Genomic DNA, 57,189 nt, shown 5'->3' with positions numbered 1-57,189 from the left:
GCAGCTTGACTAATAATTTTTGAAGTTAAAATACTTTGTTCTTGGTCAACAATCACAATTGGGATATCTGCTGCCGACTGAGCTTTATAAGCAGTAGGATAGAAAAAACTATACATGATTACAGCTGCAATCAATGTGGTAAATACAGAACTATTTGCAACAATATTTTTAAACGTTTGGATGTAATAGAAGCAAAATGATTTCATTGATTTTGCTCCTGAATATTTTTCTTCAATAAACGAATACTTAAACCTAAATAAAGAGCAGAGAAAATAACTAAAATACCAAAAGGAATGAGAGATACGGAAATATCGCTACCGATCACCCATTGCTCAGTTTGTAGTTTCGCATAAGGCGTATACGGAATAATCATTGACCAAAATTGAGTAAATGCTGGTGCATTGTTCAAGGGTAGGGTAATGCCCGAGAAACTAGGTGATGATCCACCGTAAAGTGCAATAAAACCAAAGGTTTTAGGTAGATCTTTGGTGGCTAATACAACTGTACTGCTGATGACAGCATAAGAAAAATAAAGTAAAAATTGTGCAAGCAAAATTAGGCTGAGCGAGCCTGCAATAAAGTAGCCACGAATATGTGCCAACCAGAACATCCAGCACCATGTCCAGAAACAGAAAATAAAAACATAGGTTAGGATTTTACCTAATAGCCTAGAAATAATGTGTTTTGAGTCAACCCATTCATTCAGGGTTTTCCTTTTAAATTCCTGTCCGATCGCAAAAGCCACACAACAGCAAAGCAGTAAATGCAAAACTGCGGGGACCATGAACGGCTCAAGGAATAGTTCATAGCTCATATTAGGATTATATAGCGTAGAAATCTTAATATTTGGTGTGGGAACATCCAAGTAGGGGATTACATTTGATAAGTAACTCTGTCCCGTATAATCTGCCATACCGTTTAATGTACTCATCAGCATTGCAGAGGAAATGGTATTCCCAATACTAAAAAAAGATTGATTGTAGGCAATACTGATTTGTGCATCTTGTGCTTGTACTAATCTTTGTTCTGCACCATCGGGGATTAAAACGAATCCCCATGCTTCAGTTTTATTAATAAGCTGTTCGGCTTCATCTTGGCTAGTGGTGATAGTTTTTACTTGTAAAGTATGATTGATACTCAGTGCATGAATGACTTTACGGCTCATTTCACTTTGATCTTGATCAATCACAACGATAGGTAAATGCTCAGCTTTACCCGATGCAAACATATTGCCAAAAAGAAGAATCAACAACAAAGGGGCAATGATCGCCATAAAAAAATCAGCTTTATGGCGTTTTAAATAGCGCAACTCCCGAAGCATTACTGCAAACATCGGTTACTTTGCCTCTGCAATGTTAAATAAAACACTCATACCGACTTTTAGGTCTGGAATGGTTTGTTCTGGTACTAAATGAAATTTGAAGCTACGAATATCATAACCGCCAGTTTGTCTTGTTGTCTTAATCGTTGCAAAATCACCTTCGGCATCAATTTTTTTCACTTTAAAATTTGCTTTACGGTTGAGTGCAGGAATAAAACCTTCCAGAGTTTTGGTTTTATAAATTGGGCTATACATGTCTTCACGGACATTCAAACTTACCCATAAATCATGGTCTTCAATAATGCTTACTACAGGGATACCTGTCGCGACTAACTCAGTTGGTTTACCGTAAGTTTTAGAAACAGTACCATCAGTCGGTGAATACAGTTTGGTCTCTTCGGTTAAAGCATTGGCTTCTTTTACCGCTGCTTGAGCCATAGCCACTTGTGCATCAGCAGTTGATTTTTGTTGCTCCGTACTGCCTCGTTTAGCGCGTGCGTACTGTTGATAAGCTGCTTCAGCAGTTTCACGTGCCGAAGTTTGGGCGGCTAACATTTCATCACGGCGTTGACGAGAAATGACACCTTGTTGAAATAAATTTTCACCACGTTTATAAGTGGTTGCTGCCAAATCAGCTTGGGTTTTCATTGCTTGCCAGTTGGCGTATAAGGTTTCGATATTCTCTTGCTGAGCACCACGATATACGGTTGAATGAAATGCTGTAGCACTTTGTAAAGCTGCTTGTGCTTGCTCTTTCTTTGCCTCTAACTCTGGACTAACAAAACGAACCAAAGCCTGTCCTTTTTTAACGGGTTGTCCATCAGTGACGTAAAACTCTTCAATACGGCTTGGAACTTTGGTGCTGATATGTACTGTTTCTGCTTCAACGCGACCTTGTAATTCAATGGTCTGAGGTTGATAAGCCTTCCATAGACCATATGCAATTAAACCGAATAATAAAATAAGGATAATTAACCCAATAAGTTTGAGTTTTCCATTTTTAGATGATTTATTCGGTGGAATTTTTTTATTCAAAGGTGCTGTTTCAGTTTCTACTTTTTCTGTATGTTCAATTAGAGAAACTGGTTCAGATGCTGTTTCTTTTGTTTGAGCATCTGTTGTTTGATTGACTTGATCTGTATCACGTTCTGAATTGGATGATGATGGATTCTGGCTCATAAATTTCTCCAATTAGCGGATATAGTCAGTACGTGGTTGATTAACGTAAAGCTTAAATTCATCAATAGAACCATAGCTTTGTAATAAGGTGGCCAAAGATAAAATATATTTATACGAGTTGAGTGCCATTTCAGTTTTTAAAGTACTTAAAGTATTTTGTGCGTCAATCACTTGCGTTGCAGTACCCATACCTTCTTTAAATGAAAGTTGTTGGATTCTTAAATTTTCTTGAGCTGCTTTGGTATTCTGGGTAAGTAATTGATGGCTATTTTGCGAAGAGTTTAATTCACTATAAGATTTGTATAAAACATTTTCGACTTCTTGTTTTGTCCGTTCAGTCATAAGCTCTGCTGCATATTTTTTGAGCTCTGCTGCACGGATATTTTTATTATTGTCTATACCTGAGAATAAATTGTATTTTGCCATCACACCAACAATCCAATTTTCTTTGCTATCTAAGCCGTATTCTCCAAAAGCAAAAACACTTGGTTTTTTAGAGGCTTGTTGAACTTTCACATTTTCATTGGCCAATTCAGTATCTATTTGTAGTTTTTTAATCAAACTTGAGTTCTGATCATAATTTGCAAGCAATTTATCCAAAGAATGATTCTGAGTTAAATTCACAAAAAGTGGGGTACTTAGACTGACACTTTCTTTGGTTTGTAATAGATTCTGTAAAATAAATTCGCTCGCTTTTAAATTAGACTGTGCATTTTGGTAAGTACGTTCAGCATTATTGCGTGCAACTTCAAATTGCATACGCTGTCCCTTGTTAATAAAACCTTGTTTTTCAAGTTTTAGCGCATTGTTATAATGTTCTTGCATCGCATTCAAATTAAACAACGCTGACTTGGCTAATTGTTGTTGTAATTGCACATTGAAATAAGCCTGAATCATTTCGAAACGTTGTGTATCTTGCTGTTGTTTTTCACTAATATTTGAGCGTTTTGCTTGAATGGTGGCGATTTGTTTAGCGCTATTAATTTTTCCACCTGTATATAGCGGCATAACCATTGAAACTGAAGTACGAACATCATGATCTTCAACAGTGACATCTAAGTTATTTGGAACTTTATTTAAACCATCGCTAACAACTTGATCAAAACCTTGGCTGACCTGATCGATGACTTCTGGAGGTAATACATTTTGCCATTGAGATAATTTTTCATCGAAACCATTTGTTAATGAATTTTCTAAACGACGTTTACTTGATTCAAGAGGCACGCTCGTTTCACTATGAAATGCATAGGCTCGAGCATTTAAATCAATTCTTGGTAAGCCTAAATTTTTAACAGCTTCCATTTCTAATTGCGATGCTTGCTGTAAGGCTTGTTGCGCTTGAGAACTATACGCATTTTGCACGACATATTGTTCAGCTTCACCATAGCTCAGGGTTTGGGCAAATACAGGCATGGAGAACAGAGCACAACTGATCAAGCTCATACTCAAACTCAACTGCCTTGGAAACCGTTTGACCTTAAAATTCGGTCGATGATGCCGTTTCAACATGATCTGATGTCGCAATTTAATAATATCCTGCGTTAGTCTAAATTATTTTTATAAAATTGAAATATTATGTTTTTAATTAAATAGTTATATCACTTCAATTGGTGTATTGAATTTGTAAAAAATAGAGTTTTTAGTCTAGTGTCCGCACGGCCAAATCCTGTTTTTCTGATGATGGAAATATTCTGCTGAAAATGAGTAAATCCATAAAATGGGGTGCAAAAACATGATTGGAAAATTCCCCATTATTTTCAATTAAATTTAAATATTTACTCGATAAGCTGCTGCAACCTTAGCTAATCTATGATTAAATCCCCATTTCAATTTGTTTCACTTTGACAAGGGAAAACTCATGCGTGCTTATAATTTCTGCGCTGGTCCTGCTGCATTACCTACTGCCGTTTTAGAGAAAGCTCAACAAGAAATGTTGGATTGGCAAGGTAAAGGTTTGTCGATCATGGAAATGAGTCATCGTAGTAGTGACTATGTTGCTGTCGCGGAAAAAGCTGAAGCAGATTTGCGTAAGCTCATGAACATTCCTGAGAACTATAAAGTATTGTTCTTACAAGGTGGGGCATCGCTTCAATTTTCAGCAATTCCTTTAAACTTGCTCGGCAAGAATGCGAAAGCTGATTATATTCATACTGGTATTTGGTCTGAAAAAGCGTTGAAAGAAGCAAAACGTTATGGGGACATCAATGTCATTGAAGCGGGTACGCTCATTGATGGAAAACACGCCATTACTGAGCAAAGTACTTGGAATCTTTCAAACGATGCGGCTTATGTGCACTATGCGGATAATGAAACGATTGGTGGTCTACAATTTGCAGGTGTACCAGACGTTAATGCGCCGTTGGTATGTGACTTTTCTTCAAGCATTTTGTCTGCACCATTAGATGTAAGTAAATTCGGTTTAATTTATGCTGGGGCACAAAAGAATATTGGCCCAGCAGGTTTAACGATCGTTATTGTGCGTGATGATTTATTAGATCAAGCAAAACCTGAAATTCCAAGCATTTTGAAATATTCAGATCAGGCAAAAAATGATTCAATGGTAAATACGCCTGCAACTTATGCTTGGTATTTGTCTGGTTTAGTATTTGAATGGTTACTTGAACAAGGCGGTGTAGACGCAATGTATAAAGTAAACCAAGAAAAAGCAAAATTGCTTTATGGATATATTGATTCTAGTGATTTTTATAATAATCCAATCGCAATTCCAAATCGTTCAATCATGAATGTACCATTCACACTTGCAGATGAAGCACTTGAAAAAACCTTCTTGAAAGAAGCTGAGCAAAGCCATTTGCTTAACTTAGCAGGTCATCGCTCTGTGGGCGGTATGCGTGCAAGTATTTACAATGCTGTGCCTTTAGAAGGGGTACAAGCATTGGTTAATTTCATGGACGAGTTTGCAAAACGTCACGGTTAAGCAATTTATCATCCATAAAATAAAGCCCTCATGAATGAGGGCTTTTTTATTAACACAATTTAAATCTAAAAATTAAAATAAGCCGATTTGATGAAAAAAGAGTGCTGCTAAAAACATACCAAGTAAAAAAAAGCAAAAAGCACCAATATCAAGTTTAAGACCTTGATCACTCGAATGAATCAAACTGGTGGTTGTCTGTTCTGGTATAATTTTCATTAGAACGCCTAAAAATGCCATTTGTGTGATTTTTTGTCACTTTAGTGCAGTTTTAGCATAAATATTCGCCTGAATCCATAGGTTGCCGCGAATATATTCGCCAATGTTAAAGTTTTTATACAAATCATTTTTTGTTGCAATTCGAATTAAAATTGCAGGTAAATCATCTTCTAAAACTAAAGTCACATCATACAGCGTATATTCATCTTGCATAAATTGCATGGTTGTTTTGCCCACGATATTGCCTTGGAACCAAGCTTCATCTTCTTGACCTAATGTTTCACCATACAAATATGCCACCATTTTAGAAAAATCAACGGTCACAGGTTCGTGATCTTCAGGTGTTTGTGGTTGCCAGTCGTTAATCAGCTCTTGTAAGTTTTCTGGTGCAACACCATTATGTTCAGCCAAAATAGCATTTAAAGCACGATGATGTTTAATCGATGCAGGGTCATCAACAATGATTTTTTCATTTTCAGCAACTGCTTCTAATTCATATGCCCAAGCATTAAATTGAACTTGATAAGTTTGATTTTGATCATATTGGCAGTGATTAACACTGAATAAATTATCAAATGCATAAATAACCGTATTTTTATTTAAACTCAGACGTAATACTGCTTGAGTCGCAGAATTACAAGTAATAATACGCTCAATTTGGGCATCATATTTATATGGGCTTTCAAAACTTGGGAATGCTGTTTTTAATGCGCGTGGTTTTTGATTTTCAACCGCAATAATTTGATTGATTGAAATAGACTGACCCTTTGGCCCTTGAATCAACCAAAATGATTGATCCATATCTTGTTCATCTTCACATAAACCCATAGGCATCACTGGAGCATCAAGTGCCAATCCTAACCATTTGGGAACATCTGTTTCGGGTGTATCAGTCAATAGGTTCCAATGCTCAACATGATTGCCGAAATTTTGATCTTGAATTTTAATAGTTTCAGGACTGTTTTGATTTTTCATAAAGCGTGATGCTAAAAAGATTGAACTTATTCTATTAAATCGAGGGTAACATCCATTTTTCAAGTCTGGATATGTAATTCATTAAAAATTAATTCAAATTTCTGTTTTTGATCTCAAATCTAATCAATGAAATGGATAGCAGCAATTATTCTAATGATGCTAACTCTACTTTTACCGTAATCTGCTACACTATATTTTTATTTTTATGAGCTTGTGCCAACGTGCTGCCATTTAAATTATGGGTAGATGCGGATGCTTTACCTAAAATTTTACGTGAAGTGATTTTACGTGCGTCTGATCGTTATCAGTTAGAAGTTACCTTTGTCGCTAATCAGAATGTTGGGATTACGCCATCTCTACGGATTAATTCGATTCAGGTGATGAGTGGGGCAGATCAAGCAGACAAAGAAATCATTGAGCGTATGCATGAAAATGATATTGTCATTACACAAGATATTCCGCTTGCTGCACAAGTAATTGAAAAAGGCGGCATTGCAATTCATCCTAGAGGTGAAATTTATACGGTTGCAAATGTTAAAGCACGCCTGCATTTACGTGATTTTATGGATACTTTGCGTGGAGCTGGTGTCCAAACAGGTGGTCCACCACCTATTTCTGAACGTGATAAACGTGAATTCTCAAGCTCTTTAGATCAAACTATTTTCAAACAAAAACGCAAAACCGCTTCTTGAGCTAAATATGCCTTCACGAATCAACTTAGTACTGACGTATGGATTATTAGTATTCATTTGGGCAACCACGCCATTGGCAATTGTTTGGAGTGTTACTGACTTAAACCCTATGTGGGCTTTGGTATTGCGCTTTTTTATTGCCTTACCTTTGGCGGTTAGCGTGTTATTGCTGTTAAAGGTTAAATTCCCGATTCATAAAGTTGCGTTATCAAGTTATGTAGCTGGTTCATTAAGTTTGATCGGTTCGCAAATTTTTACTTATGCAGCAACACCTTATTTAAGTTCTGGGTTGATTGCATTGATGTTTGGCTTAGCTCCGATCATGGCTGGGCTGATTGGAAGTTTTGGTTTTCAACAAAAGTTAGCGAGTTTGCAGTGGTTGGGGATGGGAACCTCAATTATTGGATTAGCGATGATTTGTCTGAGTGGTAGTCAAAAACATGTGCAGCCGATAGGTATTGTTTTAATGCTGATGAGTGTTTTTGCATATTCGCTTTCTATTTTTCTGGTGAAAAAAATCAATGCGGATGTGCAACCGATGGCTCAAGCAACTGGTTCAATTCTGGTTTCAACAATCTTAGCCATATTATTACTACCTTGGATTTGGCAACATGCACCAACGCACTTTCCTTCGACGAAATCATTGTTAGCATTGACTTATACCGTTGTAATGGCTTCATTAATTGCGATGTTTTGTTATTTCAAGTTGGTACAAAATTTGAAAGCCACCACTTTGTCACTGACGACGGTGATGACCCCAATGTTGGCAATACTCATAGGTGCTTACCTCAATCATGAACAATTATCTGCACAAGTTTTTGTTGGGGCAAGCATCATTCTATTAGGTTTGTGTCTTTATTTTTATAAAGATTTTAATACCTATCGCCGTTTGAAAATATGAAAATCACATTTTCATATTTAATTTGGGTTACTCTCAGTTTGTTGTGAATCTTGAATACTTTCCGCTAATTTGGCACGATCTTGTGGATTAAGGGTAATGAAATAAGCACCAATACGGAATTTACCTTGTTCATCTGCTGAGCTGTAAGCAACTTGAGCAGTTGCTGCGATATGAAAGTAGTTTTCAGGATGACTCAACGTAATATGAATATAGGTTCCTTCATTAAGAGCTTGTGAGCTGAAGAAGCTTAAGCCATTCTCGGAAAAGTTAACTTGTTCAGGTACTGGTAGTAGGGATTGCACGATATTGTCGTAAAAAGAACCAGTAATCAGATTTAATTTTTGATTGAAAAGGGATAATATGCGAGCAATTTGTTGATCTTTTTCATTTAATTGTTCTAATTCGTAGCGAAATGCATGATCAAATTGATCTAATTCAGCAAGTAGTAGAAAATAGCGTGGCAATACAAAGTGAGAATCATAAGGATCATTCAGCGCAACGTCGTCAGGAATGACTTGATAGTTGATTCTTAACACAGCATCAATACGAGACATCACTCGACGTTCAGAGTTGTCCTCAACAAGCTGATGTTGTGAATTTTCCATAATAAATCACCTCGGACTAAATGGTATGTTTAAGCCAATTTCGCTGTATATAGGGTTGAGATACACTCGTGCTCGGCGAAGTAATCATTTTATTTCTTTTATTGCCTTGGTTTCCATGATTGGTTTAACCCTTGGCGTTGCTGTCCTTATTACAGTACTGTCTGTTATGAACGGTTTTGACCGTGAATTAAAAAATCGTGTTCTTGGAATGGTTCCGCAAGCCACAGTTTCTTCTACTCAGATACTAACAGATTGGCCTGAGCTTGTAAAAAGAGTTGAACACCATCCGCATGTGACAGGTGTTGCACCATTTACTCAATTGCAAGGGATGTTAACCGCTCAAGGGCAAGTTGCAGGGATTATGGTGACCGGAATTGAGCCTAAATATGAAAAGAAAGTTTCAATTATCCAAAACCATATGGTCTCAGGTGATTTAAATGCTTTGAAGAAAGGCGAGTTCGGTATTGTTCTAGGCAAGGATATGACCGATGCACTTGGTCTTGGTTTAAATGACAATGTCACCTTAGTTCTGCCTGAAGCAACACCATCACCAGCAGGTGTTGTACCACGCTTTAAACGTTTTAAAGTGGTTGGAATTTTTAGTGTAGGTGCAGAAGTTGATTCGATGGTGGGTTATATCGCCTTAAATGATGCATCAACATTATTGCGTTTGCCTGATGGTGCGCAAGGCGTGCGATTAAAGTTAGATGATATTTTTGCCGCACCATCTGTTGCAGATGATATCGTGAAACAATTACCAAGTAATTTCTACGCATCGAATTGGACGTATACGCACGGCAATCTTTTCAATGCAATTCAGATGGAAAAAACCTTAGTGGGTTTACTTCTTGTTCTGATTATTGTGGTTGCTGCATTTAATATCGTTTCATCTTTAGTAATGGTCGTAACAGATAAAAAATCTGATATTGCGATTCTGCGGACTCTCGGTGCTTCACCGTCCATGATCACTAAAATTTTTATGGTACAAGGCACAGTGATTGGTGTCATTGGAACGATTGCAGGAACAGTGTTAGGTGTAACTTTAGCATTGACCATTAGCGATATTATTTCTTGGTTCAATACTGCTCTAGGTTTGAACTTGTTTGATGCCTATTTTGTTCACTATCTGCCTTCATATCTCAGATGGCAAGATGTTACGGTAATTGTCATTGTTTCATTATTGATGAGTTTTTTGGCGACAATTTATCCTGCATTACGTGCAGCCAAAGTTCAACCTGCTGAGGCATTACGTTATGAGTAAGATCGTCTTAGAAGCCAAAGATATTTATAAACATTTTGATGATGGTAAAAGCAAAGTTGAAGTGATTAAAGGTTTATCACTTCAAGTAAAAGCAGGCGAGTTTGTTTCCATTGTTGGTTCGAGTGGTTCAGGTAAAAGTACGTTATTACATGCGCTTGGTGGCCTAGAACAACCATCGCAAGGACAAGTCTTTTTGCAAGGTCAGCGTTTTGATAATTTAGGCGAAGCAGAGCGTGGTTATAAACGTAATCAATATCTAGGTTTCGTTTATCAATTTCATCATTTGTTGCCTGAGTTTTCTGCTTTAGAAAATGTAGCCATGCCTTTGATGTTACGTCGTGAAAGTAATTATAAGGATGTTAAAAGACAAGCAGAATACCTACTTGATCGTGTCGGTTTATCGCATCGTTTAGATCATAAACCAGGTGAATTATCGGGCGGTGAGCGTCAACGTGTGGCTTTAGCGCGCGCCTTAGTGACGAAACCTGCAGTTGTCTTAGCAGATGAACCAACTGGTAATTTAGATCGTAAAACAGCATTGAGTATTTTTGAATTGCTGACTGATCTCAAAAAAGAGCTGAATATGGCGATGTTAATCGTGACTCATGATGAGCAATTGGCTCAATCAGCAGATTCGATTTTGCATATGCAAGATGGTTTATGGATTGATCCAAAATAATTTATTTTGTTTAATCTCTTGTTAAAGCCCTGAAAACGGGCTTTAATTTTGCGTTCAGAAAAATCAAAAACTTAATTAAAAAATTACATGCTAAAAATTATTTTATTGGGCTGGATTGCTGGTATTGCAATCATGGGATTTCATCTTGATTTTATCGAGCTGACATGGTGGATTTGGTTGGCTATTGCAATCCTGATCTTTAGCTTTGGCATATACAAGAAAGAATCTTATTTTTATCGGCCTTTTTATAAAGCGCTTATTTTAATCAGTGCAAGCTGGGGATTGTTTACAACAGGATATTATTTTGCAGATTCCGCATTAGAACAACGACTGCAATTAAAAGAGTTTGAATCACAGTCCTATGAAGCAATTGTTTATATTAAAAATATAGATGAATTGAGTGATGATGGTCATAAGCAAATTGCTGAAGTACTTAGTCGACATAAGCAATCTGTCAACTGGTTACTTTATTTAAAACAAGACAAATATCAGTTAAATCAGAAGCAAAGTTTACAGTTGGGTCATTATTATCGAGTTTATGGTCAGATTAAACCAGTGCATAGTTATGCTGTTGTGGGTGCATTTGATCAGGAAAAATGGTTTTTACAGCAAAATATAATGTCTGCATTTTCAGTGCAGTCTATTCAACCTTTAAGCTTTGATGAAATTTACCGTTTGGGTTATCAAGGTCACTTAAAGCAACAGCAAAGCTTTTCTGCTAAGTTTTTATTAAGCGTTGAGATGAAACGCTTAGCATTTCGGCAGATGTTGCAAACTTCTAAGCTTCAGCATAAAGGTTTACTTTTAGCCTTGCTAACAGGTGATGAAAGCCTGTTATCCAACACATTGAAACAACAATTTCAACAGCTTGGAATTTCGCATTTGTTAGCGATTTCTGGTCCACATGTGTTGATCTTTGCATTCATGTTGTCTTGGTTGATACAACGTCTCATACAGCATTACTGCCCACATCTATACTTATGGCAGCCTAGACAAATTTTATTATTATTGCCATTTTTACTCAGTGTTCTGGTCTATGTGGCATTTGTTGGTTTTGAGATTCCAGCGATCAGAACTTTATTGACTGCTTTGCTTGCAAGTATTTTTCTCTTCTTTCGTCAATCGATTCGCCCATTTAGCTTATTGATTTATAGTGCCAGTATATTATTACTTTTTGATCCTTTTAGTATTCTATCCGCTGGTTTTTGGCTGTCATATGGGGCCTGTTTTATTCTACTTAGAGTTTATCAGACCATTGCACAATTACCGCAAGATCAGCCGATTACGTGGACTCAAAAAATATTTTTAGCTGCTAAAGCTTTGGTTGAATCGCAATCTAAGATCTTTATCGCCTTATTACCATTAGTCTTGATTTTCTTTCAGCAAGTTTCTTGGATTGCACCTGTAAGTAACTTAATTGCAATTCCTTTACTTGGCGGTGTCGTTGTGCCATTAGATATTCTGGCTGCATGTATTTGGCTCATCATTCCTGCATTAGGGCAGTTTTTATTTCAAATTAATGATTTTGTATTATCTATATTGATGTCAATTTTAGACATCTTGCAAAATATTGCACCGCATTTATATGGGGTAAGTTATACACCCTTAATGATGGTATCTTTAATCCTTGGTATGCTTATTTTATTTATGCCGAGGGGGACGATTCCTAAAGCTTGGGCATTGATTTGTTTTTTACCTATATGTATAGGTGTAAAGACTCAACCTACGGTTTTAAATATTTTAGATGTTGGACAAGGGCAAGCTGTATTTTTACAACATCCCGAACAAATCTTTATGATTGATACAGGGGGCTCTTACAATGAAAATAAATTTAGTTTAGGCGAGCGGGTTGTTATTCCATTTATACGGCAACAAGGTGTACGCCACATCGACCATGTAATCTTATCTCATCTTGATCAAGACCATAGTGGTGCTTTCCCTATTATTCAAAAAAACTTTGAAATATCCCAAGTTCAGTCAAATGAATATGACCAAAAAATGCAGTTCAAAAACAATTTCTCATTTTGTCAGCAAGGTCAGCATTGGTCATATGAAAATCTAAAAGTTGAAATTCTATCCCCTAAATCAGATGAGCTTATTCATGCAAAGGATCAGCAAAATGAGTATTCCTGTATGGTGTATTTGCAGTTTCTAAATGCCCAACCTTATCAAAAATTTTTAATCATGGGAGATGCAGGTTGGGAGGCTGAATATAAATTAATGCAACAATATCCCGATTTAAAAGTAGATGTTTTGATCTTGGGACATCACGGGAGTAAACATAGTTCTGCTTATGATTTTTTAGCGACTTTAAAACCTAAGCTTGCGATTGCTTCGGCAGGGTTTGATAATCGTTATGGACATCCCAGTCAAGAGTTGAAAAAACGTCTACAGGCGCTACACATTCCATTGTTAACTACGGTTGAAGCAGGAACAATTCGTTTTGTTTTTGAAAATGGTAAGGTTGAGCTCAGACAGCAAAGACAGCAAATTAAATGGTTGGAAAGAAAATAACTTAAATATTGTAATATTTTCATATCACAATATTTATAGGATTAAAGTTGAGTATTTTCTTGCCGACGAACTTCAGCAACTTTTGCTAAAGCTTCGTTGACGTCAATATCATAAATTTTGCGTAAGCTAGGGTTCGCACTGAATCGTTTATAACTCCAGTGATAATGCATTGGAAGACGTTGGATTAAATTTTCCAAAGTCTGATGAATAATAAGCGTACCATCTTCGGCATTGCCTTCATAAATTTGAGGATTGATACGCTCGATATGCATGTCGAATCCACCTTGGTCATTCCTCAAAGCATAAAGGAATAAAGTTCGTGCTTTTGTTTTTTGAATTAACTTTGCGCTTAAACTACTCGATGCCAAGGGAATCCCAAAATACTTAATCATTTCACCACCGTGATCAGGGGTGTGATCAGGTAAAATAACAGTTGTACCACCTTGTTTTAATGCTTTAAAAATCTGACGAACTCCACTTTCATCAGTGGGTACTAAATTCGCTTGATTACGGCTACGTGCATCACGAACAAAACGATCAGCATCAGGATTTTTCACTGGCTTATAAAGGATGGTCATTTGAGTATGTTTGGATAACCATGCATTCATCACTTCCCAAGTACCCAAATGAGGCATAATCAGGACAAGTCCTTTTTTCTCTGCGAGGGCTTCGTGAAAATAATGCTCATTATGAATTTTGTGAATGCGCTGAATATTTTTCTCATTTGAAGCTCCCCAAATGCTCACAAATTCAAAATAAGAGGTTAGTTCATTTTTAATTGCTTGTTTTTTTAATTGATTTATTTCTTGTTGAGATGCTTCAGGAAATGCGATCTGTAAATTCAATTGTATAATTTTTGAGAGTTTAGAAAGCTGGAAACTATTGAGTAATCGTGCAACAAAACCTGCGATAAAACGACCTAATTGGAGTGGTTGATGACTCAGAAATTGGATGAGACGGTAATTACTATTTGTTGATTTGGGGTGTGCCATATATCAAACATTAAAAAAATTACAAGAGGAGAGTATAACGTATAAAATAATTATAAGTTAAAACAAGTTATTTAAACAGTTTTCTATAAATCAGCGTATATAATAAATTCACTTTACAATACATTGGATTGGAATCTTATGTCCGATTGGCCACCAAAACCACAAAATGAACCTACAAATAGCAATAATGTGACAGGCAAAGAATGGCAGATTTTAGAAAAAGCTGTTTTGGCTTCTGTCGAAGAACAACGCCGTAGTCGACGTTGGAGCATCTTTTTTAAATGCTTAGGTTTTGCGTATTTATTAATCGTATTGATCGCAATGAGCAAAGGCTGCTCAACTTCTGTAGAAAAATCAAATACGAATGTCAGCTCTGATCATTTAGCTGTGATTGATATTGTTGGAACTATTGATTCTTCTAGTGGTCAATCTACTGTCAATAGTGAAGACACCAATAAAGCATTAAATCGTGCATTTGAAGCCACTGGCAGTAAAGCGATTGCATTGAATATTAATTCTCCTGGTGGCTCACCCGTGCAATCTGATGAGATTTGGCAAGAGATTCGCTACCTTAAAAAACAACATCCAGATAAAAAAGTCTATGCTGTGATTGGTGATATGGGTGCATCGGGTGCTTACTATATTGCTTCTGCGGCAGATGAGATCATTGTAAACCCATCAAGTTTGGTTGGTTCAATCGGTGTGATTATGCCGAACTATGGTTTGAGTGGTTTAGCACAAAAACTTGGTGTTGAAGACCGTACTTTAACTTCTGGTAATAATAAAGACATTCTAAGTATGACTAAGCCAATTAATCCAGCGCAACAAGCACATGTGCAAGCTGTTTTAGATAATGTTCATACACATTTTATTAATGCAGTCAAAGAAGGTCGTGGAAAACGATTAAAGTCAAATGATCCTGCGGTATTTTCTGGTCTATTCTGGACGGGTGAACAGGCAATTGCATTAGGTGTTGCAGATCGTAGTGGTAGTATTACAACATTGATGCGCGATCTTAAAGTAGATCAGAAATTAGATTATACTGTTCAACGCAATCCTTTAGAGTCGATTTTAGGACGTATGGGTACAAAGATTGGTGAAGGAATTAGTAGTTCACTTTCTGCACAATTACAAACCCAACAAAATGCAAAAATACAATAATCATCAAGACTAGGCTGTGATCATTCACAGCCTTTTTTATTTTTAAACATAACTGGGCAGTTCTCCCTTTTAAATTGCAAAGCATTTGCAGCGCGAGATAATCGACCAATCAATATATAAATTTAAAGAAACGCTTATGAAACCTTTGATTCATTTTGCACATGCTAATGGTGTTCCATCTAAAGTTTATCAGAAGCTATTTGAGCAGTTAAAAGATCAATATGACATTATTTATGTTGCAGAGATTGGCACTGATAAACGTTATCCAATTACGCATGGGTGGAGGCATTTAGTTGATCAAATCATTGATAGTATCGTGCAACAATCACAAGGTCGAAAAGTAATTGGCTTGGGACACTCGTTAGGTTCTGTATTAACACTAATGGCATCTTATCGTCGTCCTGAGTTGTTTTCTCAAGTGATTATGCTGGACCCACCATTTATTATAGGTAAAGCATCATTTGCTTTTCATCTTGCTAAAGTTTTTCAACCTAAATTGGTCGATAAAATTACGCCAGCAGGTCTATCTGTACGTCGCCGTGATCATTGGGAGTCTCGTGAACAAGCAGCAGAACTTTTGGGCTCTAGAGGATTTTATCAACACTTTGATGCAGATTGCTTCCAAGCTTATATTCAGCATGCTTTGAGCAATGATCCATTAAAGGGTGGAGTGACTTTAACCATCCCGAAAGTGGATGAGGTTGCAATGTTTAGAACTACACCATCAATGTGGTGGTTACCTATGCCAAAACCTAGAGTACCTGTTCATTTGGTTGTTGGTCGTGATAGTGTGTTCTTAAAAGAAAAACTTCCTCAAGTTGCTAAACGGAAATTGGGTATTCCTTTTTCAATTGTTAATGGTGGACATATGTTCCCATTAGAGCATCCGACTGAAACTGTGGAAAAAATCAAAAGTTTGATTGATAAATAAGCTAAAAAATACGAAATTCAACCAAGTATGAGGTGATCAAAACTTGGTTGAATTAATGGACAATAAGAAATGCGCTTTATTCAAATAATTTATCAAGAAGAACAATGGAAAACTTATGGTGTAGCTGTATACATGTTAGGTATTCTATTTTTCTATGGGATAGAATATTTTTATTATCAAAATAACCAACAATTGTTATGGCTAAGTTTGAACACCTCTGTTGGGCGCTTGGTTCAACACCCTTACATTTACTTATTCTTAATTGTAGATGTTCTTCCAATCTTAGCCTTATTTTTGCTTTCGCAACAATAATTTGAAAAATATTTTAAGTGGTGTGTTTATTTTTTTATTATTCCAATTGATTTGTATTACTTTTGGGAAATTGGTCTTCCTCTAAACCTATTATGCTTCAATTTATCTTCATTATCCTTATATAGAAAAACAGTGAAAATTTAAAAATTGAATTATAAAAAACACATCCGAAGATGTGTTTTATTTTTAGAATTGAGCAAATTGAATTGGTCGTTCTAAAGGTTTTTTATTGAAATATGCTTGACCATTTGTCCAAGTGAGTTGACCATTACATAACCATTCTGCAACTTGAGGGTAGATGAAGTGTTCAAGCTCATGCACACGTTGTGCTAGGCTTTCTACATTATCATGCAAACTCACTTGAATGGCGGATTGCGCTATACTTTGTCCTGCATCTAGTTCAGCAGTGACAAAATGAACGGTACAACCATGCAAGCGATCTCCAGTATTTAATACACGTTGATGGGTATTAATTCCTTTATAAAAAGGCAGCAGAGAAGGGTGGATATTTAACATTTTACCTTGCCATTGACTGACAAAGTTTGGCGTTAAAATACGCATAAAACCTGCAAGGATAACTAAGTCAATTTCCCAAGCAAGCAATTGCTGATGCATAGCATCGTCAAAGCTTTCTCGATTTGGATAATCTTTATGTGAAATAACAGCGGTTGCAATATTGGCTTTCTCAGCACGCTGCAATGCATATGCATCAGCTTTATTTGAAAGTACACCAATGATTTGCCCTGAGAGATTTGCATCTATCAGGGCCTGTAAGTTGCTACCGTTGCCTGAGACAAGGACAGCAATTCTCATTATGCAAAGATCACGCGAATTTTTTCGTCTGCACCTTCAACTGATTCAGCATTTTCTTGGATATAACCAATTTTCCATGCTTTTTCGCCTTGAGTATTTAATACATCAATGGCTTTATCAGCTTCGCTTGCATCAACAGCGATTACCATGCCAACGCCACAGTTAAATGTACGATACATTTCAAAGCGTTCTACATTACCTTCACGTTGTAACAACTGGAATAATTCAGACCATTCCCAGCTTGACTCGTCAATTACAGCTTGAGCGCCATTCGGAAGAACACGCGGTAAGTTACCCGGTAAACCACCACCCGTGATGTGAGCCATGGCATGCACGTCAACTTGTTTGCAAAGTTCTAAAACAGGTTTTACATAAATGCGAGTCGGTTCCATTGCAACATCTGCAAGTGGGCGACCATCAACGATTTGAGTTAAATCAACGTTCTTAACATCTAAAATTTTGCGTAGTAATGAGTAACCATTAGAGTGCGCACCACTTGATGCAACACCGATAAGTACATCACCAGATTTTACTTTAGTGCCATCAATAATTTTACTATGCTCAACTACACCAACAGCGAAACCAGCAAGATCGTAATCTTCGCCTTCATACATACCTGGCATTTCAGCAGTTTCACCACCAACAAGTGCACAGCCAGCAAGTTCACAACCTTTACCAATACCCGTTACTACATTTGCTGCAACATCAACATTCAAATGACCTGTTGCATAGTAGTCTAGGAAAAATAATGGTTCAGCACCACAAACAAGTAAATCGTTTACACACATTGCAACAAGATCTTGACCAATCGTGTCGTGACGATTTAGATTTAACGCTAAACGTAATTTTGTACCTACGCCGTCTGTGCCAGAAACCAATACAGGTTCTTCATAGCCTTTTGGAATTTTGCATAGTGCGCCAAAACCACCTAAACCGCCCATGACTTCAGGACGAGTGGTACGCTTAGCGACAGATTTGATACGATCGACCAGTGCGTCGCCCGCTTCAATGTCGACGCCCGCATCTTTATAGCTTAAACCAGTATTTGGGGTAGAAGTTGAGTTGCTCATAGTGAAGTCTCCGCATTGGCGGCAGATTATAACCTGAATATACGAAACTCTTATGTTATTTATGCTCGAAAATGCTATCTTTAATTAAATTTTTTTCCCATTTATAACGATTACACGAAAAAAGGCTAGATTTTATGCAAGATCAGGTACTACGTCGTATCTTTATCCTCGCAGGACTCGCATTACTACTTTGGGTGTTGTATCTATTAAAACCAGTTGTATTACCATTTGTTGGCGCTTTTTTTATTGCCTATCTCTTTAGTCCCCTTGTAGATGTCCTTGTAAAAATTAAATTACCTCGTTGGTTGGCGATCAGTCTCGTCTTTGTTGGGATTGGCGTAACCTTAACAGTTGTTTTATGGTTCCTTGTCCCATTGGTTTGGAAGCAATTAATCTATGCGCGAGATAGTATTCCAGCAGGTATACATTGGGTAAATGCGACATTTCTACCTTGGGTATCCCATACTTTTAATGTTGTTCCAATGGAGTTGGATACAGAACAGATTTCTAAAGCAATTATGGAATACATTCAAACGAATTACAGTGCAGATAGTATTCAAGCCATGGCTTTACGTTTAGCACAATCTGGTTTGAATTTTATTCAATTAGGTGGCGTATTTATTTTGATTCCTATCATTTCATTCTATTTCTTACTTGATTGGGAAAGAATGTTGCAAAGTATGCGTCGTTTAATACCTCGTCCATATGAAGAATCAACTTTAGTCATTGTTCGTGAATGTCATAGTGTGCTTGGAGCGTTTGTTAAAGGTCAGTTCCTCGTAATGCTGCTATTAGGAATAGTGTATGCCGTTGGCCTGCAAATCATTGGTTTAGAAGTGGGTTTAATTATTGGAATGATTGCTGGTTTGGCCAGTATTATCCCTTATCTAGGCTTTGGTGTTGGTATTATCGCAGCCGTGATTGCTTCATTATTCCAGTTTGGTCTTGATTGGATGCAGTTACTTTTAGTGGGTATTGTATTTATGATTGGGCAAATGGTAGAAGGATATATTTTGCAGCCTTTCTTACTTGGTGACAAAATTGGTCTATCTCCTGTTGCTGTTGTATTTGCGGTACTAGCTGGTGCTCAACTGGGTGGTTTTTTAGGGATGCTGATTGCTTTGCCTGTAGCGGCTGTTATCGTCGTGTTACTTAAACACGCAAGAGATAATTACGAAAAAAGTCGATTTTACGGATCTCCAATTGAGGTCAGTATTCAACATGGTGAAATTCAACGTATAAATGTGGATGCTGGTGATGTAGAACTTGATATTGAGATTAAAAACTCTCAAGATAGTGAAACTTCACATTCAAATGATCTAAAGTAATTGAGGAACAAATTAACGATATGCGTCAACTACAACTCGATATAGAACCACAGCTCGATGCGCGAATTAGCGATTTTTCGGGGCCAGGGTGGGGTCATGTAGTTGATGCGATACGACAGTTACATACTGGACTGGTAAATCGCTTTTATGTTTATGGCGGTGCTGGTACTGGTAAAAGCCATTTACTCTCTGCAATTTGTGATTCATATTTAGAATTGGGTCGTCGTGCAATAAAAGTCTCATTATTAGAATTATTAGATGCACCAATTGAAGCGATTACTTCATTAGAGTTTTATGATTTAGTGGCATTAGATGATATTGATGCAATTAGTGGTGTACCTCATTGGCAAAAAGCTGTTTTTCATTTAATGAATAATCATGATGGACAACTGGTCTTTTCATCTCGTGTAGCACCGATAGAATTAAAATTAGAATTACCTGACTTACAGTCGAGACTGACTCAAGCGGTCAGTGTCAAAGTGCCAAATGGAAGCTCATATACAGATCGACAGGCTTTATTACACTCTGTTATGACGAGGCGAGGAATTCATTTTGACCAACAAATTATTGATTATTTGTTGAGTAATGGGCCACATCAAGCTTCCATTCTATTACAGACACTTGCCCAACTTGAAAAGATGTTGAAAGGTGAGAAAACAAAGCTCTCAAATACAACGATTAAGCAAATTTTTGCTCTGATTGATGAATATCACTAATCGCATAAAATTTCTTGAGTAATTTTGACAGCTATGACAAAGTACGCACAAAGGAATGTGGTTGCAAATTTGTAGTTTGCAATACTAAGAAAAATGAAAATAGAAGGAGAACGGTATGCTCAAACGGACGCTTGCCTGCGCTTTATTTGCGATTACTGGACATGTATATTCTGCGGATATTCAAGTTACAACATTAGTTGATGAAGACAAAGATGATACCGTTTGTTCATTACGTGAAGCTGTAACATTCTTAAATAATCGTACCCAAAAAGAATTTGAAAATGGTTATCATGGTTGCGGTAATAAAGATGCTTCATCGATTATTATCCTAGATCGTGATAAAGAGTATACTTTGAGTAAAGCACTTGAAGTTAAAGCTGCAATGACAATTAAAACTGCTGCTAGTACAAGCTTTAATGACACAAAGAAAGGTTTAAATAACGCTACTATTAAAATGATAGGCGCAGAAAGCCTATTTATTGTTGATGATAATGATGTTGAAAAAGATCCATTAATTGTTAACTTTAATGAATTAAATTTAAAAGGATCATCCCAAAAAGTAGTTGAAGGTGGTTTGATTTCAAATCGAGAAATATTAACAATTCAATACTCTAGATTGATGGATGGTAATGCAAGTTTAGGCGGTGCTATTTACAATAAAGGTTTACTATCTGACAAGAAAACTGCAGGTGTTGTTAGTGTAAGTAATAGTATTTTTGAAGGTAATAAAGCTGATCAGGGGGCGGTCATTTATAGTGAGGTTCCTCGTTATATTATTACTCAATCAGTGATAAAGAATAATGAAGTAAAAGCAAATGGAAGTATTTTATATGTACAAAATGCTTATAGTGATACTGCGATTTCGAACGCCTTAACATTAACAGCATTTGGAATCAGAAATTCTACCATTTTTAATAATAAGGGAGGCTATGTAGCAAATATTCGAGGGGGAATGGTCATCAATAATATTACGATGATTTATAATGATGCTGGACTATATTTGCAAGCTCCGAAATGGATTTCAACCCCTGCTACTGACACAAAACCCGCTGAATTAGAGAATGGTGCGTTTATTTCAAATAGTATCATAGCTAAAAATAATAAAAACTGTGTTGCAGATAGTAATGATTCTTCAGTTATTCAAAGTAATTTGACAGAGGTGGATTGCAATCGTAATGCACCCGCTGGACTGCCAAATTTTCTATTAAACACTGATTTGATCGCAGGTGGAAAAGTGGAGGGGGATTGTGATTTACCTCAGGACAAAGGATTATTATGTCCTTATACGACTCCCAAAGATCAAATGTTAGGTTTTTTTCAACCAAGATTATTAACTTCTTATAATTCATTGTCTGACTCTCTAATCATTAATAAGGGGAGGATTTTTAGCGATGGAACAAACAAGGGGGCTATTAGTTGTGAAACTTCTGATCAACGAGGTAAAGTGCGCAGTGTTTATAGTGAACTATGTGATCTAGGTGCGATTGAGTTGGTAGTAAATCGTAATGATGTAGAAATTGCTGGGCAAGATATTCTATATGGTCAAATCGCAAAGTTTAGTATTGCGAATAGTTTATTGGATGGTGAATTAGTTGATCCTGAGGCGTGTAAAATAATATTTAAGAGTGATACAGATGCTAACGGATTACCATGGCAATCAGGTTGTCTTAATATTGAACAGACTGAAACAAAGTCAAAAGGTAAATTAACAATAGATTCAAAAGGGAATATTGTCTATGTGCCAAATGGTAATTGGCATGGTGCAGATAAATTTAATATCCGTGTAATCACTACAATCACTAGGCTTAATGACCCTTCAAATTACTATATTGATATTCCTACGACAATTGTCCAAGATCCGCCAAATAATTTTCAAAATAAAACTGTAAATGTTGGCAGCATGGATTTTGGATGGATTTTAATGGTGTTTGGTTTAATTGGATTGAGACGTTTTAAATCATAATCAAGGATGATAAATGAGATGAAAAATTATAAGAAAACCTTATTAACGTTAATGGTTGTTTCAGCTATGCCATTGTTAGCTGCAACAAATAGTGCAACAGCACCAATTAAAGTGACTACCTTTAATGATGAAAATAAAGAAGATTCTCTTTGTTCAATCAGAGAAGCTTTAGAGGTTGCAAAAACGCGTGTATCTGCACATGGTTGTGTTGTTGCGGATATTTATTCTAATACTCAAGATATCCAATTAGAAGCGGGTGAATATACATTAAAAAGTGAATTAACACCTGACTCAGAAGTGAGAATATGGGGAGCAGCTCCAGCTAATTGGAATGAAAAAAATGTTCTAATTAATGATGTTGCGAATCAATATCCTGCACAAGTTGAAATTAAGACGACTATCAAAGCAGAGAATTCTCGAATTTTTAATACAACTGCTGGTAAGAACCCTTTAACTTTAACGAATTTAATACTTGCGAATGGTGTTGCGCCTAATCAGGGAAATGGTGGTGCAATTTATGCTGGTGCAAATATTACCTTGCAAAGTATTAAGGTATTAAACTCTAAAGCAACTACTGGTGCAGGTGGGGCAATTTATCTAGCTGGACTAGCTGCTTCGGCTACAATTTCTAAAAGTTTATTTGAAGGTAATGACGCTACAATTGGTAGTGTAATTGCAATGGCTTGTAAGAATGATAATCTATATTCGCAAAGAAATATAAGTTTTACAGCAAGTAGTCTGATAAAAAATGGATCGGATACTTCATTAAGTATGATGGAGTTCTGTGGCTTGCCTGCAGTGATGTTGGAGGCAAATACAATTGCTAAAAATACAGCTAATTCGACTCACGGCAACTTAATAAAATTTTCTGGTGATACAAAAGCTGGATCGGAAGATCAAAACAATTCAACAATATTAAGTAGCGGTAGTGCATTAGCACTAACAAGTAACACTATTGTAGAAAATAAAGCATATACAACTTTTCTATATGATAAGATTGGTATAAAGACTTTGCTTTTTAATATAATTGCTTATAATTCAGGAGCATATTCTTGTCGTTATTTGTTGGGTGATGCTTCAAAAGAAGAGAATGTGGGAATTGGTGCTATCTATAATGCATTTTCATTATTAAATAATGGCAAATGTGATTTACCCGCAGAGCTAAATAAAGCTAATACAACAAACATTGATTTAACCAATGTTCCTATGGATACTGTATTAAGTTCAATGGCCCCAGCATCTCAATATACTGCTTTTTTACCAATGTATTATCCAAAAAGAATAACACAAGCAGGAGCCGATAAGCAGGATTTAGTGAATGTAAGTGGTGAAGGTACAACTGGTTGTAGTGAATATGATCAACGTGGATTAGCTAGATTCGCTGATAGAGCATTATTTTATCAACCTGACGCAAAAAATACTTGTGATATTGGTTCGGTAGAGTTGATGCGGCTAACAGCTGGTGATATTAATAGCATTACTAATGGATCATTAAGTCAATTAATAAGTGATTATAAGACTCAAAATGATTATTTTGATAATCTAGTTAAGAATCCGAATGATCCAGAATATCTTACTTACTATAAATATCGCTTGGAGCAATATAAAAAATTAGTTGAATATTACGATAAAAAAGAAAATTTGAAATATCGAGCTATTTATATTGATTTGCAATCATTTAAACTTCCATTACCACATGAGGTTGCTTTATCTGATGAAAGTCACCGATTAGATTTTTTTAGTCCGGAATTGTATGATATTGAGGTAGAAACAATAGGCGTCGGTAGTACTATTGAGGGGAAACTAAATTTTCGCAAAGACGAAAATTTAGTTTGTAGTTGGGTCCCTGAAATTCAACAAATTATTGTATATAGAAAAGATGATGCAATTACACAGGATGGCGAGCAAGCTTTATGTAGTTACACCATCAAATATAAAACTGATCATACAATTCAGACGAAAGGCTTAATTAAAGCCTCATTTACAAATCAAGCACCTGAAGCTAAAGATACATCTGTGACATTAAAGTATCAGCAAAAAGAAATCGCAAAATTGAATCTTTTAGAACTAGCTAACGATGCAGGTGATACAGGCCCAGGTGGTAAAGGTCCTGAAACAAAACCTAATAAGTCAGACTTTTGGATAAATGAAGATGGGTTAGAATTACCGATAAGATTATCGAACGTCCCAACAAAAAATCTAATAGTTACTGCTGATCGTAAAGGTAAATGTCCTCCGCCTGATCAAAAAGAAACGTGTTATGGTGGAAATATTTATATTCAAGAAGTAAATACTTTTAATCCATTTAATTATTCGTTTAATTATCAAGTTTATGATAATGATGAAACACCAAAACTTTCAAATTTAGCAACTGTAAACGTAATTAGTACAGCAACTACCTCGGATGATACTCGACCTGCGAAAAGCGGCGGAGGAAGTATGGGTATCTTCTCTGCATTAGGTTTGTTGGGTTTACTAGCATATCGTCGTTATAAAAAGTAAGAGTGAATAAAAAGAGCGCTTTTAAAGCGCTCTTTTTTATATGTTCAAATTATAAATTAAATGTATACCACTAAAGAGAAATTCATATAAAAACAATTAGTGTTCAGAATATTTGCTTAAATATTCTTCACGGATGTTCACTTTATCTTCGGCACTGGCATTTTGCATACGTTTACGCAAAGTGTTCCGTTCGTGAGTTCCCAGTTTTTGCCAAACATTACGCATTTTTTGTTTTTCATCTTCTGGAAGCTGAGTAAACCATTCCATTCTTTGTTGAAGCTGAGAGCCCTGATCAGTTGGGATTTCTTTTAAACTTTGATAACGTTGAATAAGAACACGTTGTTCTTCTGGAGATAAATCATCCCAAGCTTCTTCTGTAGTTGGTTTATTTGATTTTGAGAACACCCAAAAACGCTCAGAACCAGCAAAACTTGTTTGAAGTAAGCTGAGTGCACACACAACAATTGCTATTTTCTTAGCTGCCATGTGGAACTTTATCCTCACCAAGTACCATCAACATTTCCATATCTTCAACCATTTGTGGTGAAAGTTTTGGATTTACAACGACCTGACTTTGTGGCTTATCGTTCAGTTGTAGAGAGTTTGGTAATACAACGATACCAGTAAGAGCTGCTGCTAAAGCAAAGCCTCCCATTTTCCAGAGGCTGTAATAAGAGGTTGGTTTCTTTTGAACAGTATCTAGAACATGGTTCATCACTAACATTTTTTTGTGATGTTGCTCTTTTGCTAGTTGATCGAGTTTGGAAGTCACTGATTTAGTGAACTCATCTTTATTCATTTGATGACCCTCCCGTATGTGGATTTAAATGCTCTAAAGCAATTCTAAGCCCTTGGATTGCACGATGATAATGGGTTTTTACACTACCTTCACTGCAATTCATAATTTGAGCGGTGGTTGCCGTATCAAAACCTTCCCAAGCTCTTAACATAAATGCTTGCTGTTGACGTACTGGTAATTGGTTGATGGCAGCCTGAATTTCATCCATTGTGACTTCTTGGTTCAGAAATTCAAATGGATTGGGGGTAGATTCATCTACGACATCAATAATTTCATCATCATCGTCTAAGCTAATTTTTTTGAATAATGAGAAAGGAGTTGCTCGACGCGCTTCTTTGCGCCTCCAATCCTGTAATTTGTTATTTAAAATGGTATAAAACAATGGATACCATTCTTCAATACTTTTATCTGAATACGATTTATGCAATGAAATAAAGGCTTCTTGTACCAAATCCATTGCAATGCCTTGTTGTCCCTGAGTTGCACTTTCCATCATCACAAGTGCACGACCTGTAACGTCTTGCATAAAAAAACGCAGACGTTGTTCAACAGTACTACAATCAGTACCATTTTCAGTTCGAGCCTGTTTCGGTGCTAAATCCATAGAGATGGAAAATCCTGTCATGGATACCCACCATTATTTCAATTCATTAATCATATAACGTTGAAAATGGTGGATGCGTTGACAACTTAAGCAATTATTTTATGAGTGTAATGGATTTTTTCATTAAAAAATCGTATTTAAAATAATTTAACGTTTTTATTGGCGTTGGCGAACCATTTCAAAAAAGCAAATTGATCCAGCGATGGCAACATTTAAAGATTCTTGCCCGCCCGGTTGAGGAATAGTAACAGCCTGAGCATGTTCTAGGGCATAGTCACTTGCACCTTGTCCCTCATTACCTAAAATCCAAACACATGCTTGCTTTAAATCTTTGCTATACAAGCTAGTTGAACGATGTGAACTCGTTACAAACACAGGAATTTGAAACTTTGGAAGAATGTCGGTTAACTGAAAATTCTCAAAACAATGTACGCTAAAATGGGCACCCATTCCTGCGCGTAATACACGTGGGGACCAAAGAGAAGCTGAACCTTGCGTACAAATTACTTGCTTAATGTTGGCTGCGGCAGCCGAACGCAATAGCGTACCAACATTTCCAGGGTCTTGCACATTTTCTAAGATTAAGGTATCAGCTTTAAAATCAATTGTTAATGATGTTTTAGGGAGATCGACAATTGCTAAACAAGGCAGAGTTGTACCTAAAGTACTTAAATCTTTATACAGTACTTCACTAATGACAAAAATATGTCCCTGGTGTAATTCAATCACCTTTTGTAATTCAGGATGATCGAGAGCTTGTTCAGTCGTAAATAATGAAAAGATTTTTTTATGTTGTTGTAGCCATGCTAAACACAGATGAGTACCTTCTAGAACAGTTTGCTGATGTTTCTTTCGAGCACTATTGAGTTCGATCAGCCCACGCAAATGTTTGATTTTTGCATTGTCTTTTGATTCTAGAAAAATAACAGCCATAATATAAAGATCCAAAAGGACATTATAAGATGATCATAATGCCCTGAATATAAAAGTAATTAGTGGTAGCTTGTTACGCGTTCCACTTCATTTTTAGAGCCAATTATAACAGGAACACGTTGGTGTAATTCTGTTGGTTGAATATCCATAATGCGAACACGTCCTGTCGTAGAGGCACCACCAGCTTGTTCAATTAACATGCTCATTGGATTTGCTTCATACATTAAACGCAAACGACCTGCTTTTTTAGGATCTTTGAGATCATAAGGGTAGAGGAAGATGCCGCCACGACATAAGATACGGTGAATATCACCGACCATACATGCAACCCAACGCATATTGAAATCTTTTTCACGGACTGATGTTTTACCCGCTAAAAGTTCGTCAATATAGCGTTTCACTGGATTTTCCCAATGACGTTGATTTGATGAATTGATAGCGAATTCTTGTGTATCTACTGAAACTTGTACTTGATCCGTAGTAAGTAGGAAGGTTTGAGTGGTTGGATCGAAAGTAAAGAATACAACACCTGCACCTACGGTAAGCGCTAACATGGTCGAAGGACCATAAAGCACATAACCAGCCGCCACTTGCTCAGTACCCGCTTGCATAAAATCTGCAGATTGAGTGACTGCATTTTTAGCGGGAAGAATAGAGAAAATTGTACCGACACACATGTTGATGTCGATGTTGCTTGAACCATCGAGTGGATCGAATAACACTAAATATTTGCCATTTTCTTGGGCAGGTGTGAAATCATCCAATTCTTCAGAAGCTAATCCACCTACTTGCGGATGCGCTTTTAATGCATCAATAAGATAGTCGTTAGAAATGACATCTAATTTCTTTTGAGTTTCACCTTGTACATTTTCGTTGCCAGCACTGCCTAAAATACCAGCTAAAGCACCTTTTTGTAGTGCTTGGTCAATGGTTTGGCATGTTGCCGCGATTGTTTCAATGACTTGTGCCAATTCTGGTGTCAAATTCCCTTTTTGTTGTTCTAAATATTGGGATAATGTAAGGTTTGACATATTGAATTGCTCCGATTTAGCCGCATCAAAAATTGATAAAAAGAATGTCGCTATTCTAGATGAGATCGCTCGAAAAATAAAAATTATCTTACTTTATTTATGTTGCTTTTGTGATTACAAGCATTCTATTACATGCTATGTTGATTGCATACTAGACAGGAAGTTTGGAGAGGAACGATGTCAACCAAAAATTTTGAAGCTACCCCTACGCCAAGTGAATCGATTAGCTTAGATACGATTTCGAAAGAAAGTGTGAAAGATGCTTGGAAAGAGTATGAAGCGAAGCCTGAGTACAAAGAATTTAATAAGCACGATATGATTGAGTCGATGCAACCTCAGTCGAAGCAAAAATCTTCATCTTAATCAAAATAAAAATGCTCACATTGTGAGCATTTTTATTGCAAATCCGAACATTATTTTAATAATGGTGGCACTGCTTCATAATTAATTTCTACGCGACGATTTTCTTTCCACGCTGCTTCGTCATGACCTGGGTTTACAGGTGCTTCTTTACCGTAGCTCACGGCTTCTAACTGCTGTGGGTTGACACCATTGGTAATCAAGAAACTTTCGACCGCTTTTGCACGACGCTCACCTAAAGCCATATTGTATTCACGCGTACCACGTTCATCCGTGTGACCTGTCAATGCCACCCGAGAATTAGCATTTGCAACAAGGAACTGTGCATGTGCTTGAAGTGTTTGATAGTCATCATTTGATAGATCGCTGCTATCGTAATCAAAGTGAACAACACGTTTCGCTAAAAATGCTTTGTTCGCAGCAGTTACCCCTTTTGATGAAGCGCCAGCCAAGTTCTGTGCATTCAATGCAGCATCTTCACTTAGTCCGTCAGTGCTTACCGTGGTTGATGTATTAGGTGCTGTATTGCCTGCTGTGATTTCAGCAGCAGGTTTACGACTCGCACAACCCGTGAAAGCAATCGTCGCAGCTAAGAGTGGAAGTGTTAGGTATTTAATATTCATGTGATTCTCCAATCAATCAAATTTATTTTGGTGCCCAAGCGGGTTCACGGACTTCACCTTGTTCGCTTGGTAAATTCATACGGAATCGACCATCTGTAGACATAATAGAGAGTAAGCCGCGGTTACCCTCACGTGTTGCATAAACAACCATCTGCCCATTCGGAGAGAAACTTGGTGACTCATCCAGACTGGTTGGTGTCAATATATTAGTGATCCCTGTATTAATATCTTGTAATGCGACTTTGTAATTACTGCCACTTGGTCGATGAACTAAAGCAATTTTTTTACCGTCAGCACTTAACGTGCCGCGTGCATTAAATGCACCTTTGAAGGTAAGGCGTTTAACTGAACTATCATCAAAACTGTAGCGATAAATTTGAGGAGAACCGCCACGATCTGAGGTGAAAATAAATGATTTTCCATCAGGTGCATAACGTGCTTCGGTATCAATTGCTGAGTCATTGGTCATACGCTGTAGTTGGCGCGTATTTAAATTCATCTGATAAATTTCAGGATTACCATGCATAGATGCTGTGAACAACATAGATTGCCCATCGGGCGAGAAGCTTGGTGCACCATTTAAGCCTTTGAAGCTCGCTAAAACCTCACGTTGACCCGTTGCTAAATCCTGAATGTAAATTGCAGGACGTTTAGTTTCGAAAGAGACATAAGCAATCTTTTTAGCGTCAGGTGTCCATGTTGGAGAAAGGATTGGATCTCGTGATGACAGTACCGTTTTAGGTTGTTCGCCATCCGTATCAGCAATTTGTAATGTATAGCGTTGAGCAGGGGTTTGTGGATTGCGTAATACATAGGCAATACGACCGCTGAAATCACCCGCAATACCAGTTAGTGCTTGGTATATCGCATCACTGATCATATGCCCAGCTTGACGAACACGAGAGCTTGGTACAGTCAGCACTTCATTTAATAAATATTGTTGTTTTTGTACATCATAGAGTTGGTAATGGATTTCAAATGTATTCGCATCGATGGTTTTAATTTGACCAACCACCACATATGGCACACCAGCATTTTGCCAATCACCAGCTTGGATTTGGTTGATGCTTGCAGTTGCAGGTAAGTTTTGAGATGCGCTTGTGAATCGACCTGAACGATTTAAATCATTTTCAATGATTGGATAAATCGCACTGTCATTTGTAAAAGGGATAATTGCAATTTTTGGCGCTTGTTCGGGTGCTTTTGCAATTTCAAGGTGAAGTTGTGCAAAAGTTGCTGTTGGAACAATTGCGCTAATAGCAGTCAAAACTGCTAAGGAGATGAGATGTGTACGAGTCTTGTCCATAGTTACAATTACTTATGTTCGTATTTTTGTGGCTGTTGATTATTTAACATAGTTACATGCTTTGTGCTATGACAGGCATGTAACTATTCACGATAAATTACTATTTTGCTGTGAAACTTGAAGTAAAGCTTCTCGCCTCACGACGGGCATCAGAATCTTCTGGCATTGGATAAGGTGCGGCGGCACGAACTGCTGCTTCTACACTGGCTTTTACATCTGGATCACTAGAATTTACAATCACAGATAAAACAGCACCACTATCACTAAGTGTTACACGGGCTGTTGCTTTTTGTCCTGTTGAACCAGAAGGGACATTCCAAGCTCTTTCAATTTTATTTGTGAAATCACGTTTGGCAGTCGAAGCAATTCTTTTCGAATCTGCCTTTTTCTGAGCTGCCTCTTGCTCTGCCTTTTTAGCAGCAGCGGCTTTTGCATCTGCTTCGGCTCTTTCGGCATCTGCTTTATCTTTTGCAGCTTTATCAGCAGCGGCTTTGTCTTTTGCAGCTTTATCAGCAGCGGCTTTGTCTTTTGCAGCTTTATCAGCGGCAGCTTTGTCTTTTGATGCTTTGTCAGCAGCGGCTTTGTCTTTCGCAGCTTTATCGGCAGCGGCTTTGTCTTTTGCAGCTTTATCAGCAGCGGCCTTGTCTTTCGCAGCTTTATCGGCAGCGGCTTTGTCTTTTACAGCTTTATCAGCAGCGGCCTTGTCTTTCGCAGCTTTATCGGCAGCGGCTTTGTCTTTAGCTGCTTTATCAGCAGCGGCCTTGTCTTTAGCAGCTTTATCAGCAGCGGCTTTGTCTTTAGCAGCTTTATCAGCAGCGGCTTTGTCTTTAGCAGCTTTATCAGCAGCGGCTTTGTCTTTAGCAGCTTTATTGTCTTTAGCAGCTTTATCAGCAGCGGCTTTGTCTTTAGCAGCTTTATCAGCAGCGGCTTTGTCTTTAGCAGCTTTATCAGCAGTAGCTTTGTCTTTTGCAGCTTTATCAGCAGCGGCTTTGTCTTTAGCAGCTTTATCAGCAGCGGCTTTGTCTTTAGCAGCTTTATCAGCAGCGGCTTTGTCTTTTACAGCTTTATCAGCAGCGGCTTTGTCTTTTACAGCTTTATCAGCGGCAGCTTTGTCTTTTGCAGCTTTATCAGCGGCAGCTTTGTCTTTTGCAGCTTTATCAGCAGTAGCTTGTTCTGTTTGACGTTTTACTTCTTCATCTGCACGTTGTTTTGCGGCAATTTTGCTTTGTTCTTCTGCTTGTTTTGCTTGGGCTGCTTCTTTTGCTTTTTGTTTTGCATCAGCGAGTTGCTGTGCAGTAGGCGTTGGTGGAGTGACAGGAACATTTTCAGGTTGAGTATTATCTACAACAGGGCTTAATATTTCTTCCGCTTGATTTTCAGCAGTCGTTTCCTGTTCTACAGGTTTTGCCATCGGTGGTGGTAAATCTTCTGGCTTGATGAGAACAGTCGTCAGTTTTTTCGGTTGCTCAGGCGGTTTACTTAGACCTAAGAAAAGCAAGCCAACAATCGCAATTGCATGTACCCCAAGGGTAAAACCTAGCGCAATTGCATTTTGTTTAAAAGGTGGCTCTTGAAATTTTTTCATAACTTACTTTAATGGCTCTGTCAGTAAACCAACTTGAGTTAAACCGGTTTCTTGTAAACTAGCCATGAGTGATACAACCTCACCATAGGGGCGAGATTTATCACCATTCACTAATACGGTGAGTTGTTTATTTTCTTGTTCCGCTTGCTTTTGAGCATCACTCAAAATAGCTTCAAGCTGCTCAAGTGAAAGAGGTTCACTATCTTTATGATCTTGGTATTGCAAATAAATATTGCCATCTTTGCCAATCGTTACCATTGCAGGCATGTCTTTCGATTCGATAGGATTATTATTCGCTTGGGGCAAATCAACTTTGATGCCGCTGGTAATCATAGGTGCAGTGACCATAAAAATGACTAAAAGTACCAACATAACGTCAATATAGGGTACAACGTTCATATCACTTTTCAGTGGTTTTTTAATGCGTTCAAAACGCCCAGATCGTTGAATTGCCATTATGCATCTTCCTGTGTCGATCCAATCGCTTGACGCTGTAAAAGAGCGACCATTTCTTCTGCGAATAACGCACGATCTGAGTAAATAGATTCACCTTTCGCTGTGAAGTGGTTAAAAGCCAGCACAGCAGGAATTGCTGCAAATAAACCGATTGCCGTTGCAATAAGTGCTTCAGCAATACCCGGTGCTACGGTTGCCAAAGTAACTTGATCAACGGCAGCAAGGCCAATAAAGGCATTCATAATGCCCCAAACCGTACCGAATAAGCCGATATAAGGCGCAACAGAACCAATACTTGCAAGCGCTCCTAAACCTTGTTCTAAACCGCCTTGATCACGACTTAGACCGACACGAAGAATACGTTCAGTACCTTCAATGGTTTGATTGGCATCTGCTTTGCGTTTTTGTAGTTTAAAAAACTCACCTAAACCTTGATAAAAAATATCTTCTAGGCCACTACGTTTCGAGTTTAACTGAGCATTATTGTAGAGCGTGTTTAATTCGGCACCTGACCAGAACATTTTTTGAAAATGCTCATCATCTTGAGCTGCTTTTTTAAAACCCATATGTAATTTGGCAATTAAATACCAGCTGAAAATTGACGCTAGTAATAAGATCAACATGACCAATTGCACGACTGGGCTGGCTTGTAAAATCAGGTCAGAAATATGTAGAGAAGATTCTAAATTAGTTGCCATAAGTCACTGTGCCGAAAAGTTTATTTTTAGTCCTGTGCTAATTCTTTTTGAATCAGATCACGTATTTCTTCAGGAAGTCTACGTGGCATGAGTTCTTTGTTTAAACATGCCAACGTAACCTCACCTGAAGCCAGCAAGATTTCACCACGATAAATATTTTGTTGCAACACAAAAGATGCGGCTTTACACGAAATAACACGTGCTGTAACGGTAATTAAGTCATCCATTAATATTGGACGTACATATTTCACCTGAATTTGATGTACAACGAAGTTGTAGTCTTGTTGATGCCAGTAATGATCGACGCCCGCTGCACGTAGCCATTCAGTACGTGTACGTTCCATAAAACGAATGTGATTGGCATGGTAAACGATACCGCCTGCATCTGTATCTTCGATATATACACGAATATTAAATTCAAAATGATTAGCCATATCCTTAACCTATTTCTGCATACTGCGAGCAATTGAGGGAATGATATTGCGTCAATGATAGGATGGGAATAGTAATAAATAACATATTAGACTTCTTTCATAATTGTTTAGACCCTCTTTATTTTCTTCTATTAAGGAGAAAATAAAGGATTTATAAAAGAAACCTAATAATTTCATTCTGGCGGTGCCATACCAAACTGTAAATAAGCCATATTGGTTGCAATACGACCACGTGCAGTACGCATGACATAACCTTGTTGGATTAAATAAGGTTCGATTACATCTTCAAGTGTTCCGCTATCTTCAGCCATCGCGGCTGCTAAAGCTTCAACACCTGTTGGACGACCTTCAAAACGCTCAAGTAACATACTGAGATAACGACGGTCTAAAGTATCTAAACCATCTTTATCTACATTAAGCATGTCTAAAGCACGTTGTGCCATCTCTTGAGTCACTTCACCAGTGCCTTTCACTTGCGCATAATCTCGAACACGACGTAATAAACGATTGGCAATACGTGGCGTACCACGTGCACGTCTAGCGATTTCAGTTGAACCTTCTTTGGTAATCGGAACATCCATCAAGTTTGCCGAACGAGTGACAATATAGGTTAAGTCCTCAACAGAATAGAATTCTAAACGCTGAACAATCCCAAAGCGGTCACGTAAAGGTGAGGTGAGTAGCCCCGCACGCGTTGTTGCTGCGACTAATGTAAATGGTGGAAGATCTAATTTAATTGAACGAGCAGCAGGACCTTCACCAATCATGATATCCAGTTGATAGTCTTCCATTGCTGGATAAAGAATCTCTTCAATGACAGGGGATAGGCGATGGATTTCGTCAATAAAGAGAACGTCACCTTCTTCCAAATTGGTCAGCATCGCTGCTAAATCACCAGCACGTTCTAAAACTGGGCCAGAAGTCGATTTTAAATTACCGCCCATTTCACGGGCGATAATATTCGCCAATGTGGTTTTACCTAAACCCGGTGGACCAAAAATCAAGGTATGGTCGAGTGCTTCACCACGACCTCGTGCAGCACCAATAAAGATTTCCATTTGCTCACGTACCACTGGCTGACCAATATAGTCTTCAAGAGAGGTTGGGCGAATCGCACGATCAAAATGATCTTCTGGTTTTTCAGAACCACTGATTAAACGGTCTTGCATAATGAGTTCGGTCTATCTTTATTTATTCAATGATTTTAGTGCCGCACGAATGATATCACTGGCTTCAGTAAAATCTGCTTTAACGGCTTGAATCAGTTTTTGTGCTTCAAGTGGTTTATAGCCCAGAGATTGTAAAGCGGCTTCAGCTTCGGCAACAGCAGAGTTTCCAGTGAATTGTATCTGTGTGGATGTTGAGTTATTTGAAGCTGTAGAGTTTGAGAATGCTTTAAAACGATCACGCAGTTCGATCATCAAGCGTTCAGCTGTTTTCGTACCAACTCCCGGGACTTTGACCAGTGTTTTTACATCACCATGTTCGACTGTATGGATGAGCATGTCCACGCTCAAAGTCGAAAGAATACCGAGCGCCATTTTAGGACCGACACCATTGACCTTGAGTAAAGTACGAAAAATAATTTTCTCTTGTGCATCACTAAAACCATACAGTTGCTGTACATCTTCTCGAACCACCAAATGTGTCCATAAAGTGACTTTCTGTCCTTTTTGTAATTGGCAAAATGTCGAAAGTGGTGTGTCAATTTCATAGCCTACACCATTTACATTCAGCAATACGGTTGGGGCTTCTAAGGCAAACACTTCGCCAATTAAACATCCGATCATAAAACTTGTTTCACTGTTGTTTTGAAAATTCAAATTAAAAGATAAAGTTCTCTGTTTTAAAAGAACCCAACTTTATTGCCTTGCAACTCTTGCGCCAAGCTATAAGCCTGATGATCCGAGAACTTACTAATAATATCGAGAACTTGCATAATATTATTATAGTGGTTGTTTTGCAGATTTACGCCTGAATGTTGCAAAATCGACATCAAACGTTGCTCTTTAAAGCTTAAGGTCTTATGTGGCATGGTTAATGGAATAAATGCATCCAAAATCGTTTGTAGGCTTTGATGCGCGATTATTTCTAAACCTGATTTCTGAGGATGTTCAAAAATTCGATCTCTGGCAAGATTCTTAGCTGTTTGAATGCCTATTTCAATATCGGGTGAGCAATATTGTAAAAGACTGCCTTTAAGCTGACCCGTTAAAATTTCATAATGCTGTTTAGCAAAAGCAGTGGTGACTTCATCGACGAGACGCTTCATTACACGCCCACGTAAAGCTGCGATTTTTTGCTGCCATGTGGTATGGGGGAGGTGTAATTCTTCTGGTAGACCGAAATCCGCAATTAAATTGAGAAAGATTGGCTCAACTTCTTCATAACTGAGCATATTAAGTATGATGCCATCTTCTAAATCAATGAGTGCATAACACATATCATCTGCAGCTTCTAATAAATAGGTCAGTGGATGACGACAATAATGATAGTCACCGAGCTGAATAAGACCGAGTTGCTCTGCTAACTGTTTTAAAATTTCTTTTTCAGATTGATAGCAACCAAATTTTGCTCTTTGATGCGATGGCATATCACCTTGTTCTTCAATGGTTTTGGATAACCATGGATATTTTAAATATGCTCCCAAAGTGGCACAGGTCAAACGCATACCACCATCATCAGGATGATAATCAATACGACTAAGTAGACGAAGTCCTTGTGCATTGCCTTCAAACTGACGTACATCTGCTGCTTCTTCGGGTGTTAATTGGCTGAGAAAGTCACGATGCGAGGCATCATCAAACCATTCCCGAATCGCGTATTCTCCTGCATGTCCAAAGGGTGGATTCCCAATGTCATGTGCAAGGCAAGCTGCCTGAATAATTGCACCAACATCTGCTGGTGAAATCCACATGGGTAATTCATCTTTGATTTTTTCAGCAGCAAGCATGCCTAGCGAACGACCAATACAAGAAACCTCAAGCGAATGAGTCAGTCGAGTGTGAATACCATCGTGTTGAGTCAATGGGTGAACTTGAGTTTTTCTATTCAGTTGTCGAAAACTTTGGGAAAATATAATTCTGTCATAATCTTTATGGAAAGGGCTTCGAGCCAATTCTGTACTGCTTTTTTTACTACCCAATCGAATTGCAGAAAGCAATTCCAACCAACGCATTTGTTCCATTCATCATTATTCACTATGAGTTCAAGATCATCATGCCAAAAAAAAGATTAAAGCACTAGCGTAGGGCGACATAGTTTGTCTTATTGCTGTATTGTCCGATCAATAGAAATGTAAGTAGATTTGATGACGACAGCGAAAAATCACTTTCTTTATGAAATTACAATAATTTTGACGAAATAAAGCAGCGATAAATCATTGCGCTGCATCTAGCTGATTTGAGCAAGACACAGTAGAATATGCGCTCTCTCATAAGTCACATTGTGGTAGGTTCGTTAGACCCGCCCGTGGAGCCAAAGTCAACATGTTTATCGTGGCCGGTGCATCAGCACATTCTTCTTTTAAGAAAGCTCAACTCTTAAACCGTTTAGCGTCAATGAGTTCTGTTCAATCTTTTGACAGCCAGTGGGTTTATTTGTTTGATCAAGCGCTCAACGAGCAGCAACATCAATCGGCATTACAACTTTTAAACGATGGTCAATCTTTCGAACTTCGCCAAGCTGCAAGTGATGAAATCCAGATTTTAGTCACACCACGTGTGGGGACAATCTCGCCATGGTCATCTAAAGCAACGGATATTTTCCAAAACTGTAATACACCTATTCACCGTTTAGAACGTGGTCTGCTATTTACACTGAAAGGTGTGAAAGAGATTTCGAATGAAGTGAAATTGGCATTACATGACCGTATGACAGAGAGTGTTTTTGCTCAAATTGATGATGCAAAAGCTTTATTCTTAGAAACAGCGCCGAAACCATTGAACTCAATTGATATTTTGAGCCAAGGTAAAGAAGCGTTAGTGAAAGCCAACAATGAATTTGGTTTTGCGCTATCTGACGAAGAAATTGATTATTTAGTTGCAGCATTTACCAAACTCGGTCGTAATCCAAACGACATCGAATTGATGATGTTTGCACAAGCAAACTCCGAACACTGTCGTCATAAAATCTTTGGTTCTGAGTGGACAATTGATGGTGAAAAACAACCATTATCATTGTTCCAAATGATTAAAAATACCTATAAAGAATCTCCGACCGATGTGTTATCAGCTTATAAAGATAACGCCTCTGTGATCGTCGGTTATGACACGATGCGTTTTTATCCGAAAGCGGATGAAAATGGTCACTTCGTTTATAAATATAAGAGCCAAGCTGCTCATATTTTAATGAAGGTTGAAACACACAACCATCCAACTGCAATTGCTCCATTTGCAGGTGCTGCAACAGGTTCGGGCGGTGAAATCCGTGATGAAGGTGCAACAGGTCGTGGTGGTAAACCAAAAGCAGGTTTAACAGGCTTTACTGTTTCTAACTTGAATATCCCTGGTTTCGAACAGCCTTGGGAAGAAAACTATGGTAAGCCTTCACGTATGGCATCGCCATTACAAATCATGATCGAAGGTCCATTGGGTGGTGCTGCGTTTAACAACGAATTTGGTCGCCCAGCATTAAATGGTTATTTCCGTACCTTCGAACAGAATGTGAATGGTGAGGTTAAAGGCTTCCATAAACCAATTATGATCGCTGGTGGTTACGGTAACATTCGTCCTGACCACGTTGAAAAAGATGCGATTCAACCAGGTGACTTGCTGATTGTATTGGGTGGTCCTGCCATGTTAATCGGTCTTGGTGGTGGTGCTGCATCATCTGTAGACAGCGGTACCATGGGTGAGAGCTTAGACTTTGCTTCAGTACAACGTGAAAACCCAGAAATGGAACGCCGTTGCCAAGAAGTCATTGATACATGCTGGCGCTTAGAAGATTTTAACCCAATCGTGTCTGTACATGATGTGGGTGCGGGTGGTCTATCAAATGCGATGCCTGAACTAGTGAATGATCATGAGTTGGGTGCAGTGCTGAACCTGCGTAAAATTCCATCATTAGAGCCAGGCATGAGCCCGATGGAAATTTGGTCAAATGAAGCGCAAGAGCGTTATGTACTTTCGATTCGTCCAGAATCTTTAGAACAGTTTGAAGAAATTTGTGCTCGTGAGCGTTGTCCGTTTGCAGTACTTGGTGAAGCGACTGAAGCACGTCATTTGACTGTTGAAGATCCATTATTTGAAAATAATGCAGTCGACATCCCAATGCAAGTCATGTTGGGTGGTACACCACGTATGCAACGTTCATATGAAACGATTGAACGTAAAGGTAACGACTTTGATGCATCAAAAGTTGATTTGAAAGATGCGATTTTCCGCGTATTGAAGAATCCAACAGTTGCGTCTAAATCATTCCTGATTACAATTGGTGACCGCTCGATTACAGGTATGGTTGCACGTGATCAAATGGTTGGCCGTTGGCAGGTTCCTGTTGCAGATGCAGCAGTAACGACGACAAGCTTGCAAGGCTTCACGGGTGAAGCAATGGCGATGGGTGAACGTCCACCAGTTGCTTTGTTAAATCCTGCCGCATCAGCGCGTTTAGCCGTTGCGGAAGCAATTACCAATATTGCCTGTGCCAACATCGAACAAATCAGCGATATCAAACTATCTGCAAACTGGATGGCTGCGGCTGGTCAAAAAGGTGAAGACCAAGCTTTGTTTGAAGGTGTGAAAGCGATAGGTATGGAAATGTGTCCTGCATTGGGTATTGCTATTCCAGTTGGTAAAGATTCACTTTCAATGCGTACCACTTGGAACGATGGTGAAGACAAAGCCGTTACTTCGCCAATGACTGGTGTGATCACTGCATTTGCACCAGTTTTAGATGTGCGTAAAACATTAACACCTGAACTCAAGAATTTAGAAGACTCAGTACTTGTACGTATTGATTTATCTAAAGGTCAATTCCGTTTAGGTGGTTCGATCCTTGCGCAAGTATATAAAGCAATCGGTTCTGTTACCCCTGATGTTGATAGTTTTGATGACTTCAAAGCGTTCTTTGCCTTGATTCAAGACTGGAACAATCGTGGTGTGATCAAGGCTTACCATGACATCGGTGACGGTGGTTTATTGGCGACTGTTGCTGAAATGATGTTTGCTTCACGCCTAGGTGTTGCTCTAGAAAATCAATCAACTGAAAGCTTATTTGCTGAAGAAATTGGTGCAGTACTTCAAATTACAGCGGCTGATTGGGCACAGTTAGAAGTTGAAGTTGCAGCATCTAGCTTGAAAGATACAATTGCTGTTGTTGGTCGTGTGAATACAACTGATCAACTCGTTGTAAATGGTTTAACGCTTGAGCGTGCTGAATTACAACAAGCTTGGGCTGAAGTTTCACATCAGATCCAACGTTTACGTGATAACGTTGAAACTGCTGATCAAGAATTTGCCTTAATTGCAGATAAAAACCACAAAGGTTTAATTGCACAACCAACTTATGACTTAAATGAGCCAGTTGAAGCGCCGTTTATTAATACACGCCGTCCAAACATGGCAATCTTGCGTGAGCAAGGTGTGAACGGTCATGTCGAAATGGCAGCAGCTTTTGATAAAGTTGGTTTCAATACCATCGACGTACACATGAGTGACTTACTTGCAGGTCGTGTCAGCTTGAGCGATTTTGAAGGTTTAGTGGCTTGTGGTGGCTTCTCATACGGCGACGTGATGGGTGCTGGTGGTGGCTGGGCGAAATCAGTATTGTTCAACCCGAAATTACGTGATCAGTTCGAACAGTTCTTCCATCGTGAGAGCACTTTCAGCTTAGGTGTATGTAACGGCTGTCAAATGATGTCGCAACTTGCACCATTGATTCCTGGTGCAGAGCATTGGGGTCGTTTCCACCGCAATACCTCAGAAGTATTTGAAGCGCGTGCTGTTAATGTTCGCGTAGAAAAATCGGTTTCTGTATTGCTTGAAGATATGCAAGGTTCGATTTTACCAATCGCAGTGGCACATGGTGAAGGTCGTTTGGTTGCAACTGAACAGCAACTTGCTGCTTTAAATGCTGAGAACCAAGTGATCTTGCGTTATGTAGATAGTTTGGGTAATCCAACTCAGCACTATCCATTGAACCCGAATGGTTCACCTGAAGCGATTACAGGACAAACTTCTAAAGATGGTCGTGCAACAGTAATGATGCCACACCCAGAGCGTAACTTCCGTGCTTTACAACATTCTTGGAAGCCTGAAGATTGGGCTGAAGATGGTGCTTGGTTGCGTATGTTCCGCAACGCACGTAAGTTCATTGGTTAATATGAAATAAAAAATAAGCCACCGTCAGGTGGCTTATTTTATTCTTGGATTCAATATAAAATAACGATGAATGAACAAGAACAATGAAATCAAAAAGAATATGCTAAAACTGATTTATTATGTACCTGAATCACACCTTGAATTAAGCAAAAAAGCTATCTTTGAAGCTGGTGCTGGCGGTATTGGCAATTATGAACATTGTGCTTGGCAAGTGAAAGGAATAGGGCAATTTAAACCTATTAAAGGTGCAAATCCATTTTTAGGGCAGTTGGATGAGCTGGAACAACTTGAAGAGTGGCGTGTAGAAACCATTGTGCCTGAAGATAAAGCCAGTGTTGTGGCAAAGGTATTAAAGGCAAGCCATCCTTATGAAGAGCCTGCCTTTGAGTTTATTCAAATAGTAGATATTGAATAATTATACTTTTTGAATAAATAAATCACGATCAAAACGATACTGCGGGAAGAACACACCATCTGTAGCCCGTTCACCTGCACCAATCACCATCACAGGATGCTGTTGATCATTTAATTTTAAAATTTTACGAACTAAAGGCTCATCAAAGCCTTCCATCATACAACTGTCAAAACCATAGGCACGTAAAGCCAATACCAAATTTTCACATGCTAAAGCAGTGGTTTTAGTTGCCCATAATTTAGCATCGGCAGGGTTAAATGCAGTCACAGGAAGTTGTTTATCAAGTGTACGGGCTACTTTAAATGCAACTTTTTTGAAGTTACCTAATGCATTGAAATAACCTGTTTTATAGTTGTAGGGGATAAAACGGTAATATTTTTGTACCATTGCAGGGGCTTCAGGAAATGGAAATTCGCTAATATTTCGTTTTGCCATTTCATCAACACGATCTGTACGCGCCACGCATACGATCAATTCTGATGCAGTTTTAGCAGCAAGCTGTCCTAAGCATGCTTTAACCAGTTGCTTTTTCTTACTTGGATTTTGCACCACATAGAATGTCCACGGCTGTAAGTTTGATGAGTTGGGTGCAAGCAGTGCCAAATCTAAACATTCATCTAAAATCTCACTTGGAATCGGTTTATCCGTGAACTTACGTACTGAACGACGGCTTTCAATGACTTTACGGAAATTGGCAACATCAATATCTTGAGTGGCAGGTTCGTAGTAGCGTTTTTTGTCGGTTTGATTTTGTTCAGACATGAGAATAAATGTTCCTATAAGATTGTTGTTCATATTGGGACGTTAAATAAAAAAACCACTGAGTTTTGACTAAGTGGTTTATATAAAAACAGTGTAATGTATTAATTGAACTGTGAGAAGTCAGGCTTACGTTTTTGCATAAATGCTTGTACAGCTTCCATCATTTCAGGTGAACGGACACGCTGCATAAAGATTTCAGCTTCTTCATCGACGCAAGCAATAATTTCAGCTAGGTCTTTTTTCATTAGCGCTTTACTTTGTTTTAGAGACGCTAAAGGTAATGCTGCTAAATGTTGAGCTGTTTGTTGTGCGGTTGCATAAACATCCTCAACGACATCATTCACGAGATTTGCTTTTACTGCTGTTGCAGCATCAAATTTCTTCGCTGTGAATAATAATTCAGCCGCTTTCTGATAGCCTGCTTGTTTGACCAATAAACGGCTCGCAGCACCTTCAGGAGAAAGGCCTAGGCTGACGAATGGAATTTGGAATAGGGCAGTATTGTCTGCAAATACGATATCAGCATGTAATAAGATCGTTACACCGATCCCGATTGCTACGCCTTTCACTCCAATAATCAGTGGTTTAGAAAAACGAGCCGCAGCTTTTAATAACACAAATGGTGGTTGATCGCCTGCTTTGCCTTCATACTGCTTTTGCACAAAGCCCATGAAATCTTTCATGTCATTACCCGCAGTAAAATCTTGTTCTGCACCACGGAAAATAACAACACGTACATCTTTATTTGTATCAGCTTCATCTAATGCTTTTGCAATCCATAGATAAAGTTCGCCGTAAAGTGCATTCTTTGCTTCTGAACGGTTAATGGCTAAGGTGAGTACGCCATCTTCTAAATTTGCTTGCAAATGTTGATGAGGTTGTTGAATACAGCTAAGTGTCATCGTACTATCCTTGCTTTAATCCAGATTGATTTTTTAAGTGTCCTCATTATGTCGCATATTTACCTAAATGGCGCAACTGATGAGTTCACAAAAAGTGAAATTACGCCTATGTACACATTTGACTATCTTGTTTTTATTGGACGCTTTCAGCCTTTTCATTTAGCGCATCTACAAACCATTGAAATTGCATTACAACAAAGTCAGAACGTGATCTTGGCATTGGGTTCAGCGCAAGCAGAACGGAATATTAAAAACCCATTTTTAGCCCATGAACGTGAGCAAATGATTCTGTCTAATTTTTCAGAATATGATCAGAAACGGATTCATTTCGTGCATGTGGTTGATGTGTATAACGATGAAAAATGGGTCAAACAAGTCAAAACATTGGTCAATCAAGTGGTTCAGCCAAATGCAAAAGTAGGTTTGATTGGTCACTTCAAAGATGAATCTTCGTATTATTTAGCTTTATTTCCAGAATGGCAGATGGTTGAGTTGGATAGTTTAAAAGATTCTATTTCAGCCACGCCTATGCGAGAAGCCTATTATCGGGGAGAGATTCAAACTGAATTTTTCCCTAAAGGCACGATTGAATTTCTGACTGAATTTAAAAATACAAAAGTCTATGTGGAATTGCAGCATAAATATCTTGCGGGTGATAAAAGTAATTTGGATGAATGTTTTTAAGATTTTAGTTCTTTAAGCAGAAAATCGATGAAAACACGAATATGGAAAGATTCGTGTTTTTTTGATGGATAAACTAGGGTCTGTTGAGATTTGCTGTATAAAAAATAGCGAGTAAGTAAAATTTAATCGTCAAACCAAATTCACTACTCGCTATGCCTCGTACAATGCCGAATGATCAACACTGGTCAAAGTTAGAATCTTGCGGAGCGATGCTCCTCATGCGTAATGAAGTGCCTTGCAATGCTTTTAGATCTTCCAATACTTGTTCGGCATGACCTGCAGCTTTAACTTTGCGATAGCTTTTCACTAACTGTTTGTTGTGAAAAATAAAAGTTGAACGCTCAATGCCCATGACTTGTTTGCCATACATATTTTTTTCTTTGATGACATCAAAATGTTTGCATAACACTTCTTCTTTATCACTAATTAAATCAATTGTGAGCGCTTGTTTTTCCGTGAAATTTTGATGTGCTTTAACAGAATCTCTAGAGACTCCAAAAATTTGACAATTTAATCCTTCAAATTGATCTTTTAAACACGAAAATCCAATAGCTTGAGTCGTACAACCTGGGGTTGAATCTTTGGGGTAGAAATAAATGACAAGCCATTCGCTGCCTAACTCAGCAAGATTGACTTCACCTTGTGTAGTTGAAAAAGTATGATTCGGTAATTCAATATTCTCAGACATTTTTATTCCTTCTATAAAGCTAAGCGTGATCTAGTTCAAGTGGTAAAAAAGCATATTCTTCATGATAAACAATTTCACCGTGACGTATAGGAATTACTTTGTTAAAACCTTGTCCTCTCAATCACAATGGTATGGAATTTTCCATCCTCTTCAACATAAAGGAAAGTTTAACAGAGCCTACAAAAAAGCCTGCATTTATGCAGGCTTTAATCTGAACAATACAAGCTTACTTTTTAGGAGCTTGTTGCTGAGCAGCTTTCATTGCTTCTTCAGTTAATTTTTCTAACTTAGATACCAAAGGGGCACCTAAGCAAGCTTGTAATTCTTTATTTTGTTGCTGTACAAATGCTAAAGAACTTGGGCTTTTCTTGGCATTGATTGCGCTTTGAATTTCCCATTTTTGAGCTTCAGTTACTTTGCCTTGAGCATCAATTTGGCAACCACAAAATTTACTCACTTCCGCAGCTGATAACTTGCCACCTTTAGTGGTTTGTTCCTTACAGACGTTAATCAATGCAGATTTTACATTGGTACTTTTATATGCTGCTTGTAATGGATTATCAGCTGCGTGAGTTGCCATTGCAAATAAAGCAGTCGCTGACATCATTGTAGAAAGAATAAGATTTGATTTTAAAAACTTCATATATTGTACCTAATGATTGCCCTAAATCATCTATTGGGTATAGCGTGTAGGGTCCGCAATACCTGCTTCGATAAAACCTTGTTGGCGTAAACGGCAACTGTCGCATTTGCCACACGCACGTCCTTGAGCATCTGCCTGATAGCAGGATACTGTTTGGCTATAGTCTACGCCATGTTCGATACCTAAGCGTATAATATTCGCTTTGGATAAATGTAACAAAGGTGTTTCAATTTTAAGGGGTTTTCCTTCCACGCCTGCCTTTGTTGCCAAACGCGCAAGATTGGCAAAAGCGTCAATAAATTCAGGACGACAGTCAGGATATCCTGAATAATCAACAGCATTGACACCAATCACAATGGCGTGAGCGTCAAAAACTTCTGCTGCTGCAAGGGCATATGAAAGGAAAATGGTGTTACGCGCTGGAACATAAGTTACAGGAATCCCTTCTTGTAATTGTTCAGGTACATCAATGTTATGATCTGTAAGCGCAGAGCCGCCTAAATTGCCTAAATCAATATTAATCACACGATGTTCTACACCTGCACGTTGTGCGAGTGCTTTGGCTGCATCAAGTTCGGTGGTTGAGCGTTGACCATACATAAAGCTTAATGCAATACAATCATAATTTGCTTGTGCCCAAGCAAGACACGTTGTTGAGTCTAAGCCACCAGACAATAATACGATGGCACGAGAACGCATATTATTTTCCATGATTCAACCTAAAAATAAATTTGATAAAAGCCGATCTATTTTGCAGAACGGATATGTTGAGTATTTTAACGACCAGATTCATCATTCCATAACAGCTTATGTAACTGTAATTGGAAGCGAACAGGGAGATGGTCATCTAAAATCCATTGAGCTAAGTCACGCGCCAAGGCGGGCAATCCGACAGCTCCTTTTTCGATAGCAAAGGCTGGTGAAAACCATACTGTACTTACTTTATCTTGCAACTGAAATTGTTCAAGTTGCTGTTTTGACCACTCATAGTCAGCACGATTACAAATCACAAATTTAATCTGGTCATGTGGGGTGAGATGGTCAAGATTACTATATAGATTACGATGCTCTTCTTTTGACGTTGGTGTTTTTAAATCCAACACTTTGGAAACACGAGGGTCAACTTTCGATACATCTAAAGCACCGCTGGTTTCAAGTGAAACCTCAAATCCAAGATCACAAAGACGTTGTAATAAAATCAAACAGTTTGGTTGTGCAAGCGGTTCGCCACCTGTCACACAGATATAAGGTGTTTTATGTTGGCTTGCTGTTTCGATAATCTGTTCAAGGGATAAACGTTCACCACCTTCAAATGAATAAGTCGTATCACAATAACTACAACGTAAAGGACAACCCGTTAAACGAATAAAAACAGTCGGTAAACCAAACGTATTCGCTTCGCCTTGCAAAGAATAGAAGATCTCGGTAATACGTAAACCAGCCGCAGGATCAGATACAGGAATTGCAGAAGAACGTAAGGAAGCCATAAATAGTTACCACAAACAGTTGCTACATAAGCAGCAAGTACATAAAAAACAAAATCTCTACGACCATAGCTGATCGTAGAGACGAGGAGCGATGAAACTCCGAGAAACGTTATAAATTAGTCTGCACGTAATAAATCGTTCAAGCTAGTTTTTGCACGTGTTTTCGCATCTACTTTTTTCACAATAATTGCAGCATAAAGGCTGTAAGTACCACATTTCGATGGAAGGCTGCCTGCAACAACAACTGAACCTGCTGGTACGCGACCATAGTGAATCTCACCTGTTTCACGATCAAAGATTTTAGTTGATTGACCAATGAATACGCCCATTGAAATCACTGAACCTTCTTCAACAATCACACCTTCAACGATTTCTGAACGAGCACCGATGAAGCAGTTGTCTTCAATAATCGTTGGATTTGCTTGTAATGGTTCGAGTACACCACCGATACCAACACCACCAGATAAATGAACGTTTTTACCGATTTGAGCACATGAACCAACAGTTGCCCAAGTATCAACCATAGTGCCTTCATCAACATATGCACCGATGTTGACATACGATGGCATCAATACGACATTTTTCGCTTGGAAGCTACCACGACGAGCAACAGCAGGTGGTACAACACGGACACCAGCAGCTTTAAATTGTTCTTCAGTCCAACCTGAATATTTTGTTGCAACCTTGTCATAAAACTGTAGATCACATGCTTCGATTGGCTGGTTGTCATTCAGTTTGAATGAAAGTAAAACAGCTTTTTTTAGCCATTGATGAACAACCCACTCACCATCGATTTTTTCAGCGACACGAAGTGTACCATTGTCTAAACCTGTTAGCGCCTCTTCAACAGCTTGACGAATTTCAGTAGGGCAATCTGCTGCACTGTAGTTTGCACGGTCTTCAAAGGCTTGTTCAATGATTGTAGAAAGCTGAGACATGATCTTCATTCTTCCAAAAATAAATTTCCGAGATTTTACACTAAATTGAACCAAGAATCTTTGAAAAAAGTCGTTACAATAAAGTGTTTTAAAATTAAGCAATAAAATTGTAATAAATTCGGATTTAATTGTTTTTTATCCATTATTTTGAAATATACAATTATCCTTAATTTGTATCAAAAAATAACAGAAAGTAATCAGTTTCTGTATAAAAAGATATCAATCATTCTTTTAAGATTTTACTACAGTAACAACTATACCTTAGATAAAAGTATTTTTTGAGGAGACTTCAATGAAAGCTTTGCGCGTTATTTTAGCTGCAGGTGCATTAACAGCGATTGCAGGTTCTGCTTTAGCAGCAGATGAACAAGTTGTGAAGGAATCAGGTTCTACGTTTCCTTCATACTTAGATCCAGTTTCAGTTCGTGCTGAAGTGGGTACTACAGGTTATGGTGGTGCAATTTCTTATCGTGTTAATCCATATGTAGGTTTAAGCCTTGGTTACAATGGTGGCGATATTTCATGGTCTGATGATGTCAAAATTGATGGCACCAAATATGATCTTGATATGGAGAATAACAACACATATTTAAATGCTGAACTTTATCCATGGGGTGCGAGTCAAAATGCGTTCGCTCGTTCGCTTTATGTAGCAGCAGGTGTTGGGTATCTTGATAATGATTATGATCTTCAGAAACGTACATCAGCAGGTCGTACTTTAACAATTGACAACAATGATTATGAAGTTGTTAATCCTGGGCAAGAGGGTGGTGTACGTGGCAAAATGTCATATAAAAATAACATCGCGCCTTATGTCGGTTTAGGTTTGAATGCACCAGTGTATAAAAATATTGGTTTGTTTGGTGAAGTTGGTGCTTACTACACAGGTAACCCTGACGTAAAACTTGATGATTACAACTTAAAAGGTGTTAACGGAGCTAAGCCGATTAATCAGGCAGTTGCTGATGAGCAAGACAAAATTGCGAATAAGAGTCGCTATGAATGGTTGCCAGTGGCTAAAGTGGGTGTGAGCTTTAAGTTCTAATCTACCAACTCTGCATAAAAAAACGAGCGCTAAGCTCGTTTTTTTATGCTCAGATTTTAGGTTGGAATAAATGGCTAATAGTAGTAAAGCCATTCATTTTGTTTGATTTATTCTTCGGGATAAGCCACTTTTTTAAGTTCTTTGATGTTTGTTTTTGGAGAACATAAAGAAATAAATTCATAACCATAGCCACGTAAAAGATGTCCTTTACGCACAGCAATCCAAGTTGTATTCACTCCAAAAACATCAGTTTTTAATTGTTCTAAGCGATAATCTTTGTCTGTGTCATAAGCGACATCATTGACAATACCCACCCCCATATTGAGTTCAACATAGGTTTTAATGACGTCGGCATCTAAGGCGGACATCACGATATCGGCATGTATATGAGCATCTTCAAATGCCTTATCGATTTTAGAGCGTCCAGTAAAGCCGCCGTGATATGTAATCAATGGATATTCGGCCAAGACATCTAAACTAATTTTATCTAATTTAGTCAACGGGTGGTCTTTAGGTGTAATGATACTATGATGCCATTCATAATAAGGTACGCTAGCTAAGTTCTCTTCCGTCGTCAAAGATTCAGTTGCGATACCAATATCTGCTTCACCTTGGAGTAGCATTTCTGCGATTTCAACAGGACTCGCTTGTTGTAAAACCAAATGTACTTTTGGAAATAATTTTTTAAATTGATTCACAATCGGTGGAAGAACATACCGTGCTTGGGTATGCGTTGTTGCAATTGTTAAAGTGCCTTCATCAACTTTATTAAAGTCATCAGCAAGACGTTTAATATTATCAGCATCGACTAACATCCGTTCCACGATGCTTAATAAGGATTGACCTGGTTCAGTTAAACCGAGTAAGCGTTTACCTTTACGTACAAAGAGTTGTACACCTAACTCATCTTCTAAATCTTTAATGTGCTTACTGACACCAGATTGGGAGGTATAAAGTGCCGCAGAAGCTTCAGTTAAATTAAAGTTTTGGCGAACAGTTTCTCGAATAATTCTGAGTTGTTGAAAGTTCATAATAATTTTTCCACATAAAAGATGAGGAACGATCAAATTTATTTAACCGTCCTCAAGATATTATTCTAAGCAACTTGAGTCGTTTGGTCTGCAAATAAATGAAGTTGAGCAGCACTAATCCAGACGGTTTGATTCGGTCTAAATTGATGTAAATTTGCTTCTTCTACACTAAGTAAAATCTCAATGGTACGTCCACTGCGATCTTGTAATTCCGCAATCACTTTGCCTGCAATCCAGACTTCACGTATAAACGTTGCCTCAATGGTATTCGCTTGGGGACGGGTATGAATATGTAATTCATTTGGTCGTGCAAATGCAATCACTTTTCCTTGCGGTGCTGCTAATGAGGTTGGCAGTTGGATTCGATCATCACCAATGCGGATGATACCGCTAGTATGTTCGCCTTCAAAACGATTTGCTTGACCTAAGAAATCAAAAACAAAGGGTGTTGCTGGTTTTTCATAAACTTCACGAGGTGAACCAATTTGTTCAACATCGCCTTTATTCATGACAATAATTTGGTCTGCGACTTCCAAAGCCTCTTCTTGGTCATGTGTAACAAAAATAGATGTGATATGTAGTTCATCATGTAAGGTTCGTAACCAACGGCGTAATTCTTTACGAACTTTGGCATCTAGTGCGCCAAAAGGCTCATCGAGTAACAAAACACGTGGTTCTACTGCAAGAGCGCGTGCTAGTGCAATACGTTGACGTTGTCCACCTGAAAGTTGAGCAGGGTAACGATCAGCTAAGAATCCAAGTTGAACCAAATCTAATAAGCGCGTGACACGTTTTTTAATTTCGGCTTCTGATGGACGAGTTGCACGTGGGCGAACGCGTAAACCAAAAGCAATATTATCAAACACAGTCATATGGCGGAATAAGGCATAGTGCTGAAATACAAATCCGACTTGACGTTCACGAACATGGATATTGGTCGCATCTTCGCCTTCAAGTAAAACTTGACCATGATCAGCAGATTCTAAACCCGCAATGATGCGTAATAATGTTGTTTTTCCACAGCCTGAAGGACCAAGCAAAGCAACTAATTCACCTTCAGGAAAGTCTAAAGAGATATTTTTGAGTGCATGGAATGCACCGAAGTGTTTTTCAATATTTTTAACTTGAATACTCATGTGTTCATTCCTTAGTGATTCGGTTGATGTTCATTTGCTTGGTCTTGGCGTATTTCTAACCAAGTTTTCAAGATCAATGTGATAATCGCTAAAAATGCCAGTAACGAAGACACAGCAAATGCAGCACTAAAGGTATATTCGTTATAAAGAATCTCGACGTGTAACGGTAGGGTATTGGTTTCACCGCGGATGTGTCCTGAAACCACAGACACCGCACCAAATTCTCCCATTGCACGGGCATTACACAGAATCACACCGTAAATCAAACCCCATTTAATATTTGGTAGGGTCACTTTCCAAAAGGTTTGCCAACCTGAAGCACCGAGTACAATCGCAGCTTCTTCTTCTTCGGTCCCTTGTGCTTCCATGAGTGGAATTAATTCACGAGCAACAAAAGGAACTGTAATAAAAATTGTGGCTAAAACAATAGCAGGTACGGCATACAGGATTTTAATATCGTGATCCATTAACCAACCGCCAACCCAACCTTGTGAACCAAAAATCAGAACCAACATTAAACCTGCAATTACAGGGGAGACTGAAAATGGCATATCAATAATGGTGGTCAAGATGGCTTTGCCACGGAACTGGAACTTAGCTACAGCCCAAGCTGCTGCAACACCAAATACAACGTTAATCGGTACAGCAATCGCTGCTGTCAGTAAGGTTAGTTTGACTGCCGACAGGGTGTCAGAATCAGTTAAGGCATTGATGTAAACTGAAAGACCTTGTTTAAATGCTTCAACAAAAACCAAAATGAGTGGTAGTATCAAGCAACTTAGAAAGAAAATCAGTGCAATACTAATTAATGTATAACGGACCCATGTTGGTTCACGGGTTGAATCACGAGATTGCAACTTTATGGCTAAAGCATTGCTATTGGTATTTAAACTCATTGCGCAGTTCTCCCTGTACGACGGCTTGCCCATGCTTGAACTAAATTAATTAAAAATAAGATGGCAAATGAGAGAACGAGCATAACTACAGCGATCGTTGTTGCGCCTGCATAATCATATTCTTCTAAACGAGAAATGATCATGAGGGGGGCAATTTCGGTCTTATAGGGTTGATTCCCTGCAATAAAAATAACAGAACCATATTCACCAACACCGCGGGCAAATGCCAAAGCAAAGCCTGTTAATAGTGCAGGGAATAGGATCGGTAAAATGATTTTAGTAATGGTTTGCCAGCGATTTGCACCGAGTGCAGAAGCTGCTTCTTCAAGTTCAGTTTCAATATCACTCAAAACAGGTTGTACGGTACGTACCACAAACGGTAAACCAATAAAAATTAATGCAAGGGTAATACCAATCGGAGTGTAAGCCACTTGAATTCCTAGAGGTTCAAGATATTGACCAATCCAACCTGTAGGTGCATATAATGAGGTTAATGCAATCCCAGCCACTGCGGTAGGCAAAGCAAAAGGTAAATCGACCAAAGCATCGACGATTCTTTTACCTGGGAAATTATAACGAACCAAGCACCAAGCCAGCAGTATGCCAAAGATCACATTGACTAAAGAAGCGATCAATGCAGCACTAAAGCTGAGTTGTAACGATTTTAAAATTCGTTCTGAAGTCAGAATTTCCCATAATCCATCCCATCCAATCCCTAAAGATTTGATAAATACAGCTGATAAAGGAATAAGTACGATAAAAGATATATAAGCGAGGGTGAAGCCCAAAGACAGACCAAACCCAGGCAGCACTCGGGAACGCTGCGACATGATATTTCCTCAAAGAGAAATATTTGCTAAAACCAGCAAATAAATAACACTAAAACCAAAAATACTGAGAGCGGAATCTAGGCAAATTTCAAATTAAAATTTGCCTGACTCATTCGAGTTACAGGTTGCAGTTTTTCTTCAGGCAACATGTAATTAAGGATGTCTGGAAAAGGGCCAAATCCAGATGCCACATTGATGTGACCTACTTGCCCCAAATTGATTGGTGTCAGTTTCCAAGCTTGAGCCAGTTGTAAAGCATCGAAATAACCTAACCAAGGATCATTTTCACTGATTAATAAGGTGGTTGGCACATCAATATTAAGCTGATGAAAATACTGTTTGTAATCAGTCAAGCTGTGACGAGCAAAGCCCGCTTCGCCAAACCGTGCAGGATTTGCAGGTGCAACCAAAATTAATTTTTTTACTTTTGTTTGTAACTCTGGATGTTCAGCTAAAGCAGCAACACTGGTTAAACAGCCAAAGCTATGAGCAACAATTTGTATTGGTGCTTCTATAGTTGCAACGGTTTTAACAAATTGAGCAACCCATTCGTTTAAAACGGGTCGGTCCCAATGTTTCTGTTGAACGCGAGAGCTAGACACGAGTTGTTGTTGTAACCAAGATTGCCAATGTTGAGCTTCGCTACCACCAACACCAGGAACAATTACGGTATGAATCATGTCCGCTCTCCTTATTTACCTAATTAGTAAATTATTTTGTGGTGCTGTTGATCTTGACGATTTGATCGAAAATACCGCCATTATCAAAATGAGTTTTTTGTACTTTTGTCCAACCACCAAACTCTTTATCGATCGTGACAAGCTTAAGAGGTTTAAAAGTGGTGCTATATTTCTTTAAAACAGCTGCGTTGCGAGGACGATAGAAGTTACGTGCTGCAATTTCCTGACCCGCTGGAGAATATAAGTAGTTCAAATAACCACGAGCGATTTGTAAATTACCTTTTTTCTCAGCATTTTTTTCTACAACCGCCACAGGAGGTTCAGCCAGAATTGAAAGTGACGGTGTAACGATCTCAAATTTACCTGGTTGTTCACGTACTGCTAGGAATGCTTCATTTTCCCAAGCCAGTAAAACATCACCGATACCGCGTTCAGCAAATGTAGTGGTTGCGCCACGTGCACCTGAATCAAGTACTTTAGTTTGTTTGTAAATTTGGCGAACAAATTCTTGTGCCTTAGTATCGTTACCACCTTTTTGGTGTTTTGCCCATGCCCAAGCACCTAAGTAGTTCCAACGTGCGCCACCCGATGTTTTTGGATTTGGTGTAATAATTTCTACACCAGGTTTAACCAGATCACCCCAATCTTTAATTTGTTTTGGGTTGCCTTTACGCACAAGGAAAACAATCGTTGAGGTGTAAGGGGTAGAGTTATTTGGTAATTTCTTCTGCCAATCTGCTGGAAGTAACTTTGCATTTTCTGCAATTTCATCAATGTCCGCAGCAAGTGCTAGTGTTACTACATCAGCATTTAAACCATCAATGACTGCACGAGCTTGTTTGCCTGAACCACCATGAGATTGTTTAAATTCAATATCCTGACCAGTACGTTGTTTCCAAAAAGCGCCGAACTGTTTATTGAAATCTGTATATAGTTCGCGAGTTGGATCATAAGACACATTTAAAAATTCTTGTGCTGCAAATGAAGAAACTGAGAGTAATGCGGCAATAACACCGACTTTAATTTGAGATAAACGCATGAGAACCCCTTAAATTGGTCTGTATCAACAAACCTTCAATCATTGTTTGGAATATGGATGCAGCATAACGTCAGTTTTTTTGCAAAAAAAATAATTAAAATCGAATTTGATATGAATAAAAAAGAAATATAAAAAAGAGATAAGTTATGCTGATTTTTTGATAATAGATTGGTTTATAGCTATAAAATTATTGTGTTAAAAGCATTTAGTTTTGAATGTTTATTTAAAAAATTAGTTGAGGTCGATAGGGGCAGGCGTTGTTTTGCATATCTCGGCTTATTTGAGTTGTTTATAAACTATAAGATTATCAATCATGGTAAATCAGGCTAGGTTTCTGTGATCTGGCTTTTCCGAAGATTATGTTTCAAGGTATGATGAGGACAGACTTTAGACTGAACTCTCGATCATGCAGTGTTATAAAAATGGACAATTGATTGATTCGATCCCATTGTTAGATCGAGCCTTCCATTATGGAGATGGTTGTTTTACCACTGCACGAATTTTTCAAGATCGTTTTGAACTCAAACAACTTCACTTTGCACGTCTAACATTAGCCTGCCAACGTTTAAGCCTTGATGCTGATTTATCCTTGATCGACACTGCACTGGCTCAGCTACAACAACAGCACTTTACTCTAAACGGTACGTTAAAGATTGTGATTAGTCGAGGTGAAGGGGATCGAGGATATAGCTTACCTTTACATGCTGCTGATGTTTATGTTTGGTATTACCCTAGAGTAATGCAAGTTTTTCAACCTGAATGGATTGAGAGTGGGGTGCTGAATCATGCTCTAGGTTTGAATATGCCGCATTTAGTGGGTTTAAAAACATTAAACCGTTTAGAACAAGTATTATTAAAGCAGGAGGCTGACCATGTGGGGTGGCTTGAAGCATTGGTAACCGATGTACAAGGTTATATTGTAGAAGGGGTGAGCAGTAATTGTTTTATTCGTATAAATGACCGATGGATTACACCAGAACTTCGTTATAATGGCGTTCATGGCGTCATGCGAGCCAAGATTCTATCTCGTATGAAGCAACAGAATATTGAATGTGAACAAGGTTGTGTAGAGATTAATGATATTGAACGTATTCAAAGTCTATTTTTCTGCAACGCTTTACATCCGATGAAAGCGGTTATTCGATTTAATGGTCGGGCTTTTGAGCAGCAACCCTACCTTGATTTATTTGAAACATTGAAACTTAGCCAGATTGATTAATATGCCAAAGCCACCAACGACTCCAGCCAAAACAAAGAAAAAGCCAAAAGCTCAACCGAAGTCTAAGTTTTCTATCAAAGCCTTATTGATTGTAATCGTCGTCTTTCTTTTGCTCGTATTCGGTGTGCTTTGGGCAAGCTTATTTAAGAACTATCCAGTCGAAGGGAAAAAGCAGGTTCTAGTCATTTCTTCGGGAGATACTTACTCAAAATTTATTGATCATCTAGCCAAAGAAAATAAAGTTAATTTCCCTATTATTTTAAAGATTTATCAAAAATTTATGATTCATGACAGTTTGAAAGCTGGTGTGTATGAAATCAATAAAGGGATGAGTGTTCGTCAAGTACTTGATATGCTATCTGATGCTGAAAATGCTCAAATGAATCGAATTTTAGTGATAGAAGGCACGACATTTAAACAACTGATTAACAACCTCAAAAAAGATTCGAATGTCACTAAAACAATATTGGATTTACCTCAGGATCAATTATTAAAAGAACTCGATATTCCTTATTCACATCCTGAAGGCTTGTTTGCACCAGATACTTATTTCTTTGCCAAAGGCGAAACTGATAAAAAAATCTTAACGGATTTATATCATCGTCAAATGAAGTCTTTAGATGAAGCTTGGGCGAGTAAAGCAGCCAATCTTCCTTATAACGATAAATATGAAGCATTAATTATGGCTTCAATTATTGAAAAAGAAACCAGTTTAGATCGTGAGCTAGAGCAAGTTTCAGGTGTTTTTGTGCGTCGTTTAAAAATTGGTATGCGCTTACAAACCGATCCAACTGTAATTTATGGGATGGGAGATCGTTACACAGGTAATATCACACGTAATGATTTAAGGACACCAACCGCATATAACACTTATACAATTAATGGTTTACCGCCAACCCCAATTGCATTACCAAGCAAAAAAGCGATTGAAGCAGCGATGCATCCAGACGATTCAAAAAATATTTATTTCGTCGCAACAGGAAATGGTGGACATAAATTTAGTGCTTCTCTAGCAGAGCATAATCGTGCAGTACAAGATTACTTGTCTGTACTCCGTTCAAAGAAAAATCAAGGTGAATGATGTTTATTAGTTTTGAAGGTACGGAAGGTGTAGGGAAAACCACTCTGATTCGTAAAATTCATCAGTACTTTGAACAGCAAGGTAAAGAAGTTGTACTGACCCGTGAGCCTGGTGGCACACCATTAGCAGAACAGATTCGTACATTATTATTGGCAGTAAATCATGATGAGCAAATGAGTCATGATACTGAGCTATTACTGATTTATGCTGCACGAGCTCAACATTTACAACAAGTGATTTTACCTGCATTAGCGGCGGGAAAAATTGTGTTGAGTGATCGTTTTACTGATGCCAGCTTTGCATATCAATGTTCTGGACGTGGTTTAAGTCGGGAAAAGTTGCAATTATTAAATCAAACTTTTGTGGCGAAAATGCCGAATATTACCTTTTGGTTGGATGCCCCGATTGAGTTGGGGATGACTCGTGCGCGAGAGCGTGGGGCACTGGATCGTTTTGAGCAAGAGAAGTTGAGTTTCTTTGCTAAAGTGCGTGCGGG

Annotated in this window: 58 protein-coding genes and 1 pseudogene (2 of these 59 running past the window's edge); 21 read left to right on the top strand and 38 right to left on the bottom strand. The window is 38.2% G+C overall.

Features of this window, described 5'->3' with window-relative positions; translation table 11 throughout:
- The 4 genes in view from CDG56_RS02480 to CDG56_RS02465 are tightly spaced (at most 12 nt apart) and all read right to left on the bottom strand, a layout consistent with a single transcriptional unit that may run on beyond the window.
- On the bottom strand, positions 1-206 hold the 5' end (the start) of the coding sequence (locus CDG56_RS02480; RefSeq protein ID WP_087546837.1) for an ABC transporter permease. The gene continues 907 nt to the left of window position 1, outside the view; 206 of the gene's 1,113 nt are visible here — the first part of the coding sequence; it begins with the start codon at positions 204-206; the stop codon falls past the left edge of the window.
- Positions 203-1,333, bottom strand: coding sequence for an ABC transporter permease (locus CDG56_RS02475; protein WP_087546836.1), 1,131 nt, complete (start codon positions 1,331-1,333; stop codon positions 203-205). The genes CDG56_RS02480 and CDG56_RS02475 overlap by 4 nt, the downstream gene beginning before the upstream one ends.
- A gap of 3 nt (positions 1,334-1,336) precedes the next feature.
- Positions 1,337-2,500, bottom strand: a complete 1,164-nt coding sequence (locus tag CDG56_RS02470; protein ID WP_087546835.1) for an HlyD family secretion protein — start codon at positions 2,498-2,500, stop codon at positions 1,337-1,339.
- 12 nt (positions 2,501-2,512) lie between these two features.
- Positions 2,513-4,009 carry a TolC family protein gene (locus tag CDG56_RS02465; protein WP_087546834.1) on the bottom strand — a complete coding sequence of 499 codons (1,497 nt, stop codon included), beginning with the start codon at positions 4,007-4,009 and terminating at the stop codon, positions 2,513-2,515.
- A 349-nt stretch (positions 4,010-4,358) separates the two neighbouring features.
- Here CDG56_RS02465 and serC point away from each other — a divergent pair, with 349 nt between their 5' ends.
- Entirely contained in the window at positions 4,359-5,438 is a 1,080-nt protein-coding gene (serC, locus tag CDG56_RS02460; protein ID WP_046739427.1) for a 3-phosphoserine/phosphohydroxythreonine transaminase, read from the top strand.
- A gap of 72 nt (positions 5,439-5,510) precedes the next feature.
- Here the strand turns inward: serC and CDG56_RS17010 are convergent, their stop codons facing one another.
- Positions 5,511-5,654, bottom strand: a complete 144-nt coding sequence (locus CDG56_RS17010) for a hypothetical protein (RefSeq protein ID WP_171287519.1) — start codon at positions 5,652-5,654, stop codon at positions 5,511-5,513.
- Positions 5,655-5,690: 36 nt separating this feature from the next.
- Entirely contained in the window at positions 5,691-6,629 is a 939-nt protein-coding gene (locus CDG56_RS02455; RefSeq protein WP_087536388.1) for a hypothetical protein, read from the bottom strand.
- Positions 6,630-6,850: 221 nt separating this feature from the next.
- Here CDG56_RS02455 and CDG56_RS02450 point away from each other — a divergent pair, with 221 nt between their 5' ends.
- Positions 6,851-7,321 (top strand): YaiI/YqxD family protein, encoded by a 471-nt coding sequence (locus CDG56_RS02450; RefSeq protein ID WP_004661117.1) that lies wholly within the window; start codon positions 6,851-6,853, stop codon positions 7,319-7,321.
- Positions 7,322-7,328: 7 nt separating this feature from the next.
- Positions 7,329-8,222 carry a DMT family transporter gene (locus tag CDG56_RS02445; RefSeq protein WP_087536390.1) on the top strand — a complete coding sequence of 298 codons (894 nt, stop codon included), beginning with the start codon at positions 7,329-7,331 and terminating at the stop codon, positions 8,220-8,222.
- A 17-nt stretch (positions 8,223-8,239) separates the two neighbouring features.
- On the opposite strand, the gene CDG56_RS02440 is transcribed toward CDG56_RS02445, so the two are convergent.
- Positions 8,240-8,827, bottom strand: a complete 588-nt coding sequence (locus CDG56_RS02440) for a PilZ domain-containing protein (RefSeq protein ID WP_087536391.1) — start codon at positions 8,825-8,827, stop codon at positions 8,240-8,242.
- A gap of 25 nt (positions 8,828-8,852) precedes the next feature.
- On the opposite strand from CDG56_RS02440, the gene CDG56_RS02435 reads away from it, so the two are divergent.
- From CDG56_RS02435 to CDG56_RS02425, 3 genes are all read left to right on the top strand, one after another.
- Complete coding sequence (locus CDG56_RS02435; RefSeq protein ID WP_005161293.1) at positions 8,853-10,088, top strand: lipoprotein-releasing ABC transporter permease subunit; 1,236 nt, start codon at positions 8,853-8,855, stop codon at positions 10,086-10,088.
- Positions 10,081-10,767, top strand: a complete 687-nt coding sequence (gene lolD, locus CDG56_RS02430; protein WP_050041672.1) for a lipoprotein-releasing ABC transporter ATP-binding protein LolD — start codon at positions 10,081-10,083, stop codon at positions 10,765-10,767. Before CDG56_RS02435 ends, lolD begins: the two co-directional genes overlap by 8 nt.
- Before the next feature lie 87 nt (positions 10,768-10,854).
- Positions 10,855-13,281 carry a DNA internalization-related competence protein ComEC/Rec2 gene (locus tag CDG56_RS02425; RefSeq protein WP_087546833.1) on the top strand — a complete coding sequence of 809 codons (2,427 nt, stop codon included), beginning with the start codon at positions 10,855-10,857 and terminating at the stop codon, positions 13,279-13,281.
- A gap of 41 nt (positions 13,282-13,322) precedes the next feature.
- On the opposite strand, the gene CDG56_RS02420 is transcribed toward CDG56_RS02425, so the two are convergent.
- Positions 13,323-14,273, bottom strand: coding sequence for a lysophospholipid acyltransferase family protein (locus tag CDG56_RS02420; protein WP_087546832.1), 951 nt, complete (start codon positions 14,271-14,273; stop codon positions 13,323-13,325).
- Positions 14,274-14,411: 138 nt separating this feature from the next.
- On the opposite strand from CDG56_RS02420, the gene sppA reads away from it, so the two are divergent.
- The 3 genes from sppA (at position 14,412) to CDG56_RS02405 (ending at position 16,677) form a co-directional block, all read left to right on the top strand.
- Positions 14,412-15,434 (top strand): signal peptide peptidase SppA, encoded by a 1,023-nt coding sequence (gene sppA / locus CDG56_RS02415; RefSeq protein ID WP_087546831.1) that lies wholly within the window; start codon positions 14,412-14,414, stop codon positions 15,432-15,434.
- 136 nt (positions 15,435-15,570) lie between these two features.
- The gene (locus CDG56_RS02410; RefSeq protein WP_087546830.1) at positions 15,571-16,365 is read left to right on the top strand and encodes an alpha/beta fold hydrolase; all 795 of its coding nucleotides are present in this window, start codon (positions 15,571-15,573) and stop codon (positions 16,363-16,365) included.
- Between the two features lie 69 nt (positions 16,366-16,434).
- The gene (locus CDG56_RS02405) at positions 16,435-16,677 is read left to right on the top strand and encodes a hypothetical protein (protein WP_087546829.1); all 243 of its coding nucleotides are present in this window, start codon (positions 16,435-16,437) and stop codon (positions 16,675-16,677) included.
- Between the two features lie 186 nt (positions 16,678-16,863).
- Here CDG56_RS02405 and purN read toward each other — a convergent pair whose 3' ends face one another.
- Positions 16,864-17,493 (bottom strand): phosphoribosylglycinamide formyltransferase, encoded by a 630-nt coding sequence (gene purN, locus CDG56_RS02400; protein ID WP_171063585.1) that lies wholly within the window; start codon positions 17,491-17,493, stop codon positions 16,864-16,866.
- Positions 17,490-18,560: a phosphoribosylformylglycinamidine cyclo-ligase gene (gene purM, locus CDG56_RS02395; RefSeq protein WP_004661134.1), complete on the bottom strand. Its 1,071-nt coding sequence runs from the start codon at positions 18,558-18,560 to the stop codon at positions 17,490-17,492. Before purM ends, purN begins: the two co-directional genes overlap by 4 nt.
- 134 nt (positions 18,561-18,694) lie before the next feature.
- Here purM and cxpE point away from each other — a divergent pair, with 134 nt between their 5' ends.
- The 4 genes from cxpE to CDG56_RS02375 all read left to right on the top strand — a co-directional run bounded on the left by cxpE (position 18,695) and on the right by CDG56_RS02375 (position 25,069).
- Entirely contained in the window at positions 18,695-19,888 is a 1,194-nt protein-coding gene (cxpE, locus tag CDG56_RS02390) for a chloramphenicol efflux transporter CxpE (protein WP_005161270.1), read from the top strand.
- Between the two features lie 20 nt (positions 19,889-19,908).
- The gene (gene hda / locus CDG56_RS02385) at positions 19,909-20,604 is read left to right on the top strand and encodes a DnaA regulatory inactivator Hda (protein WP_087536399.1); all 696 of its coding nucleotides are present in this window, start codon (positions 19,909-19,911) and stop codon (positions 20,602-20,604) included.
- 115 nt (positions 20,605-20,719) lie between these two features.
- Entirely contained in the window at positions 20,720-22,567 is a 1,848-nt protein-coding gene (gene rbtA / locus CDG56_RS02380; RefSeq protein ID WP_087546828.1) for a rhombotarget A, read from the top strand.
- Between the two features lie 18 nt (positions 22,568-22,585).
- Positions 22,586-25,069 (top strand): hypothetical protein, encoded by a 2,484-nt coding sequence (locus tag CDG56_RS02375; RefSeq protein ID WP_087546827.1) that lies wholly within the window; start codon positions 22,586-22,588, stop codon positions 25,067-25,069.
- A 96-nt stretch (positions 25,070-25,165) separates the two neighbouring features.
- Here CDG56_RS02375 and CDG56_RS02370 read toward each other — a convergent pair whose 3' ends face one another.
- The 5 genes from CDG56_RS02370 to CDG56_RS02345 form a co-directional block, all read right to left on the bottom strand.
- Entirely contained in the window at positions 25,166-25,555 is a 390-nt protein-coding gene (locus CDG56_RS02370) for a DUF3106 domain-containing protein (RefSeq protein ID WP_087546826.1), read from the bottom strand.
- Positions 25,545-25,868 (bottom strand): hypothetical protein, encoded by a 324-nt coding sequence (locus tag CDG56_RS02365; RefSeq protein WP_087546825.1) that lies wholly within the window; start codon positions 25,866-25,868, stop codon positions 25,545-25,547. Before CDG56_RS02365 ends, CDG56_RS02370 begins: the two co-directional genes overlap by 11 nt.
- Positions 25,861-26,472 (bottom strand): RNA polymerase sigma factor, encoded by a 612-nt coding sequence (locus CDG56_RS02360; protein WP_087546824.1) that lies wholly within the window; start codon positions 26,470-26,472, stop codon positions 25,861-25,863. The genes CDG56_RS02365 and CDG56_RS02360 overlap by 8 nt, the downstream gene beginning before the upstream one ends.
- A 156-nt stretch (positions 26,473-26,628) precedes the next feature.
- Complete coding sequence (locus CDG56_RS02350; protein ID WP_005161260.1) at positions 26,629-27,405, bottom strand: TrmH family RNA methyltransferase; 777 nt, start codon at positions 27,403-27,405, stop codon at positions 26,629-26,631.
- A gap of 59 nt (positions 27,406-27,464) precedes the next feature.
- Complete coding sequence (locus CDG56_RS02345) at positions 27,465-28,436, bottom strand: class 1 fructose-bisphosphatase (RefSeq protein ID WP_005161257.1); 972 nt, start codon at positions 28,434-28,436, stop codon at positions 27,465-27,467.
- A 177-nt stretch (positions 28,437-28,613) separates the two neighbouring features.
- On the opposite strand from CDG56_RS02345, the gene CDG56_RS02340 reads away from it, so the two are divergent.
- The gene (locus tag CDG56_RS02340) at positions 28,614-28,799 is read left to right on the top strand and encodes an NF038105 family protein (protein WP_005161254.1); all 186 of its coding nucleotides are present in this window, start codon (positions 28,614-28,616) and stop codon (positions 28,797-28,799) included.
- A gap of 50 nt (positions 28,800-28,849) precedes the next feature.
- Here CDG56_RS02340 and pal read toward each other — a convergent pair whose 3' ends face one another.
- The 9 genes from pal to CDG56_RS02295 all read right to left on the bottom strand — a co-directional run bounded on the left by pal (position 28,850) and on the right by CDG56_RS02295 (position 37,085).
- Positions 28,850-29,419, bottom strand: a complete 570-nt coding sequence (gene pal, locus CDG56_RS02335) for a peptidoglycan-associated lipoprotein Pal (protein ID WP_087536406.1) — start codon at positions 29,417-29,419, stop codon at positions 28,850-28,852.
- 22 nt (positions 29,420-29,441) lie between these two features.
- Positions 29,442-30,725 (bottom strand): Tol-Pal system beta propeller repeat protein TolB, encoded by a 1,284-nt coding sequence (tolB, locus tag CDG56_RS02330; RefSeq protein ID WP_087536445.1) that lies wholly within the window; start codon positions 30,723-30,725, stop codon positions 29,442-29,444.
- Between the two features lie 100 nt (positions 30,726-30,825).
- Entirely contained in the window at positions 30,826-32,310 is a 1,485-nt protein-coding gene (gene tolA, locus CDG56_RS02325) for a cell envelope integrity protein TolA (RefSeq protein WP_087546823.1), read from the bottom strand.
- A 3-nt stretch (positions 32,311-32,313) separates the two neighbouring features.
- Positions 32,314-32,766, bottom strand: a complete 453-nt coding sequence (gene tolR / locus CDG56_RS02320) for a protein TolR (RefSeq protein ID WP_087536408.1) — start codon at positions 32,764-32,766, stop codon at positions 32,314-32,316.
- Complete coding sequence (gene tolQ / locus CDG56_RS02315; RefSeq protein WP_087546822.1) at positions 32,766-33,464, bottom strand: protein TolQ; 699 nt, start codon at positions 33,462-33,464, stop codon at positions 32,766-32,768. The genes tolR and tolQ overlap by 1 nt, the downstream gene beginning before the upstream one ends.
- A gap of 26 nt (positions 33,465-33,490) precedes the next feature.
- Entirely contained in the window at positions 33,491-33,898 is a 408-nt protein-coding gene (gene ybgC, locus CDG56_RS02310; protein ID WP_004661168.1) for a tol-pal system-associated acyl-CoA thioesterase, read from the bottom strand.
- 173 nt (positions 33,899-34,071) lie between these two features.
- Positions 34,072-35,067 (bottom strand): Holliday junction branch migration DNA helicase RuvB, encoded by a 996-nt coding sequence (gene ruvB, locus CDG56_RS02305; RefSeq protein ID WP_087546821.1) that lies wholly within the window; start codon positions 35,065-35,067, stop codon positions 34,072-34,074.
- An 18-nt stretch (positions 35,068-35,085) separates the two neighbouring features.
- On the bottom strand, positions 35,086-35,688 hold the full coding sequence (ruvA, locus tag CDG56_RS02300; RefSeq protein WP_087546820.1) for a Holliday junction branch migration protein RuvA: 603 nt from the start codon (positions 35,686-35,688) through the stop codon (positions 35,086-35,088).
- A gap of 56 nt (positions 35,689-35,744) precedes the next feature.
- Complete coding sequence (locus CDG56_RS02295; protein ID WP_087546819.1) at positions 35,745-37,085, bottom strand: deoxyguanosinetriphosphate triphosphohydrolase; 1,341 nt, start codon at positions 37,083-37,085, stop codon at positions 35,745-35,747.
- Positions 37,086-37,386: 301 nt separating this feature from the next.
- Between CDG56_RS02295 and purL the strand changes: the two genes are divergently transcribed.
- The gene (gene purL, locus CDG56_RS02290) at positions 37,387-41,217 is read left to right on the top strand and encodes a phosphoribosylformylglycinamidine synthase (RefSeq protein WP_087546818.1); all 3,831 of its coding nucleotides are present in this window, start codon (positions 37,387-37,389) and stop codon (positions 41,215-41,217) included.
- 100 nt (positions 41,218-41,317) lie between these two features.
- Positions 41,318-41,632, top strand: coding sequence for an NGG1p interacting factor NIF3 (locus tag CDG56_RS02285; protein WP_087546870.1), 315 nt, complete (start codon positions 41,318-41,320; stop codon positions 41,630-41,632).
- On the opposite strand, the gene CDG56_RS02280 is transcribed toward CDG56_RS02285, so the two are convergent.
- Both CDG56_RS02280 and CDG56_RS02275 read right to left on the bottom strand, forming a co-directional pair.
- Entirely contained in the window at positions 41,633-42,394 is a 762-nt protein-coding gene (locus CDG56_RS02280; RefSeq protein WP_087546817.1) for a nitroreductase family protein, read from the bottom strand.
- Between the two features lie 101 nt (positions 42,395-42,495).
- Entirely contained in the window at positions 42,496-43,296 is an 801-nt protein-coding gene (locus CDG56_RS02275) for an enoyl-CoA hydratase-related protein (RefSeq protein WP_087546816.1), read from the bottom strand.
- Positions 43,297-43,404: 108 nt separating this feature from the next.
- On the opposite strand from CDG56_RS02275, the gene CDG56_RS02270 reads away from it, so the two are divergent.
- Positions 43,405-43,980, top strand: coding sequence for a nicotinate-nicotinamide nucleotide adenylyltransferase (locus tag CDG56_RS02270; RefSeq protein ID WP_087546869.1), 576 nt, complete (start codon positions 43,405-43,407; stop codon positions 43,978-43,980).
- Between the two features lie 175 nt (positions 43,981-44,155).
- Here the strand turns inward: CDG56_RS02270 and CDG56_RS02265 are convergent, their stop codons facing one another.
- The 6 genes and pseudogenes from CDG56_RS02265 to dapD form a co-directional block, all read right to left on the bottom strand.
- Positions 44,156-44,668, bottom strand: coding sequence for a peroxiredoxin (locus CDG56_RS02265; RefSeq protein ID WP_005161193.1), 513 nt, complete (start codon positions 44,666-44,668; stop codon positions 44,156-44,158).
- 19 nt (positions 44,669-44,687) lie between these two features.
- Positions 44,688-44,817, bottom strand: a pseudogene (locus CDG56_RS17215) (ATPase); the annotation flags it as partial.
- A 77-nt stretch (positions 44,818-44,894) separates the two neighbouring features.
- Complete coding sequence (locus tag CDG56_RS02255) at positions 44,895-45,311, bottom strand: hypothetical protein (protein WP_004777277.1); 417 nt, start codon at positions 45,309-45,311, stop codon at positions 44,895-44,897.
- A 30-nt stretch (positions 45,312-45,341) separates the two neighbouring features.
- Positions 45,342-46,010 carry a 7-cyano-7-deazaguanine synthase QueC gene (queC, locus tag CDG56_RS02250; RefSeq protein ID WP_205666489.1) on the bottom strand — a complete coding sequence of 223 codons (669 nt, stop codon included), beginning with the start codon at positions 46,008-46,010 and terminating at the stop codon, positions 45,342-45,344.
- A 77-nt stretch (positions 46,011-46,087) separates the two neighbouring features.
- Positions 46,088-46,798, bottom strand: a complete 711-nt coding sequence (queE, locus tag CDG56_RS02245) for a 7-carboxy-7-deazaguanine synthase QueE (protein WP_087536421.1) — start codon at positions 46,796-46,798, stop codon at positions 46,088-46,090.
- Positions 46,799-46,914: 116 nt separating this feature from the next.
- Complete coding sequence (gene dapD, locus CDG56_RS02240) at positions 46,915-47,736, bottom strand: 2,3,4,5-tetrahydropyridine-2,6-dicarboxylate N-succinyltransferase (RefSeq protein ID WP_004661218.1); 822 nt, start codon at positions 47,734-47,736, stop codon at positions 46,915-46,917.
- A 292-nt stretch (positions 47,737-48,028) separates the two neighbouring features.
- Here dapD and carO point away from each other — a divergent pair, with 292 nt between their 5' ends.
- Entirely contained in the window at positions 48,029-48,781 is a 753-nt protein-coding gene (carO, locus tag CDG56_RS02235; protein ID WP_087536423.1) for an ornithine uptake porin CarO, read from the top strand.
- A gap of 107 nt (positions 48,782-48,888) precedes the next feature.
- On the opposite strand, the gene CDG56_RS02230 is transcribed toward carO, so the two are convergent.
- The 6 genes from CDG56_RS02230 to CDG56_RS02205 form a co-directional block, all read right to left on the bottom strand.
- Complete coding sequence (locus CDG56_RS02230) at positions 48,889-49,812, bottom strand: CysB family HTH-type transcriptional regulator (RefSeq protein WP_004959761.1); 924 nt, start codon at positions 49,810-49,812, stop codon at positions 48,889-48,891.
- Positions 49,813-49,877: 65 nt separating this feature from the next.
- Complete coding sequence (locus tag CDG56_RS02225; protein ID WP_087536424.1) at positions 49,878-50,948, bottom strand: sulfate/molybdate ABC transporter ATP-binding protein; 1,071 nt, start codon at positions 50,946-50,948, stop codon at positions 49,878-49,880.
- An 11-nt stretch (positions 50,949-50,959) separates the two neighbouring features.
- Positions 50,960-51,844 carry a sulfate ABC transporter permease subunit CysW gene (gene cysW, locus CDG56_RS02220; protein WP_050041906.1) on the bottom strand — a complete coding sequence of 295 codons (885 nt, stop codon included), beginning with the start codon at positions 51,842-51,844 and terminating at the stop codon, positions 50,960-50,962.
- Entirely contained in the window at positions 51,841-52,674 is an 834-nt protein-coding gene (cysT, locus tag CDG56_RS02215; RefSeq protein ID WP_087546815.1) for a sulfate ABC transporter permease subunit CysT, read from the bottom strand. The genes cysW and cysT overlap by 4 nt, the downstream gene beginning before the upstream one ends.
- A gap of 77 nt (positions 52,675-52,751) precedes the next feature.
- Positions 52,752-53,354 carry an RBBP9/YdeN family alpha/beta hydrolase gene (locus CDG56_RS02210; protein ID WP_087546814.1) on the bottom strand — a complete coding sequence of 201 codons (603 nt, stop codon included), beginning with the start codon at positions 53,352-53,354 and terminating at the stop codon, positions 52,752-52,754.
- A gap of 31 nt (positions 53,355-53,385) precedes the next feature.
- Positions 53,386-54,393, bottom strand: a complete 1,008-nt coding sequence (locus CDG56_RS02205; RefSeq protein ID WP_087546813.1) for a sulfate ABC transporter substrate-binding protein — start codon at positions 54,391-54,393, stop codon at positions 53,386-53,388.
- Positions 54,394-54,799: 406 nt separating this feature from the next.
- On the opposite strand from CDG56_RS02205, the gene pabC reads away from it, so the two are divergent.
- The 3 genes in view from pabC to tmk are tightly spaced (at most 1 nt apart) and all read left to right on the top strand, a layout consistent with a single transcriptional unit that may run on beyond the window.
- Positions 54,800-55,612, top strand: a complete 813-nt coding sequence (gene pabC / locus CDG56_RS02200; RefSeq protein ID WP_087546812.1) for an aminodeoxychorismate lyase — start codon at positions 54,800-54,802, stop codon at positions 55,610-55,612.
- Position 55,613: 1 nt separating this feature from the next.
- Complete coding sequence (gene mltG / locus CDG56_RS02195; RefSeq protein WP_087546811.1) at positions 55,614-56,693, top strand: endolytic transglycosylase MltG; 1,080 nt, start codon at positions 55,614-55,616, stop codon at positions 56,691-56,693.
- Positions 56,693-57,189 carry the 5' portion of a dTMP kinase gene (gene tmk, locus CDG56_RS02190; RefSeq protein WP_087546810.1) on the top strand. The gene runs 103 nt beyond the window's last position, so 497 of the gene's 600 nt are visible here — the first part of the coding sequence; its start codon is at positions 56,693-56,695; its stop codon lies beyond the right edge, outside the window. The genes mltG and tmk overlap by 1 nt, the downstream gene beginning before the upstream one ends.

Origin of the sequence: Acinetobacter sp. WCHA39 (assembly GCF_002165385.1) — a bacterium.
Lineage (GTDB): Bacteria > Pseudomonadota > Gammaproteobacteria > Pseudomonadales > Moraxellaceae > Acinetobacter.
This window is presented reverse-complemented; position numbering and strand designations above follow the sequence as displayed.

What these genes read in the sequence shown, in the direction of transcription:
- CDG56_RS02475 (WP_087546836.1), bottom strand. Translation starts at nt 1,333, where the DNA reads ATGTTTGCAGTAATGCTTCGGGAGTTGCGCTATTTAAAACGCCATAAA.
- CDG56_RS02470 (WP_087546835.1), bottom strand. Translation starts at nt 2,500, where the DNA reads ATGAGCCAGAATCCATCATCATCCAATTCAGAACGTGATACAGATCAA.
- CDG56_RS02465 (WP_087546834.1), bottom strand. Translation starts at nt 4,009, where the DNA reads ATGTTGAAACGGCATCATCGACCGAATTTTAAGGTCAAACGGTTTCCA.
- serC (WP_046739427.1), top strand. Translation starts at nt 4,359, where the DNA reads ATGCGTGCTTATAATTTCTGCGCTGGTCCTGCTGCATTACCTACTGCC.
- CDG56_RS17010 (WP_171287519.1), bottom strand. Translation starts at nt 5,654, where the DNA reads ATGAAAATTATACCAGAACAGACAACCACCAGTTTGATTCATTCGAGT.
- CDG56_RS02455 (WP_087536388.1), bottom strand. Translation starts at nt 6,629, where the DNA reads ATGAAAAATCAAAACAGTCCTGAAACTATTAAAATTCAAGATCAAAAT.
- CDG56_RS02445 (WP_087536390.1), top strand. Translation starts at nt 7,329, where the DNA reads ATGCCTTCACGAATCAACTTAGTACTGACGTATGGATTATTAGTATTC.
- CDG56_RS02440 (WP_087536391.1), bottom strand. Translation starts at nt 8,827, where the DNA reads ATGGAAAATTCACAACATCAGCTTGTTGAGGACAACTCTGAACGTCGA.
- CDG56_RS02435 (WP_005161293.1), top strand. Translation starts at nt 8,853, where the DNA reads ATGTTTAAGCCAATTTCGCTGTATATAGGGTTGAGATACACTCGTGCT.
- lolD (WP_050041672.1), top strand. Translation starts at nt 10,081, where the DNA reads ATGAGTAAGATCGTCTTAGAAGCCAAAGATATTTATAAACATTTTGAT.
- CDG56_RS02425 (WP_087546833.1), top strand. Translation starts at nt 10,855, where the DNA reads ATGCTAAAAATTATTTTATTGGGCTGGATTGCTGGTATTGCAATCATG.
- CDG56_RS02420 (WP_087546832.1), bottom strand. Translation starts at nt 14,273, where the DNA reads ATGGCACACCCCAAATCAACAAATAGTAATTACCGTCTCATCCAATTT.
- sppA (WP_087546831.1), top strand. Translation starts at nt 14,412, where the DNA reads ATGTCCGATTGGCCACCAAAACCACAAAATGAACCTACAAATAGCAAT.
- CDG56_RS02410 (WP_087546830.1), top strand. Translation starts at nt 15,571, where the DNA reads ATGAAACCTTTGATTCATTTTGCACATGCTAATGGTGTTCCATCTAAA.
- CDG56_RS02405 (WP_087546829.1), top strand. Translation starts at nt 16,435, where the DNA reads ATGCGCTTTATTCAAATAATTTATCAAGAAGAACAATGGAAAACTTAT.
- purM (WP_004661134.1), bottom strand. Translation starts at nt 18,560, where the DNA reads ATGAGCAACTCAACTTCTACCCCAAATACTGGTTTAAGCTATAAAGAT.
- cxpE (WP_005161270.1), top strand. Translation starts at nt 18,695, where the DNA reads ATGCAAGATCAGGTACTACGTCGTATCTTTATCCTCGCAGGACTCGCA.
- hda (WP_087536399.1), top strand. Translation starts at nt 19,909, where the DNA reads ATGCGTCAACTACAACTCGATATAGAACCACAGCTCGATGCGCGAATT.
- rbtA (WP_087546828.1), top strand. Translation starts at nt 20,720, where the DNA reads ATGCTCAAACGGACGCTTGCCTGCGCTTTATTTGCGATTACTGGACAT.
- CDG56_RS02375 (WP_087546827.1), top strand. Translation starts at nt 22,586, where the DNA reads ATGAAAAATTATAAGAAAACCTTATTAACGTTAATGGTTGTTTCAGCT.
- CDG56_RS02370 (WP_087546826.1), bottom strand. Translation starts at nt 25,555, where the DNA reads ATGGCAGCTAAGAAAATAGCAATTGTTGTGTGTGCACTCAGCTTACTT.
- CDG56_RS02365 (WP_087546825.1), bottom strand. Translation starts at nt 25,868, where the DNA reads ATGAATAAAGATGAGTTCACTAAATCAGTGACTTCCAAACTCGATCAA.
- CDG56_RS02360 (WP_087546824.1), bottom strand. Translation starts at nt 26,472, where the DNA reads ATGGATTTAGCACCGAAACAGGCTCGAACTGAAAATGGTACTGATTGT.
- CDG56_RS02350 (WP_005161260.1), bottom strand. Translation starts at nt 27,405, where the DNA reads ATGGCTGTTATTTTTCTAGAATCAAAAGACAATGCAAAAATCAAACAT.
- CDG56_RS02345 (WP_005161257.1), bottom strand. Translation starts at nt 28,436, where the DNA reads ATGTCAAACCTTACATTATCCCAATATTTAGAACAACAAAAAGGGAAT.
- CDG56_RS02340 (WP_005161254.1), top strand. Translation starts at nt 28,614, where the DNA reads ATGTCAACCAAAAATTTTGAAGCTACCCCTACGCCAAGTGAATCGATT.
- pal (WP_087536406.1), bottom strand. Translation starts at nt 29,419, where the DNA reads ATGAATATTAAATACCTAACACTTCCACTCTTAGCTGCGACGATTGCT.
- tolB (WP_087536445.1), bottom strand. Translation starts at nt 30,725, where the DNA reads ATGGACAAGACTCGTACACATCTCATCTCCTTAGCAGTTTTGACTGCT.
- tolA (WP_087546823.1), bottom strand. Translation starts at nt 32,310, where the DNA reads ATGAAAAAATTTCAAGAGCCACCTTTTAAACAAAATGCAATTGCGCTA.
- tolR (WP_087536408.1), bottom strand. Translation starts at nt 32,766, where the DNA reads ATGGCAATTCAACGATCTGGGCGTTTTGAACGCATTAAAAAACCACTG.
- tolQ (WP_087546822.1), bottom strand. Translation starts at nt 33,464, where the DNA reads ATGGCAACTAATTTAGAATCTTCTCTACATATTTCTGACCTGATTTTA.
- ybgC (WP_004661168.1), bottom strand. Translation starts at nt 33,898, where the DNA reads ATGGCTAATCATTTTGAATTTAATATTCGTGTATATATCGAAGATACA.
- ruvB (WP_087546821.1), bottom strand. Translation starts at nt 35,067, where the DNA reads ATGCAAGACCGTTTAATCAGTGGTTCTGAAAAACCAGAAGATCATTTT.
- ruvA (WP_087546820.1), bottom strand. Translation starts at nt 35,688, where the DNA reads ATGATCGGATGTTTAATTGGCGAAGTGTTTGCCTTAGAAGCCCCAACC.
- CDG56_RS02295 (WP_087546819.1), bottom strand. Translation starts at nt 37,085, where the DNA reads ATGGAACAAATGCGTTGGTTGGAATTGCTTTCTGCAATTCGATTGGGT.
- purL (WP_087546818.1), top strand. Translation starts at nt 37,387, where the DNA reads ATGTTTATCGTGGCCGGTGCATCAGCACATTCTTCTTTTAAGAAAGCT.
- CDG56_RS02285 (WP_087546870.1), top strand. Translation starts at nt 41,318, where the DNA reads ATGCTAAAACTGATTTATTATGTACCTGAATCACACCTTGAATTAAGC.
- CDG56_RS02280 (WP_087546817.1), bottom strand. Translation starts at nt 42,394, where the DNA reads ATGTCTGAACAAAATCAAACCGACAAAAAACGCTACTACGAACCTGCC.
- CDG56_RS02275 (WP_087546816.1), bottom strand. Translation starts at nt 43,296, where the DNA reads ATGACACTTAGCTGTATTCAACAACCTCATCAACATTTGCAAGCAAAT.
- CDG56_RS02270 (WP_087546869.1), top strand. Translation starts at nt 43,405, where the DNA reads ATGTACACATTTGACTATCTTGTTTTTATTGGACGCTTTCAGCCTTTT.
- CDG56_RS02265 (WP_005161193.1), bottom strand. Translation starts at nt 44,668, where the DNA reads ATGTCTGAGAATATTGAATTACCGAATCATACTTTTTCAACTACACAA.
- CDG56_RS02255 (WP_004777277.1), bottom strand. Translation starts at nt 45,311, where the DNA reads ATGAAGTTTTTAAAATCAAATCTTATTCTTTCTACAATGATGTCAGCG.
- queC (WP_205666489.1), bottom strand. Translation starts at nt 46,010, where the DNA reads ATGCGTTCTCGTGCCATCGTATTATTGTCTGGTGGCTTAGACTCAACA.
- queE (WP_087536421.1), bottom strand. Translation starts at nt 46,798, where the DNA reads ATGGCTTCCTTACGTTCTTCTGCAATTCCTGTATCTGATCCTGCGGCT.
- dapD (WP_004661218.1), bottom strand. Translation starts at nt 47,736, where the DNA reads ATGTCTCAGCTTTCTACAATCATTGAACAAGCCTTTGAAGACCGTGCA.
- carO (WP_087536423.1), top strand. Translation starts at nt 48,029, where the DNA reads ATGAAAGCTTTGCGCGTTATTTTAGCTGCAGGTGCATTAACAGCGATT.
- CDG56_RS02230 (WP_004959761.1), bottom strand. Translation starts at nt 49,812, where the DNA reads ATGAACTTTCAACAACTCAGAATTATTCGAGAAACTGTTCGCCAAAAC.
- CDG56_RS02225 (WP_087536424.1), bottom strand. Translation starts at nt 50,948, where the DNA reads ATGAGTATTCAAGTTAAAAATATTGAAAAACACTTCGGTGCATTCCAT.
- cysW (WP_050041906.1), bottom strand. Translation starts at nt 51,844, where the DNA reads ATGAGTTTAAATACCAATAGCAATGCTTTAGCCATAAAGTTGCAATCT.
- cysT (WP_087546815.1), bottom strand. Translation starts at nt 52,674, where the DNA reads ATGTCGCAGCGTTCCCGAGTGCTGCCTGGGTTTGGTCTGTCTTTGGGC.
- CDG56_RS02210 (WP_087546814.1), bottom strand. Translation starts at nt 53,354, where the DNA reads ATGATTCATACCGTAATTGTTCCTGGTGTTGGTGGTAGCGAAGCTCAA.
- CDG56_RS02205 (WP_087546813.1), bottom strand. Translation starts at nt 54,393, where the DNA reads ATGCGTTTATCTCAAATTAAAGTCGGTGTTATTGCCGCATTACTCTCA.
- pabC (WP_087546812.1), top strand. Translation starts at nt 54,800, where the DNA reads ATGCAGTGTTATAAAAATGGACAATTGATTGATTCGATCCCATTGTTA.
- mltG (WP_087546811.1), top strand. Translation starts at nt 55,614, where the DNA reads ATGCCAAAGCCACCAACGACTCCAGCCAAAACAAAGAAAAAGCCAAAA.